This window comes from Arthrobacter sp. NPDC058288, from assembly GCF_042880995.1.
Classification (GTDB): Bacteria; Actinomycetota; Actinomycetes; order Actinomycetales; family Micrococcaceae; genus Arthrobacter.
In genome coordinates, this window is record NZ_JBHVYH010000007.1 from 230264 (window position 1) to 287233 (window position 56970).

The 56970-nt window shown below is 65.2% G+C and carries 52 protein-coding genes and 1 tRNA gene (2 of these 53 only partly in view); 17 read left to right on the top strand and 36 right to left on the bottom strand.

What is annotated here, in order from left to right:
• Nucleotides 1-1071, bottom strand: the 5' portion of a protein-coding gene (gene dinB / locus ACFVWT_RS17955; RefSeq protein ID WP_390250299.1) for a DNA polymerase IV. 90 nt of this gene lie to the left of the window's left edge; the window shows 1071 of its 1161 coding nt (coding positions 1-1071); it begins with the start codon at nucleotides 1069-1071; its stop codon lies off the left edge, out of view.
• A 140-nt stretch (nucleotides 1072-1211) separates the two neighbouring features.
• On the opposite strand from dinB, the gene ACFVWT_RS17960 reads away from it, so the two are divergent.
• Together ACFVWT_RS17960 and ACFVWT_RS17965 are read left to right on the top strand one after the other, a co-directional pair.
• Nucleotides 1212-1742 (top strand): hypothetical protein, encoded by a 531-nt coding sequence (locus tag ACFVWT_RS17960; protein ID WP_390250191.1) that lies wholly within the window; start codon nucleotides 1212-1214, stop codon nucleotides 1740-1742.
• Complete coding sequence (locus tag ACFVWT_RS17965) at nucleotides 1739-2833, top strand: polyprenyl synthetase family protein (RefSeq protein WP_390250193.1); 1095 nt, start codon at nucleotides 1739-1741, stop codon at nucleotides 2831-2833. Before ACFVWT_RS17960 ends, ACFVWT_RS17965 begins: the two co-directional genes overlap by 4 nt.
• Before the next feature lie 52 nt (nucleotides 2834-2885).
• On the opposite strand, the gene ACFVWT_RS17970 is transcribed toward ACFVWT_RS17965, so the two are convergent.
• Complete coding sequence (locus tag ACFVWT_RS17970; RefSeq protein ID WP_011691416.1) at nucleotides 2886-3239, bottom strand: Rv2175c family DNA-binding protein; 354 nt, start codon at nucleotides 3237-3239, stop codon at nucleotides 2886-2888.
• A gap of 243 nt (nucleotides 3240-3482) precedes the next feature.
• On the opposite strand from ACFVWT_RS17970, the gene ACFVWT_RS17975 reads away from it, so the two are divergent.
• Both ACFVWT_RS17975 and ACFVWT_RS17980 read left to right on the top strand, forming a co-directional pair.
• Complete coding sequence (locus ACFVWT_RS17975) at nucleotides 3483-4832, top strand: LysM peptidoglycan-binding domain-containing protein (RefSeq protein WP_390250196.1); 1350 nt, start codon at nucleotides 3483-3485, stop codon at nucleotides 4830-4832.
• Between the two features lie 101 nt (nucleotides 4833-4933).
• The gene (locus tag ACFVWT_RS17980; RefSeq protein WP_390250198.1) at nucleotides 4934-7066 is read left to right on the top strand and encodes a PASTA domain-containing protein; all 2133 of its coding nucleotides are present in this window, start codon (nucleotides 4934-4936) and stop codon (nucleotides 7064-7066) included.
• Between the two features lie 118 nt (nucleotides 7067-7184).
• Here ACFVWT_RS17980 and ACFVWT_RS17985 read toward each other — a convergent pair whose 3' ends face one another.
• Both ACFVWT_RS17985 and ACFVWT_RS17990 read right to left on the bottom strand, forming a co-directional pair.
• On the bottom strand, nucleotides 7185-8576 hold the full coding sequence (locus tag ACFVWT_RS17985; RefSeq protein WP_390250200.1) for a class II 3-deoxy-7-phosphoheptulonate synthase: 1392 nt from the start codon (nucleotides 8574-8576) through the stop codon (nucleotides 7185-7187).
• A 92-nt stretch (nucleotides 8577-8668) separates the two neighbouring features.
• Nucleotides 8669-9409 (bottom strand): lysophospholipid acyltransferase family protein, encoded by a 741-nt coding sequence (locus ACFVWT_RS17990; RefSeq protein ID WP_390250203.1) that lies wholly within the window; start codon nucleotides 9407-9409, stop codon nucleotides 8669-8671.
• Nucleotides 9410-9520: 111 nt separating this feature from the next.
• Here ACFVWT_RS17990 and ACFVWT_RS17995 point away from each other — a divergent pair, with 111 nt between their 5' ends.
• Genes ACFVWT_RS17995 through ACFVWT_RS18005 form a run of 3 tightly spaced genes read left to right on the top strand, consistent with a single transcriptional unit; the run spans nucleotide 9521 to nucleotide 11669 of the window.
• Nucleotides 9521-10309 carry an alpha/beta hydrolase gene (locus ACFVWT_RS17995; RefSeq protein ID WP_390250205.1) on the top strand — a complete coding sequence of 263 codons (789 nt, stop codon included), beginning with the start codon at nucleotides 9521-9523 and terminating at the stop codon, nucleotides 10307-10309.
• Nucleotides 10306-11133 carry an alpha/beta hydrolase gene (locus ACFVWT_RS18000; RefSeq protein ID WP_390250207.1) on the top strand — a complete coding sequence of 276 codons (828 nt, stop codon included), beginning with the start codon at nucleotides 10306-10308 and terminating at the stop codon, nucleotides 11131-11133. Before ACFVWT_RS17995 ends, ACFVWT_RS18000 begins: the two co-directional genes overlap by 4 nt.
• Nucleotides 11130-11669, top strand: a complete 540-nt coding sequence (locus tag ACFVWT_RS18005) for a hypothetical protein (RefSeq protein ID WP_390250209.1) — start codon at nucleotides 11130-11132, stop codon at nucleotides 11667-11669. Before ACFVWT_RS18000 ends, ACFVWT_RS18005 begins: the two co-directional genes overlap by 4 nt.
• A gap of 30 nt (nucleotides 11670-11699) precedes the next feature.
• Here the strand turns inward: ACFVWT_RS18005 and ACFVWT_RS18010 are convergent, their stop codons facing one another.
• Entirely contained in the window at nucleotides 11700-12791 is a 1092-nt protein-coding gene (locus ACFVWT_RS18010) for an ROK family glucokinase (RefSeq protein WP_390250211.1), read from the bottom strand.
• Between the two features lie 223 nt (nucleotides 12792-13014).
• Between ACFVWT_RS18010 and ACFVWT_RS18015 the strand changes: the two genes are divergently transcribed.
• Nucleotides 13015-14853 carry an AMP-dependent synthetase/ligase gene (locus tag ACFVWT_RS18015; RefSeq protein WP_390250213.1) on the top strand — a complete coding sequence of 613 codons (1839 nt, stop codon included), beginning with the start codon at nucleotides 13015-13017 and terminating at the stop codon, nucleotides 14851-14853.
• Nucleotides 14854-14922: 69 nt separating this feature from the next.
• Here ACFVWT_RS18015 and ACFVWT_RS18020 read toward each other — a convergent pair whose 3' ends face one another.
• Complete coding sequence (locus ACFVWT_RS18020) at nucleotides 14923-18318, bottom strand: pyruvate carboxylase (protein WP_390250215.1); 3396 nt, start codon at nucleotides 18316-18318, stop codon at nucleotides 14923-14925.
• A 306-nt stretch (nucleotides 18319-18624) separates the two neighbouring features.
• Between ACFVWT_RS18020 and ACFVWT_RS18025 the strand changes: the two genes are divergently transcribed.
• Complete coding sequence (locus ACFVWT_RS18025) at nucleotides 18625-19461, top strand: ParA family protein (RefSeq protein WP_390250217.1); 837 nt, start codon at nucleotides 18625-18627, stop codon at nucleotides 19459-19461.
• A gap of 125 nt (nucleotides 19462-19586) precedes the next feature.
• Here ACFVWT_RS18025 and ACFVWT_RS18030 read toward each other — a convergent pair whose 3' ends face one another.
• From ACFVWT_RS18030 to gcvH, 5 genes are all read right to left on the bottom strand, one after another.
• Entirely contained in the window at nucleotides 19587-20183 is a 597-nt protein-coding gene (locus ACFVWT_RS18030) for a MerR family transcriptional regulator (RefSeq protein ID WP_011691404.1), read from the bottom strand.
• Between the two features lie 242 nt (nucleotides 20184-20425).
• A complete protein-coding gene (locus tag ACFVWT_RS18035; protein ID WP_011691403.1) occupies nucleotides 20426-20929 on the bottom strand; it encodes a bifunctional nuclease family protein in 504 nt (167 codons plus the stop codon).
• Nucleotides 20929-21645, bottom strand: coding sequence for a MerR family transcriptional regulator (locus tag ACFVWT_RS18040; protein WP_390250301.1), 717 nt, complete (start codon nucleotides 21643-21645; stop codon nucleotides 20929-20931). The genes ACFVWT_RS18035 and ACFVWT_RS18040 overlap by 1 nt, the downstream gene beginning before the upstream one ends.
• 23 nt (nucleotides 21646-21668) lie before the next feature.
• Nucleotides 21669-22145, bottom strand: a complete 477-nt coding sequence (locus ACFVWT_RS18045; RefSeq protein ID WP_209746032.1) for an FHA domain-containing protein — start codon at nucleotides 22143-22145, stop codon at nucleotides 21669-21671.
• Nucleotides 22146-22280: 135 nt separating this feature from the next.
• Nucleotides 22281-22667, bottom strand: coding sequence for a glycine cleavage system protein GcvH (gene gcvH / locus ACFVWT_RS18050; RefSeq protein ID WP_043429635.1), 387 nt, complete (start codon nucleotides 22665-22667; stop codon nucleotides 22281-22283).
• A 147-nt stretch (nucleotides 22668-22814) separates the two neighbouring features.
• Here gcvH and ACFVWT_RS18055 point away from each other — a divergent pair, with 147 nt between their 5' ends.
• Entirely contained in the window at nucleotides 22815-23705 is an 891-nt protein-coding gene (locus ACFVWT_RS18055; protein ID WP_390250220.1) for an Fpg/Nei family DNA glycosylase, read from the top strand.
• A gap of 91 nt (nucleotides 23706-23796) precedes the next feature.
• On the opposite strand, the gene ACFVWT_RS18060 is transcribed toward ACFVWT_RS18055, so the two are convergent.
• The 10 genes from ACFVWT_RS18060 to ACFVWT_RS18105 form a co-directional block, all read right to left on the bottom strand.
• Nucleotides 23797-23873: transfer RNA gene (locus ACFVWT_RS18060), tRNA-Pro, on the bottom strand.
• A 149-nt stretch (nucleotides 23874-24022) separates the two neighbouring features.
• Nucleotides 24023-25573, bottom strand: coding sequence for a ribosome biogenesis GTPase Der (der, locus tag ACFVWT_RS18065; protein ID WP_390250222.1), 1551 nt, complete (start codon nucleotides 25571-25573; stop codon nucleotides 24023-24025).
• A 10-nt stretch (nucleotides 25574-25583) separates the two neighbouring features.
• Complete coding sequence (locus ACFVWT_RS18070; protein WP_390250224.1) at nucleotides 25584-26267, bottom strand: lysophospholipid acyltransferase family protein; 684 nt, start codon at nucleotides 26265-26267, stop codon at nucleotides 25584-25586.
• A 61-nt stretch (nucleotides 26268-26328) separates the two neighbouring features.
• On the bottom strand, nucleotides 26329-27042 hold the full coding sequence (gene cmk / locus ACFVWT_RS18075; protein ID WP_390250226.1) for a (d)CMP kinase: 714 nt from the start codon (nucleotides 27040-27042) through the stop codon (nucleotides 26329-26331).
• Entirely contained in the window at nucleotides 27042-28151 is a 1110-nt protein-coding gene (locus ACFVWT_RS18080) for a prephenate dehydrogenase (RefSeq protein WP_390250228.1), read from the bottom strand. The genes cmk and ACFVWT_RS18080 overlap by 1 nt, the downstream gene beginning before the upstream one ends.
• Nucleotides 28152-28154: 3 nt before the next feature.
• The gene (locus ACFVWT_RS18085) at nucleotides 28155-29360 is read right to left on the bottom strand and encodes a pseudouridine synthase (protein WP_390250230.1); all 1206 of its coding nucleotides are present in this window, start codon (nucleotides 29358-29360) and stop codon (nucleotides 28155-28157) included.
• Nucleotides 29361-29470: 110 nt separating this feature from the next.
• The gene (locus ACFVWT_RS18090) at nucleotides 29471-30055 is read right to left on the bottom strand and encodes an SMC-Scp complex subunit ScpB (RefSeq protein ID WP_390250303.1); all 585 of its coding nucleotides are present in this window, start codon (nucleotides 30053-30055) and stop codon (nucleotides 29471-29473) included.
• A gap of 101 nt (nucleotides 30056-30156) precedes the next feature.
• Nucleotides 30157-31050 carry a segregation and condensation protein A gene (locus tag ACFVWT_RS18095; protein WP_390250232.1) on the bottom strand — a complete coding sequence of 298 codons (894 nt, stop codon included), beginning with the start codon at nucleotides 31048-31050 and terminating at the stop codon, nucleotides 30157-30159.
• A gap of 8 nt (nucleotides 31051-31058) precedes the next feature.
• The gene (locus ACFVWT_RS18100) at nucleotides 31059-31958 is read right to left on the bottom strand and encodes a ParA family protein (protein ID WP_028271698.1); all 900 of its coding nucleotides are present in this window, start codon (nucleotides 31956-31958) and stop codon (nucleotides 31059-31061) included.
• A gap of 277 nt (nucleotides 31959-32235) precedes the next feature.
• A complete protein-coding gene (locus tag ACFVWT_RS18105) occupies nucleotides 32236-33585 on the bottom strand; it encodes a cation:dicarboxylate symporter family transporter (RefSeq protein ID WP_390250235.1) in 1350 nt (449 codons plus the stop codon).
• A 140-nt stretch (nucleotides 33586-33725) separates the two neighbouring features.
• Between ACFVWT_RS18105 and ACFVWT_RS18110 the strand changes: the two genes are divergently transcribed.
• Complete coding sequence (locus ACFVWT_RS18110) at nucleotides 33726-35357, top strand: ATP-binding protein (protein WP_390250237.1); 1632 nt, start codon at nucleotides 33726-33728, stop codon at nucleotides 35355-35357.
• Entirely contained in the window at nucleotides 35354-36064 is a 711-nt protein-coding gene (locus tag ACFVWT_RS18115) for a response regulator (RefSeq protein WP_390250239.1), read from the top strand. The genes ACFVWT_RS18110 and ACFVWT_RS18115 overlap by 4 nt, the downstream gene beginning before the upstream one ends.
• Before the next feature lie 43 nt (nucleotides 36065-36107).
• On the opposite strand, the gene ACFVWT_RS18120 is transcribed toward ACFVWT_RS18115, so the two are convergent.
• The gene (locus tag ACFVWT_RS18120) at nucleotides 36108-38009 is read right to left on the bottom strand and encodes an AMP-binding protein (protein ID WP_390250241.1); all 1902 of its coding nucleotides are present in this window, start codon (nucleotides 38007-38009) and stop codon (nucleotides 36108-36110) included.
• Between the two features lie 175 nt (nucleotides 38010-38184).
• Between ACFVWT_RS18120 and ACFVWT_RS18125 the strand changes: the two genes are divergently transcribed.
• From ACFVWT_RS18125 to ACFVWT_RS18140, 4 genes are all read left to right on the top strand, one after another.
• The gene (locus tag ACFVWT_RS18125) at nucleotides 38185-38826 is read left to right on the top strand and encodes a GntR family transcriptional regulator (RefSeq protein WP_104175530.1); all 642 of its coding nucleotides are present in this window, start codon (nucleotides 38185-38187) and stop codon (nucleotides 38824-38826) included.
• A 10-nt stretch (nucleotides 38827-38836) separates the two neighbouring features.
• Nucleotides 38837-40357, top strand: a complete 1521-nt coding sequence (locus ACFVWT_RS18130; protein ID WP_390250243.1) for an MmgE/PrpD family protein — start codon at nucleotides 38837-38839, stop codon at nucleotides 40355-40357.
• Entirely contained in the window at nucleotides 40357-41262 is a 906-nt protein-coding gene (gene prpB, locus ACFVWT_RS18135) for a methylisocitrate lyase (RefSeq protein ID WP_390250245.1), read from the top strand. The genes ACFVWT_RS18130 and prpB overlap by 1 nt, the downstream gene beginning before the upstream one ends.
• Before the next feature lie 65 nt (nucleotides 41263-41327).
• The gene (locus ACFVWT_RS18140) at nucleotides 41328-42467 is read left to right on the top strand and encodes a bifunctional 2-methylcitrate synthase/citrate synthase (protein WP_390250247.1); all 1140 of its coding nucleotides are present in this window, start codon (nucleotides 41328-41330) and stop codon (nucleotides 42465-42467) included.
• 70 nt (nucleotides 42468-42537) lie between these two features.
• Here the strand turns inward: ACFVWT_RS18140 and ACFVWT_RS18145 are convergent, their stop codons facing one another.
• The 12 genes from ACFVWT_RS18145 to ACFVWT_RS18200 form a co-directional block, all read right to left on the bottom strand.
• Entirely contained in the window at nucleotides 42538-43035 is a 498-nt protein-coding gene (locus tag ACFVWT_RS18145; protein WP_390250249.1) for an 8-oxo-dGTP diphosphatase, read from the bottom strand.
• A 25-nt stretch (nucleotides 43036-43060) separates the two neighbouring features.
• A complete protein-coding gene (locus ACFVWT_RS18150) occupies nucleotides 43061-44077 on the bottom strand; it encodes a hypothetical protein (RefSeq protein WP_390250251.1) in 1017 nt (338 codons plus the stop codon).
• Between the two features lie 2 nt (nucleotides 44078-44079).
• A complete protein-coding gene (locus tag ACFVWT_RS18155; protein ID WP_390250253.1) occupies nucleotides 44080-44580 on the bottom strand; it encodes an RNA polymerase sigma factor in 501 nt (166 codons plus the stop codon).
• Between the two features lie 96 nt (nucleotides 44581-44676).
• Nucleotides 44677-45717, bottom strand: coding sequence for a site-specific tyrosine recombinase XerD (gene xerD, locus ACFVWT_RS18160; RefSeq protein WP_390250255.1), 1041 nt, complete (start codon nucleotides 45715-45717; stop codon nucleotides 44677-44679).
• On the bottom strand, nucleotides 45717-46379 hold the full coding sequence (locus ACFVWT_RS18165; RefSeq protein ID WP_390250257.1) for an NUDIX domain-containing protein: 663 nt from the start codon (nucleotides 46377-46379) through the stop codon (nucleotides 45717-45719). The genes xerD and ACFVWT_RS18165 overlap by 1 nt, the downstream gene beginning before the upstream one ends.
• Before the next feature lie 26 nt (nucleotides 46380-46405).
• Nucleotides 46406-48184 carry a CTP synthase gene (locus ACFVWT_RS18170; RefSeq protein ID WP_390250259.1) on the bottom strand — a complete coding sequence of 593 codons (1779 nt, stop codon included), beginning with the start codon at nucleotides 48182-48184 and terminating at the stop codon, nucleotides 46406-46408.
• Nucleotides 48185-48318: 134 nt separating this feature from the next.
• Entirely contained in the window at nucleotides 48319-50058 is a 1740-nt protein-coding gene (gene recN / locus ACFVWT_RS18175; protein ID WP_390250261.1) for a DNA repair protein RecN, read from the bottom strand.
• A gap of 3 nt (nucleotides 50059-50061) precedes the next feature.
• Nucleotides 50062-51084 (bottom strand): NAD kinase, encoded by a 1023-nt coding sequence (locus ACFVWT_RS18180; protein WP_390250263.1) that lies wholly within the window; start codon nucleotides 51082-51084, stop codon nucleotides 50062-50064.
• A 13-nt stretch (nucleotides 51085-51097) separates the two neighbouring features.
• A complete protein-coding gene (locus tag ACFVWT_RS18185; RefSeq protein WP_390250265.1) occupies nucleotides 51098-51910 on the bottom strand; it encodes a TlyA family RNA methyltransferase in 813 nt (270 codons plus the stop codon).
• Nucleotides 51911-51912: 2 nt separating this feature from the next.
• Nucleotides 51913-52110 carry a hypothetical protein gene (locus ACFVWT_RS18190; protein ID WP_390250267.1) on the bottom strand — a complete coding sequence of 66 codons (198 nt, stop codon included), beginning with the start codon at nucleotides 52108-52110 and terminating at the stop codon, nucleotides 51913-51915.
• Nucleotides 52111-52132: 22 nt separating this feature from the next.
• Nucleotides 52133-53125, bottom strand: a complete 993-nt coding sequence (locus ACFVWT_RS18195) for an HAD-IIA family hydrolase (RefSeq protein WP_390250269.1) — start codon at nucleotides 53123-53125, stop codon at nucleotides 52133-52135.
• 6 nt (nucleotides 53126-53131) lie between these two features.
• Complete coding sequence (locus tag ACFVWT_RS18200; protein WP_390250271.1) at nucleotides 53132-53998, bottom strand: hypothetical protein; 867 nt, start codon at nucleotides 53996-53998, stop codon at nucleotides 53132-53134.
• A gap of 6 nt (nucleotides 53999-54004) precedes the next feature.
• On the opposite strand from ACFVWT_RS18200, the gene ACFVWT_RS18205 reads away from it, so the two are divergent.
• Nucleotides 54005-54961: a hypothetical protein gene (locus tag ACFVWT_RS18205; RefSeq protein WP_390250273.1), complete on the top strand. Its 957-nt coding sequence runs from the start codon at nucleotides 54005-54007 to the stop codon at nucleotides 54959-54961.
• 176 nt (nucleotides 54962-55137) lie between these two features.
• Here ACFVWT_RS18205 and ACFVWT_RS18210 read toward each other — a convergent pair whose 3' ends face one another.
• Both ACFVWT_RS18210 and ACFVWT_RS18215 read right to left on the bottom strand, forming a co-directional pair.
• Nucleotides 55138-55533: a hypothetical protein gene (locus tag ACFVWT_RS18210; RefSeq protein WP_390250275.1), complete on the bottom strand. Its 396-nt coding sequence runs from the start codon at nucleotides 55531-55533 to the stop codon at nucleotides 55138-55140.
• A gap of 259 nt (nucleotides 55534-55792) precedes the next feature.
• Nucleotides 55793-56970 carry the 3' portion of a hypothetical protein gene (locus tag ACFVWT_RS18215; RefSeq protein ID WP_390250277.1) on the bottom strand. 610 nt of this gene lie beyond the right edge of the window, so the window shows 1178 of its 1788 coding nt (coding positions 611-1788); the start codon falls outside the window, past its right edge; its stop codon occupies nucleotides 55793-55795.

A 56970-nucleotide genomic window follows, 5' to 3' on the forward strand; every position in this document is an offset into this window, starting at 1 on the left:
CGCCGCCCGCCAGTTGTCATCCCGGCGGTCAAAGCTCAGCTGCAGGGAGGTCTGGGCTGCATCCTCAAGCTGCTCTGCCCTGACGCCGACAAGGCGGACAGTCATGGCCCGCGGACCGAGCGAGTCCAGGAGCTGGACAGCCACGGCATAAATCAGCTGTGCACTGTCCACCGGAGCGTGCACAGTCCTGCTGCGTGTGATGGTTGAAAAATCCGTGTAGCGGAGCTTCAGGGAGAGGGTCCTGGCAACCATCCCGGTGCTTCGGAGCCGCTCGGCTGTGCGGTGCGACAGGCGCAGCAACTCCCGGTGCAGAAGGGCGTCGTCGGCAGTGTCCACGGCAAACGTCTCCTCGGCACCGATACTCTTCTCAAGCCGGACCGGAGTGACGGGCCGCGGATCGATCCCCCAGGACAACTGATAGACGTGCTCCCCTGACGCCCCGAGCAGCTTCTTCAGTGCGGACGGCGGGGTGGCCGCGACATCCGCCACGGTGCGGATTCCCATTCGTGCCAGCACCTCCCCCGTCTTGGCCCCTACTCCCCATAGCGCATTGACGGGAAGGCTGTGCAGGTAGGCAACGGTCTCGTCCGGCCCGATCAGCAGGAGTCCGTCCGGCTTACAGCGGGTGGAGGCTATTTTGGCGACGAACTTGCTGGCCGCGATGCCAACGGACGCGGTGATACCGAGTTCGTCCCGGACACGCCGGCGGATGATCCCGCCGATCTCACGCGGACTCCCCAGCCGCCGAATGGCTCCGCCGACGTCGAGAAAGGCTTCGTCGACGCTCAAGGGCTCCACCAGCTCCGTGATCGATCCGAAGATGGCCATCAGCTGCCCGGAAACCTCGTAGTAGAGCTTGTGCCTTGGCTCGATAATGACTGCCGAGGGGCACATGCGCGCCGCCATCGCCATGGGCATTGCAGACTTGACGCCAAATTTCCGGGCCTCGTACGAAGCGGACAGCACTACCGAACGGTCCGCCGGATAACCCACAATGACCGGTTTCCCGACCAGTTCCGGACGGCTGCGGAGTTCCACGGAGACGAAGAATGCGTCCATGTCCACATGCATGATGCTGCTTCGACGAAGCTCCCGGAGGGTCGCTTCGAGCTGCTGTTTATCCTGTTCCGACCCCACGCCTTCAATCCTATGCCGTGGTACTGACTAAACTGGAGGCTGCATCCGGCGTCAACACCAGGAGGATTGTCCCTGTGAAGGTAATTGGAAAGCTCAAGCCTGCGGGCTGCGCCGTTATTGTGGCTGGCGCGGTGCTTGCCCTGGCTGCGTGCACCCCGGCCGATTCCGGAGCCAAAGCCACCGGGACCGCCAGCGCTTCAGCTTCCGCCACGGGGCAGGTATCCACCACGGCGCCGGCCAGCCCTTCGGCGTCGCCGGGGACCACCGCGGTCGTCGGCGCACTCGTCGAAGGCTTCCCGCAAAAACTGTTGCCCGTGATGCCGGGCGCCCGAGTGGTTTCAAGCAGCTTCGACAAGACGTCCACTCCGGCCACTGCGGCGCTGGTGGGGAACATCGGTTCGCCGTCCTCCGCCGTCGTGGCGTTCTATACAAAGGAGCTGGAGGCCCAAGGCTTCAAAGCGGTCCCCGGCGATAACGTGGGCGCTGTGGCTTCAAAGGATTTCCTCCGCGGTGACAATGAAACCGTGAACGTTGCGGTGGTGGAAACCGGCGGGATATCCACATTCACCATCGGCGCCAATGTCACAGCTGAGTCCGCGAAGTGACGGTCGCGGAGCAGCTGCGCCTGGAGCAGACGGCATTCGTGGCCGCCGTCGCCGGCAAGCTCAACGACTTCCTGGCCACACGCCAGTCCGTGATGTCCGCAATTTCACAGGACATTGATCCGTTGATGGGCTCCATCTCCAATTTGGTGACCGGCGGCAAGCGGCTGCGTGCACTGATGTGCTACTGGGGTTGGCGCGGGGCCGGCGGAGAGGCTGCTGCCACCGAGGTGATCACTGCCGGCTCCGCCTTGGAGCTCTTCCAGGCGGCAGCGCTGATTCATGATGACATCATCGACCGCTCGGACACCCGACGAGGAGGTCCCAGTGTGCACCGTCGGTTCAGCCAACTGCATGAAGACCAGGGCTGGGCTCTGGACAGCGAACGGTTCGGCCATGCCGCAGCCATCCTGACCGGCGACCTCTGCCTGTCCTTCAGCGAAGAAACGTTCACGGACATCGGTGAGGCGGCGGCATCGGGTAGCCAGGCCAGGCTGATCTTCAACCTGATGCGCGCCGAAGTGATGGCGGGCCAGTACCTTGACATCCTGGAAGAAGTCGCCGGACCCATGCGCGACCGGGCGGGTGCGGTCAGCAGGGCGCAGTCAATAATCCGGTTCAAGTCAGCGAAATACTCCACGGAGCACCCGCTCGCCCTCGGAGGTGCCTTGGCAGGTGCTTCCGACGAACTGCTTCGCGGCTATTCAGCCTTCGCCCTGCCGCTCGGTGAAGCATTCCAGCTCCGGGACGACGTCCTCGGTGTCTTCGGTGATCCCGTTACCACCGGCAAGCCCGCCGGCGACGACTTGCGGGAAGGGAAGCGTACGGTTCTCGTGGCCTTCGCCCTGGACCAGGCGTCCCCGGAGGAATCCCGTTTCCTCGATGCCAAACTTGGGAGCCCGGACCTGTCCGACGACGACGTGGAGGAAATCCGTCGCATCATTGTGGACTGCGGCGCGCTCCAGGCCACCGAGGTCCTGATTGAGGAATTCGGCCGTGCCGCCTTCGCGGAACTGGACCTGCTGCCGCTGGATGACCTTCCCAAGACGGCCTTGCGCAAGCTGGCCGAGGCAACCGTCAGCCGCGCCGCCTGATTGTGGCGGCGCGGCCACCGCGCTCAGCCCGCGTTGAGGGACCTGGTGAGTATTACCAGGCGAGGGACTGCGCCCGGCGGCGGATCTCGGTCTTCCGGCCTTCCCGCAGCGCATCAATCGGCCGCCCCCGCAGTGACTCATCCGGGGTGAAAAGCCAAGTGATGAGTTCTTCATCCGTATAGCCGGCGTCCGAGAGGACCACGACCGTCCCCTTGAGGCTCTCTACCGGATGGCCGTCCTGCATAAAGTCGGCAGGAACAGACCTGATCCGGCGTTCGCCGACCCTAAGGGCCACCAGCGCCTTTTCGTCCAGCAATCCGTGGACCTTAGTGATGGAAACGTTCATCATTTCTGCAACGTCGGGCAGCGGCAGCCATTCGCCTACAAGGCTTTCTACAGTACTCACGGATCAAGATTGCCACGGCGGGCACTCATGCGCCTAGTCAGCGCAAAGCAGCGGCCCGAACCCGAAAATCGACACTCCGAAAAAAGGCATATATCCAATGCCGCGCATTTCTTGTGCTAATCGGCAATTCATGAGAGATTCACATAGATCACATTTGCATCAACACTAACTTTAGTAACACTAGTATCATTCGTAACAACGGCCTGACCGACAGCATTTGCCGCTGAGAAGAGGATCACCCCCATGACGACGCCCCGATCGCCAAAGCAGCACACCAGGCCGAGCCTGCCCATGATTGCGGCAACCACGGCCGCCCTCCCGGCAGTCGTCCTGTCCTCGCTGGCCATTGCCCAGCCGGCGTCAGCGGAATCCCGCCCGCGGGCCGTGCCTGCGACCCTCGCAGCGGCAATCCAGGCCCAGGAAGCCGCGCTGAAGGCTGGCGTCATTCCCGCGGCCTCGGTTTCGACCGCCCTCCCCGCGTCCCTGCGGCCTGCCCAGCCGTCCGCACCGGCCGAGTACACCATTGCCCGCGGTGACACCATCAGCGGCATTGCCGGCCGCTACGGCCTTAATACCAACGACGTCCTGAAGCTGAACAACCTGCAGCCGAACACCATCATCTATCCGGGGCAGAAGATCAAGCTGACGGGTTCGGCCCCGGCCCCCTCCGCTCCGGCGGCCACTCCGCAGGCTCCCGCGCCCGCCAGCTCCGCCGGCAGTGTGTACACGGTTAAGTCCGGCGACACCCTGGGCGCCATTGCGGCACGGCACGGCGTCAAGTTGTCCGAGGTGTTGAGCTGGAACGGCCTCAACATGAACTCCATCATCTACCCGGGCCAGAAGATCAAGATCGGCAGCGGCCAGGCACAGGCTCCGGCTCCGGCTCCGGCGGCCACGCCTGCCCCGTCGCCTGCTCAGGCTGCCAGCTCAGGCTCCTACACCGTGAAGTCAGGCGATACTTTGTCCGCCATCGCTGCAAAGCACGGTGTCAAGCTTTCAGACATCCTGGCCGCGAACAAGCTGACCATGACCAGCGTCATCTTCCCCGGCAACAAACTGGCCATCCCGGGCGGGTCCTCGATCCAGCCGGCAGCAAGCGTTACTCCCCTGGTGCCAAGTTCGTTCCTCGGGTTCACCTACCCGTCGGCTGTGGTCTCCTCCGCCAACCAGAACAAGGCCCTGCTGAACTCCTCTCCCGTACCCAGCAGGGAGCAGATGAAGTCGATCGTCGCGGACACTGCACGTCGGATGGGCGTGGATCCCTCGCTCGCCCTTGCTTTCGCCTACCAGGAGTCCGGCTTCGACCAGCGCGCAGTCTCGCCAGCCAATGCCATCGGCACCATGCAGGTCATCCCGACGTCGGGCGAATGGGCTTCTGATCTTGTCGGCCGCAAGCTGAACCTCCTGGATCCCTACGACAACGCAACCGCTGGCGTGGCCATCATTCGCCAGCTGATCCGCACCAGCAAGGACCTGGACAACGCCATCGCCGGCTACTACCAGGGCCAGTACTCCGTCAGCAAGAACGGCATGTTCGATGACACGAAGGCTTACGTGGCAGCGATCAAGGCGCACAAGAAGAACTTCAGCTGAACCGCGCCGGCGCCTATAAGAGGGTGCCGGGAGGGTAACGATACGGGTCCGGGTCGCATGTCGATTCGGACCCGTTTCCGTGGAGCACTTAGGATCGTAGGGTGCAGGATAAAGTGTCGGACCCCCTCGTTGGAACGCTGGTGGACAACCGTTACCGGGTTCAGTCCAGGCTGGCGCGCGGCGGAATGTCCACCGTTTACCTGGCGACGGACCAGCGGCTGGAGCGGGACGTCGCACTGAAGGTCCTCCATCCGCACCTGGTCAATGACGGCAACTTCCTGGACAGGCTGGGCCGTGAGGCAAAGGCCGCTGCCAAGCTGTCCCATGCCCACGTGGTGGGCGTCCTTGACCAGGGCAGCGACGGCCATACCGCCTACCTGGTGATGGAGTACATCAAGGGCCACACCCTCAGGGATGTCATCAACGAGAAGGGTGCGCTGTCTCCCCGGCTGGCCCTGGCCTTGATCGACCCCGTGGTCGAAGGGTTGGGGGCGGCGCATGCCGCGGGATTGATCCACCGGGACATCAAACCTGAGAATGTGCTGATCGCCGACGACGGTCGGATCAAGGTCGGTGATTTCGGGCTGGCCCGTGCAGTCACCACCTCAACCAGTACCGGGGCGCTGATCGGCACCGTGGCCTACCTGTCGCCGGAGCTCGTTCTCGGCCGGCAGGCGGATGCCCGAAGCGACATCTACTCAGTGGGCATCATGCTGTACGAAATGATCACCGGCAAGCAGCCGTTCGACGGCGAAGTCCCCATCCAGGTGGCCTATCAGCACGTGAATTCTTCGGTGGAAGCCCCCTCCGCGGTGGTTCCGGGACTGGCCGCCGAAGTCGACGAGCTCGTCCAGTGGTGCACGGCGAGGGACCCTGAACAGCGGCCGGTCGACGGCAATGCACTCTTGTCTGAGCTCAGGCATATCCGGACCAACCTGACCGACGCTGAACTCGATCTTCAGCCCCCGGCTGCGATTGCCGCCGCCTCCCATTCTCCGGCGGGGCTCCGCCCGCCTCAACACCCGCCCGCCAGTCTTCCCTCCGGGGCCGGGTCCCCTGTGCGCCAGGACCAGACGGAGATCCTGCCCGCCGGGCAGCATCCAACTGAAATCATCACCCGCCAAAGCAATCCCACCACGGTGCTGTCGGCTGCGCGTCGGCCGGGCCAGTTCGGCGCTCTGGCCGCCCCCGCGGAGCCGGAGCCCGTCTTCGGAGATCCGGGCGACGACGTGCCGGACTCCGCGGTTCCCCTGAGTAAGCGGGAACAACGCAGGCTGGACCGCGATGCCGCCAAGGCACAGTCCAAGGCAGCGGCCACTCCCGTGCGCTCCCTCCGCGAAGGCAACCCTCGTCGTCGCGGCCTTCTATGGATCATCATCCTGGTGATCGCCGCTTTGCTCGCCACCGGCGCCGGCTGGTTCTTCGGGATGGGACCCGGCTCCCCGGGGACCATCCCCAGGGTGGCTAACAAGACCGTCGCCGAGGCCCAGCAACTGCTTGGCACAGCGGGCTTCCAGTCCACCACGAAGGATGTCTTCGACGACGATATCCGCGCCGGTTTGGTCGTGGGCACCGAACCGGAAGCAGGGCGGGAAATCCGCAAGTTCCAGATGGTGTCCCTGTTCGTTTCCAAAGGACCGCAGCTCTTTCCGCTGCCCGGAATGAGCGGTAGATCGCTGGATGAGGCAAAGAACCAACTCAACGGCGCCGAAATGGCCCTGGGCACTGTCACAGAGACCTACAGCGAAACTGAGCCGGCCGGTACCGTACTCGCCCAGGACCCGGCGGCGGGCACCCCGGCCAGGCGCGGCACGCCTGTCAGCCTCACTGTCTCAAAGGGGCCCGAACCGATTCCCGTTCCGGATGTGCGCGGCCAGGAACAGGGTGCCGCCGTCAAGGCGATCGAGGCAGCGGGATTGAAGGCTGTGATCTCACCCGAAACCGTCAACGACAAGAAGGTCCCCAAAGGGGCCGTCGTAGCCCAGGAGCCATCAAACGGCAGCCTCACCCGGGGTGCCACCGTCACCCTTACGGTGTCCAAGGGGCCCAAGCTTGTCGATGTGCCCAGCTATATCGGCAGGCAGGCCAATGATGCACGCAAGGCGCTGGAGAAGCTCGGTTTCGAGGTCCGGGTCAACAACATCCTGGGCGGTTTCTTCGGAACCGTCCGGGACCAGGATCCGGTGAACACCCAGGTGCCCGAGGGTTCCGTCGTCACCCTCACCGTCGTCTGAGCGCAATCGCGACCTGCTCACAGCGGCCGCGCCACACCAGGAAAAGCTCCGCCCGGCTGGTCCAGCCGGGCGGAGCTTTTTAGTCAGCCAGGGCGGCAGGTCAGCGCCTGCCAGCAGCTCAGCGCTTGGACAGGGCTCCTGCGACGAGGAACGCCATCTCCAGGGACTGCATGTGGTTCAAGCGAGGATCGCAGACCGATTCGTAGCGGTCCAGGAATGCTTCCTGGTCGATGGGGTCCGCGCCGCCGAGGCACTCTGCGACGTCGTCACCTGTCATCTCGACGTGCAGGCCGCCCGGAATGGTGCCCAGCGAGTGGTGCACCTCGAAGAAGCCGCGCACTTCGTCGATGACGTCATCGAAGTTCCGTGTCTTGTAGCCGTTGGGCGAGGTGACCGTGTTCCCGTGCATGGGGTCGGTGACCCAGAGGACCTGTGCACCGGACGCCGTGACCTTTTCAACGATGGCGGGAAGCTTCTCGCGGATATTGCCCGCGCCCATCCGTGTGATGAAGGTCAGCCGGCCCGGTTCGCGGTCCGGATCCAGCTTGTCGATGAGCCGCAGCGCATCGTCGCCTGACGTCGACGGGCCCAGCTTGACGCCGATCGGATTACGGACGCGGGACAGGAAGTCCACGTGGGCGTGGTCCAGTTCACGGGTGCGTTCCCCGATCCAGAGAAAATGCGCGGACGTGTCGTACGGAAGTCCCGTCCGGGAATCGATGCGCGTCAGCGCGCGCTCGTAATCCAGCAGCAGCGCCTCGTGGCTCGCAAAGAACTCCACCCGCTTTAGGGCCTCGAAGTCCGCCCCGCAGGACGCCATGAATTTGATGGCCCGGTCAATGTCACGTGCCAGTGACTCATAGCGGGCGTGGGCCGGGTTCTCGGTGAAGCCCTTGTTCCAGTGGTGGACCAGGCGCAGGTCAGCGAAGCCGCCCTGCGTGAACGCGCGGATAAGGTTCAGTGTGGAGGCGGAGGTGTGGTAGGCCTTCAGCATCCGGCTGGCATCGTGGGCACGGGATTCCGGAGTGAAATCGTAGCCGTTGACGATGTCGCCGCGGTACGCCGGGAGCGTCACGCCGTCACGCGTTTCATCGTTGGAGGAGCGGGGCTTGGCGAACTGTCCGGCCATCCGGCCCATCTTGATGACAGGCATCGCAGCGCCGTAGGTCAGGACGACCGCCATCTGCAGGATGGTCTTGACCCTGGCACTGATCTTGTCCGCCGTTGCCGCCTCAAACGTTTCGGCGCAGTCCCCGCCCTGGAGCAGGAACGCCTTGCCCTGTGCGGCCGCCGCGAGCCTTTCACGGAGGATGTCCACTTCGCCGGCGAACACGAGCGGCGGAAGGACGGAAAGTTCCTTCACGGACGCGTCAAAGACCTCTTTGTTTTGCCAGCTGGGCTGCTGGGAAACCGGCAGGTCCCGCCAGTGGTCCAGTCCCGGATAGTCGGCGGCACCGCTCTGGGCGGTACTGGTCAGCAGGGAGGCAGGTTTTGCGGATAGCTCAGTCACACTACAAGACTAGTTGCCGGATCCGGGTTTCCGCACCGTAACCGTCATTAGCCCCGAAGCGCCGTCACAGAACCGGCACTCCGAAACCTGCATCACGCGCTTCCAGGCTCGGCCGGACCGCTGCCCCCGGAGCCGGCAGAACCGTCTGTCGGTTTCCCCGCCAGCCTCAGTTTGACCACCGCCGCGTATTCGTCCACGTACTCCTGCCCGGACAGGCGCATGAGCTCGTACATGATTTCGTCCGTCACGGAGCGCTGGATCAGGCGGTCGTCTTCCATGCCGTAATAACGGCTGAAGTCCAGCGGCTCGCCGAAGATCATGCCGATGCGCCTGATGTTCGGCATCCTTTTTCCAATGGGCTGGACCTTGTCCGTGCCAATCATGGCTACCGGAATCACAGGAACCCTTGCCTGCAGGGCGAGCTTCGCGACGCCGACTTTGCCCCGGTACAGCCGCGAATCGGGGCTGCGCGTGCCTTCGGGATAAATTCCCAGCAGCGAACCATGCGACAGGACATCCATGCCGGCATTGAGCGAAGCAGCCGAAGCCGCTCCCCCGGAACGGTCCATGGGCAGCTGGTTTGTCAGCCGGAAGAATAGCGCAGTCAGCCTCCCCTTGAGGCCCGTGCCGGTGAAGTACTCCGACTTCGCCAGGAAGATCACGGGACGCGGAACCATCAGGGGCATAAAGATGGAGTCGGAGAAGGACAGATGGTTGGAAGCCAGGATGGCGGCGCCTTCTGCGGGGACATTGTCGAGCCCCTTGACCCAGGGCCGGAACAGGAGCTTCAGCACCGGTCCCAGGACGAAGGTCTTCATGAACCAATAAAACACGTGGTGTACCTCTCCGGAAGGCGTCTGGCCAGCCCTCCGTCGGGTCCGGCCAGGACTTCAATGCAACCCTACTCTAGTGAGATTTGTGGCGAATGGTGACACGATGGGCACATGAGAGAAAGCAGCAAACCGACTGTGCCTGCCGCTTTCAGCTACCCCGGCCACGGACCGAATGCCCGGATCGGCGTTGCCATCTGCCATGGCTTCACCGGGAGTCCGCTTAGTGTCATGCCGTGGGCACTTCACCTGGCGGAGCAAGGTTTTGCCGTCTCCGTCCCGCTCCTGCCCGGGCACGGGACTCATTGGCGCGAACTGGCCCGTTCGGGCTGGCGCGACTGGGCCGGCACGTTCGAAACCGCCTACCTTGAGCTCGCGGGCCGGACCGACGCCTGCTACGTCGCCGGGCTCTCCATGGGCGGGGCGGTCGCCCTGCGCACGGCGTCCCGCCACCCTGTTGCCGGTGTAGCCGCCGTCAATCCCGGGCTTAGCTTCTACGACCGGCGGGTTCGCATCATCGGCATCCTGAAGTACTTCCAGCGGACCACCCTGCCGATTGTGGAGGCCAACCCTACGGCGGCTATGACTGATGACGGTGACTATTCGCAGACGCCTCTCGCCGCCGTGCACCAGCTGAAGAAGCTGTTTGCTGCCGCCCGCCGCGCCTTGCCGCGCGTGACTGCGCCGGTCCTGGTGTTTAAGTCGGACACCGACGACGTTGTGCCGCCGTCGTCCGTTGACCTGATCCGCCGGCGGCTGGGGCCGGGCGGGCTTCGCGTGGTAGCTCTGCCCGACAGCGGCCATGTGGCCACGTTGGACAACGACGCACCCGCGATCTTCGAGCATTCGACCGCCTTCTTCCACGAGCACGCGCCGCACAACGTATCCTCGGAGACATCATGAGTATTGCCGCCGACCACAGCCCTTTCAGCAGTCCCTTTACCGGCGACGGCCCCTCCATCGGCGTCGCCGTTTCCCATGGCTTCACCGGCAGCCCGCACGGGGTGCGGGCGTGGGCCCAATCGCTGGCCGACGCCGGATTTGCCGTGCGGATGCCCCTCCTGCCCGGACACGGCACCAGCTGGCAGGAACTTGCCAGGACCCGTTGGCAGGAGTGGTATTCCGCCTACGACAAGGCCTACCTCGAGCTCGAATCCGAATGCGACCATGTCTTCACGGCCGGGCTGTCCATGGGAGGGGCGCTGGCGTTGAGGGTGGCCGCATTGCGTCCCGTGGCCGGCACAATAGTGGTCAATCCCGGGCTGGTGATCGATGATCCCCGCGCGCCGCTGGCCGGCATCCTGAAGCTGGTCCTGAAAAGCACTCCTGCCATCGCGAACGACATCCTCAAGCCGGACACGGACGAAGGCGCCTACCCGCGGACACCTGTGGCGGCGGCCCACGAGCTCAACAAGATGTTCAAGGACACCCGGCGGCTGCTGCCGCAGATCACTGCTCCTGTCCGCGTATTCCGCTCCACAGTGGATCATGTGGTGTCCGACTCAAGCATCGTGGCGCTGCGCCGGGGCCTCACCCACGCCCGGCTCGAGCTGAGCGCTTTGGAAAACAGCTACCACGTGGCCACCCTTGACAACGATGCCGCGGAGATTTTCAGCGGGACCGCGGACTTCATCCGCGCGGTGGTCCCGGGAGGGCCTGTTCCGGGAGCACCGGTTCCGGGAAACGTGGACGCCTCCCCCGCTAGCCCTGAAGGACACGGCCGATGACCAGATCCGACTCCAATTCCTCGGACCAGAGCGCGAACCAGGACGACGCCGTATGGCTTGACCTGGTCGCCCGGCTCGAGGGCACGGACACGCCGGCTCCTGCCGGGGAAGAAAGCGCACCGCCTAAACGGCCCTTCCGTGACTTCGATCCGCTGGGCCTCGCCGGTGCCGCTCCGAGCGAGCCCTCGGCTGCCGAACGGGGGGCCGCCGTCCGCGGACCCCGGCCCGGGACGGAGCACGCAGGCGCAGACCCGACTGATCCGGCTAGCGGCCCCCGTGACTACGAGGCCGATGATGACGAGCCTTTCGTTCCGGAGGAACCGCCGAGCCTTGCCGGCAGCGACCCGCTCACCGTGCTGGCCTGGCTGGGCGCCGTGGGCGGACCCGTCGCCCTGGTGCTCTCCGCCATGTTCTGGAGGTCCGCACCGTTGATGGCAATTTTGGGAATCGTCGCGGCGTTCGTCGTCTCGGTGATCTACCTGATCATGCAGCTGCCGCAGGAAAAGGATGAGCACGACGACGGCGCCCGGGTCTAGCGTCTCGGGCGCTGCCCGCTGAACCTGCTGTCAGCCGTGCATCCTGCTGCTGACACGCGACAGGTCTGCGGCCCCGATCAGCCCGGCGTTGGGCCCCAGGGCTGCGAGTGCTATTTCGGCTGCCGGCCGGAATCCGCGTCCGGTCAAGTTCCGGGCAAAAGCCTTCCGTGCCGGCGCCACCAGCAGTTCGCCTGCGTCGCATAGGCCTCCGCCGATCACGAACTTTCCGGGGTCCAGCGCGGCAGCCAGGTTGGCCAGACCCAGCCCCAGCCACTCCCCGACATCCTCCAGCAGTTCGCGGGAGGTGGGGTCCCCCGCTTTGGCCAGTTCTGTCACGATCGCCCCGGTGATGCGGTCCACGTGACCGTCCACGGCCTTCAGGAGCTCCTGCGCAACGGGCGAATTGGCGGCGGCCAGTTCGCGGGCCTCGCGGCCCAGTGCATTTCCGGACGCGTACTGTTCCCAGCAGCCGCGGTTTCCGCATTCACAACGATGGCCGCCGGGCATGATGATCTGATGGCCGAATTCACCCGCAACGCCAAAGCGTCCGCGCTCCAGCCGGCCATCCATCACCATGGCACCGCCGATCCCGGTGCCGAGGGTGATGCAGACGAGCCTGCTTTGCCCCTGCCCGGCACCAAAGCGCCATTCCGCCCACGCAGCGGCATCGGCGTCGTTGGTCAGCAGGACCGGACGGCGGAGCAGTCGCTGGAGGTTGTCCCGCAAGGGTTCATTGCGCCAGGCGAGGTGGGGGCTGAACAGCACCGTCCCGCCGTCGAGGTCCATCCAGCCGGCCGCGCCGATTCCCACTGACCAGATGCGGTGGCCGCGGCTCAGCTCCTCGACGAGTTCCACAATCACCTGTTCCACCGCCCGGGGATCGCTCCCGGGCGTGGAGCGCCTGGCCTGGCTGAGGATGCGGCCATCGGCATCCACGACGCCGGCGGCAACCTTGGTGCCTCCGATGTCCACGCCGATTGCCAACCCTTTGCGCCCCAGCCGCAGATGCTCACGGAAGCCCTGGCTGGCGGCCAGCGCGTCCTGCCCGGACGGCTTCCTGCGCCGCCACGCAGCCGTCCGTCGATAGGGTCTGGGCAGGTCGCCGGGCGTAGGTGTGTGCATGGTTCCCCATTCTATTGCCGCCCTTATTTACGGCGCTGCCGGACATGCGGGAGACGGCTCCCGCGACGGCTCCACGCGTGGCTCCCGCCGGGCAGGAGTGGCGGGTTTCAGGCACTTAACCGTAAAGTTACTCGCCAGTAGGTGAAACAGGACACACCTCCGCAACGGGCGTACTAGTGTTAGCAGTACCCCCTGCGGGTCTATGGATAACAAAGGAGCTATCGTGCGCGAATTCAGTGTTCCGCCCTTGGTGAATGTACCCCCGGAAACCAACATCACCGACCTGGTGTTGCGGCAGGCCGCCAAGGCCTCGAACCCGTCCCTGTTTTCGCGGCTCGATGCCGCCGGACAGTGGCAGGACATTTCTGCCACGGATTTCCTCGCCGACGTGCGTGTCCTGGCCAAGGGCCTCATGGCAAGCGGTGTCGCGGCGGGCGACCGCGTGGGCATCATGTCCCGCACCCGTTACGAATGGGCGCTGGTGGATTTTGCCATCTGGTTTGCGGGCGGCATCTCCGTTCCCATCTACGAAACCTCCTCCCCCAGCCAGGTTGCCTGGAACCTGGGCGACTCGGGTGCCGTCGCCGCCTTTGGCGAGTCGGCGCACCACGAGGACATCATCCGGCAGGCCGCGACGGGAGAAGGGCTTTCCGCCCTGGCCCACGTCTGGCAGCTTGAGGGCGCCGGCCTGGACGAGCTTCGCACGGCCGGGACCGCTGTCAGCGACGATGAACTGGAAGCCCGCCGGAGCCTGGCTTCGCTGGCCGACGTCGCGACGATCATCTACACCTCCGGCACCACCGGAAGGCCCAAGGGCTGCGAGCTGACGCACGGAAACTTCGTGGAACTGTCGGAGAACGCACTCGCCACGTCGCTATCAGGCATCGTCCATGAGCAGGCGAGGACCATCATGTTCCTCCCTCTGGCCCACGTGTTCGCCCGGTTCATCTCGGTCCTGGCCGTGGCTGCCGGCGTCACCGTGGCGCACACCCCGGACATCAAACACCTCCTGCCGGACCTGCAGAGCTACAAGCCCACATTCATCCTTGCTGTCCCGCGCGTATTCGAAAAGGTCTACAACTCCGCGCTCACCAAGGCCGAGGACAGCGGCAAGGGCGCCATCTTCCACAAAGCCGCCGACACCGCCATCGCCTACTCACGGGCCCGGCAGGCCGGATCCATCGGCCTCGGCCTCAAACTCCGCCACGCGCTGTTCGACAAGCTGGTTTACGCCAAGCTCCGTGCGGCGATGGGCGGCCAGGTGGCCCACGCCGTGTCCGGCGGCGGACCACTGGGCGAACGCCTGGGCCACTTCTTCCAGGGCATCGGCATGCAGATCCTCGAAGGCTACGGCCTCACCGAGACCACCGCGCCGATCACCGTCAACACTCCCTCGCTCATCAGGATCGGGACGGTAGGTGCTCCCCTGCCCGGAAATGCGGTCAAGATAGCCGACGACGGCGAAATCCTCGCCAAGGGCGTCTGCGTAATGCGCGGCTACTACAAGCGCGACGACCTCGCGGCAGACACGTTCGTGGACGGCTGGTTCCGCACGGGCGACATCGGACAAATGGACGCCGACGGCTTCCTGACGATCACGGGCCGCAAGAAGGAAATCATCGTGACGGCCAGCGGCAAGAACGTTGTGCCTGCCCTGCTGGAAGACCAGATCCGCGCCGACGCCCTCGTCTCCCAGGTCCTGGTTGTGGGAGACAACATGCCGTTCATCGGTGCCTTGGTGACACTCGATGAGGAAGCCCTGCCGGGATGGCTGCAGCGTCACGGGCTTCCGGCCGGCACCACGGTCGCGGAGGCAGCAGACCATCCGGTGGTCAAGGCCGCCGTCCAGGACCTCATCACCCGCGCCAACCAGTCCGTTTCGCAGGCGGAAGCCATCAAATCGTTCCGGATCGTACCGTCCGATTTCACGGAGGCATCCGGTCACCTCACCCCGTCCATGAAAGTGAAGCGGGCCCAGGTGATGAAGGACTTCGAGTCAGTCATCGGCGAAATGTACGCTGCACCGCGCCCGGCCCGCACCGAGCCGTCCGGACAGCACTAGCGCCAGACACAAATGGGGCCTCCCGGTTCACACCGGGAGGCCCCTTTTTGTCGCTTACGGGACGTGTTGCTACTCGACGACGAGCAGCAGGTCTCCGCCCTGCACCTGTTCCACGGCGCCGACCGCGAGGCGCGAAACCGTGCCGGCCACCGGCGTCGTAATTGAGGCCTCCATCTTCATGGCCTCGATGGTGGCAACGGTGTCGCCGGCCTTGACGGCGTCGCCCACCTTGACGGTGAGGGTGACAGCTCCGGCGAACGGCGCGGCGACGTGGCCCGGCTGGCTGGCATCGGCCTTTTCGGCCGCCTTGACGTTGCTGACCACTGAACGGTCGCGGACCACTACGGGCCTCGACTGTCCGTTGAGCGTACACATCACCGTGCGCATGCCCTTCTCGTCAGGCTCCGACACGGCTTCGAGGGAGGCGATCAAGCGGACGCCCTTCTCCAGCTCGATCTCGTGCTCGGCTCCGCGCTGAAGGCCGAAGAGGTAGTCACGGGTGTCCAGGACGGAGAGGTTGCCGTAGGTCTCCACGCTCTTCTGGTAGTCCTTGGTGGGACCTTCGAAGAGCAGGCGGTTGAGCGTCTGCTGGCGGGTTTTTGAGTCGCCCTTCAGTGCAGCACTGTCCTCGGCGCTCAGCTCGGCGTCGCGCACCTTGATGCTGCGGCCCTGGAGGGCCTTGGTGCGGAACGGCTCGGGCCAGCCTCCCGGAGGATCACCGAGTTCACCGGAGAGGAAGCCGATGACGGAATCCGGGATGTCGTAGCTCTGCGGGTTTTCATTGAAGTCCGCAGGATCGGCATTGAGGCCAACGAGGTGCAGGGCAAGGTCGCCCACCACCTTCGACGACGGGGTGACCTTCACGAGGCGGCCCAGGATGCGGTCGGCTGCCGTGTACATGTCCTCGATGGCCTCGAAGCGTTCGCCAAGGCCAAGGGCCATGGCCTGCTGGCGCAGGTTGGACAGCTGCCCGCCGGGGATCTCGTGCTGGTAGACACGGCCCGTGGGACCGGGCAGGCCCGACTCGAACGGAGCGTAGACGCGGCGCACGGCCTCCCAGTAGGGTTCCAGCGAGCTGACCTTGGCCAGCCCCAGGCCTGTGTCGCGCGGGGTGTGTGCCAGCGCGGCAACCAGGGCGGAGGCTGAAGGCTGGCTGGTGGTGCCGGCAAGGGAAGCCGAGGCGACATCCACTGCGTCCACCCCTGCGTCCACTGCCGCCAGGAGCGTAGCCAGCTGGCCGCCTGCGGTGTCGTGGGTGTGAAGGTGGACCGGAAGGTCAAAGCGTTCACGCAAGGCGGCCACGAGCTTCGCAGCAGCCGCGGGACGCAAGAGCCCTGCCATGTCCTTGATGGCCAGGATGTGGGCGCCTGCGTCCACGATCTTCTGCGCCAGCTCCAGGTAGTAGTCCAGCGTGTAGAGCTTTTCATCCGGATCGAGCATGTCGCCGGTGTAGCACAGGGCAACTTCAGCGACGGCGGTGCCGGTGGCCCGCACAGCGCGGATGGCCGGAGCCATCTGGTTGACGTCGTTGAGGGCGTCGAAAATGCGGAAGATGTCGATGCCGGTCGCTGCGGCCTCGTTGACGAATGCCTCAGTAACTTCCTCGGGGTACGGCGTGTAGCCCACGGTGTTGCGGCCGCGGAGGAGCATCTGCAGGCAAATGTTGGGCAATGCCTTGCGCAGCGCCGCAAGCCGGTCCCAGGGATCTTCCCCGAGGAACCGCAGGGCGACGTCGTACGTGGCGCCGCCCCAGGCCTCCACGGACAGCAGTTCAGGAAGCAGCGCGGACACGGCAGGACCGGCCGCCACGAGGTCGCGGGTACGGACCCGGGTGGCCAGCAGTGACTGGTGGGCGTCCCGGAAGGTGGTGTCCGTGACGGCGACGGCCTGCTGCTCGCGCAGCGCCTTGGCAAATCCCTCGGGACCCAGCTCAAGCAGCCGCTGGCGCGAACCCTTGGGGGCGGGGGCGTCCCCGACTGCGGGCAGCTTGGCAGCCGGGTCCGAGTGAACCGTGAGGTCGCCGTTCGGCTTGTTGACAGTGACCTCTGCCAGCCAGGTCAGCAGCTTGGTGCCGCGGTCCGCGGAGACGCGGGCCTTCAACAGCTCAGGGCGCTGGTCGATGAAGTTGGTGGCCACATCGCCGGCGATGAAGTCCTGGTCGTCCAGCACGGCCTGGAGGAAGGAAATGTTGGTGGATACGCCGCGGATGCGGAATTCCGCCAGGGCGCGACGCGCCCTGGCCACTGCTGCGGGGTAATCGCGGCCGCGGCAGGTCAGTTTGACCAGCATGGAGTCGAAGTGCGGGCTGATTTCGGCGCCCGAGTAGACGGTGCCGCCGTCGAGCCGGACACCCGCGCCACCGGCGGAACGGTAACCGGTGATCTTTCCGACGTCCGGACGGAAACCGTTGGCCGGATCCTCGGTGGTGATGCGGCACTGCAGTGCGGCGCCCTTGAGCTGGACGGTGTCCTGCGACAGGCCGAGGTCGGCGAGCGTCTCGCCCGACGCGATGCGCAGCTGGGCCTGGACGAGGTCCACATCGGTGACTTCCTCAGTGACCGTGTGCTCCACCTGGATGCGCGGGTTCATCTCGATGAACACATGCTGGCCTGCGCGTTCCCCGACGGTGTCCACCAGGAACTCCACGGTGCCGGCGTTGACGTAGTTGAGCGCCTTGGCGAACTTCACCGCATCCCGGTACAGGGCCTGACGGATGCCTTCATCGAGGTTCGGCGCCGGCGCGATCTCGATCACCTTCTGGTGGCGGCGCTGGATGGAGCAGTCGCGTTCGAAGAGGTGCATGACGTTGCCCTCGGCATCGGCCAGGATCTGGACCTCGATGTGGCGGGGGCGGAGTACGGCCTGCTCCAGGAACATGGTGGGATCACCGAAAGCGGCGTCGGCCTCGCGCATGGCAGCCTGGAGGGCCTCGGGGAGGGCCTCGCGGGTGTCCACGCGGCGCATGCCTCGGCCTCCGCCGCCGGCGACGGCCTTGGCGAAAATGGGAAAGCCGATTTCGTCCGCTGCAGCGATCAGTTCATCCAGGTCCTTGGAGGGCTGGCTCGACTTGAGGACGGGAACGCCGGCGGCGCGCGCCGCTTCAAGAGCGGCGACCTTGTTTCCGGCGAGTTCAAGGACCTCGGCCGGCGGCCCGACAAAGGTGATACCGGCCTCTTTGGCTGCCCGTGCGAGGCGGGGGTTCTCCGAGAGGAAGCCATAGCCGGGGTAGATGGCATCGGCACCGGCTTCCTTGGCCACGCGGACCACTTCGTCCACGTCGAGGTACGCCCGGACAGGGTGGCCCTCTTCGCCGATCAGGTACGCTTCGTCAGCCTTCTGGCGGTGGATGGAGTTTCGGTCCTCGTTGGGGAACACGGCAACAGTCTTGGCGCCCAGCTCGTAGCCGGCACGGAAGGCGCGGATCGCGATTTCGCCGCGGTTAGCCACCAGAATTTTGGAAAACATACTTCTCCTGCATCATTGCGGGTGTATCGATAAGTGGTCACAGTGTGTAAGACGGGCGCGTGGAAACACAAATCATTGTGTCGACCATCACAGAATTATCCGTCATCTCAGCGGGAATAGGCAGGCCCAAGCAGTGATGCCTCCGGCGGCAACGTGGGATGCGCCGCACACACGCCCGATGAAACCGGATTCAACACCGCGGCAACATATGATGAGTCGGGGGCGCTTACGCGCGCCCTCCGCTCCGGGGAGCCGGAGCCGGCACTACCCCAACACGGCAACCGGCGTTAGGTATTGGTTTTTCAAGTGCAAGTAGTCAGCATCAGCAGCCTCAAAGGCGGGGTCGGCAAAACATCCGTCACCACCGGATTGGCATCTGCGGCCCTGGCCGCCGGCATCCCCACCCTCGTGGTGGACCTTGATCCGCACGCGGATGCCAGCACGGCGCTGGGTGTCCAGCCGGATGACCAGCTGGACATCGGCCGGATGCTCAAGAGCCCGCGCCGCGCCAAGCTCGCGGAGAACGTGGTCACCAGCGGCTGGGTGGCGCGGGAAAACTACAACGGAGCCCGGCCCGCCGTCCTGGACGTGGCTGTCGGCTCCGCATATACCGGAATCTACGATCGGCCGGACCTGGGCCGCAGGGACCTGCGCCGGCTCTCGGCTGTCCTGGCCGGCACGGACAAGTACCAGCTGATCCTGGTTGACTGCCCTCCCTCGCTGAACGGACTGACCCGGATGGCATGGTCCGCCAGCGACAAGGTGGCCCTCGTAGCCGAGCCGGGACTGTTTTCAGTAGCAGGCACCGAGCGCACCATGCGCGCCATCCAGCTGTTCCGCCAGGAGTTCGCACCGAACCTCTCCCCCGCCGGCATTATCGCGAACCGCGTACGCTCGGGGTCGTCCGAGCACGCCTTCCGCCTGGCCGAGATGCAGTCGATGTTCGGTGAACTGTTGCTGACACCGCACATTCCGGAGCAGGCGAACTGGCAGCAGATCCAGGGTGCCGCCCATTCCGTGCATCACTGGCCGGGCGATTCCGCGAAGAATGCGGCCAGCCTGTTCAATACGCTTCTCGACAACCTCATGGCCTCCAACGGCGCGGATTCCGCCGGGGCACTCCGCGAACGCAGCATTCGGTAGCCCACCACGCAAACGGCCGACGCTGGTACACGAACTGCACAGAAAGGCCGCCTTCCGGATGGAAGGCGGCCTTTCTCTTGCTTCGGGGTTTTTGCTACGGCAGGACGCCAGCCGATCCGTCAGCTTCAGCCGGTCTTGCGGGCGGCCCTGCGCTTGCTGAGTTCGTCGTCCGGAAAGGACTGTTCGACGGCGTGCTCGCTGGGAAGCGCTGCGAGGCTGCCTTCCACTTCGCGCCACACACGTCCGACTGCGATCCCGAACACGCCCTGGCCGCCCTGGACGAGATCGATGACCTCATCCGCAGACGTGCACTCGTAGACGCTGGCGCCATCGCTCATGAGGGTAATCTGCGCCAGGTCCTCAACGCCGCGTTCGCGCAGGTGCTCAACGGCGGAACGGATCTGCTGCAGTGACACTCCAGTATCGAGCAGCCGTTTGACGACTTTCAGCACCAGGATGTCGCGGAAGCCGTAGAGGCGCTGCGAGCCGGAACCGGCGGCGCCGCGCACGGCAGGCTCCACCAGGCCTGTGCGTGCCCAGTAGTCGAGTTGGCGGTAAGTGATACCGGCTGCCTTGCAGGCCGTCGGTCCGCGGTAGCCCGCATCTTCGTCCAGTACGGGGAGGTCTTCCGTGAAGAGGAGGCCCTGAGCACCGCTCGCAGGCAGGGCTACGCCTGCCGTTGAAGCCTGCTTTAGCTCGCCAGCTTCGCCTTTCGGACTCACGTGGGACCCTCCTCGTCTTATGCTCCCCTAGGGAAGTAGCAGCAACAGCGAACACAGACCTGAAATTCATCTGTGTAATTCAGCCGGGGCTGCACATTCCAGTGTGACTTGCGCGGCTGTTGTACGCAATGGGAACTTGATATCTTCGACGTTAGGCCTGCCGCGCCCCAAGGTCAAAGACGTTGGCCCCATTTCAGGGGCGTGTCGAAACTTTCAGCCTCGACTTTAACCTTAACGTGATCTCAGCCGTCGAAATCTTCCGGTTCCACGTCGTCCAGGAACTCCCGAAAGCGCCGCAGTTCGCGCTCCTCGTCCACGGTCGGGCCCGGTTCGGTGTCTTCGCCTTCATCATGCTCGGTGATCCTGACCCCGGCCTCATCCATCACCGAGTCGGCGCACCAGATACGGCATTTGGCCCGCAACGCCAGCGCAAGGGCGTCCGAGGCCCTGGAGCTGACCGTGGTGCCGTCCTCGAACTGCAGCTGTCCGTAGAAGATGTTGTCCTCGACGGCGACGATGTTCACGCTGACAATGGAGTGGCCCAGGGACTCCACAACGTCAATGAGGAGGTCGTGCGTCATGGGCCGCGGCGGAACCACACCCTGCTGGGCCAATGCAATGGCGCTGGCTTCAGGGGTGCCAATCCAGATGGGCACGTGCCGTTCGCCGTGAATCTCCCGCAACAGCACCAGCGGCTGGTTCGACGGCAGTTCGATCCGCACACCCACGATCTCGACTTCAATCATCAGATATCCATTCGCGATATACGGTCCTGCACCAAGGCACGGTGCAGCGTCAGGCAGAGATCACTGATTTCGCGGGCAGCCTCGGCGGCCCGGGCGTGCGAGGCCGCGTCCTTGCGGGAGGTCAGCGGAGCTACGGCACGCTCCACCAGCCCGAACTCCCGCTCCGCAGCGGCCTGGAACGGCCGCAGGTGGCGCGGCTCAAGGCCGTGGCTTTCCAGCTGCACGCAGGCGCGGGCCACCTGAAGGGCATGTTCATCGAACTTCCCGTTGACGTGTCCGATCAGGCCGAACTCGAGGAGGGAGCGCAGCAGCGGCACACTGGCGCCGGATTCGGCCCGCAGCTGGTCCTCGCTCAGCCTGCGCACCTTGTTCTGCAGCTCAGTGGCGAGCTCGTCCGACACGATCCGCGGCGACACCGTGACGCCGGGCGGCAGGTTCTCCGGGCGTTCTCCCCGGTCAATGGCGTCGAGGTAATCCTTGATGACCTTAAGCGGAAGATACTGATCCCGTTGCAGGGCCAGCACGAACCGCAGCCGCTCAACATCGGTGTCCGAATACTGCCGATAGCCGGCCGGGGTGCGTTGCGGGTTGATCAGGCCTTTTTCTTCGAGGAACCTGATCTTGGACGCAGTCATTCCAGGAAAGTCGTCGCTCAGCTGCGCGAGTACTTCCCCGATGTTCAGGACCTGGGGTCCGCGCCGTTCCGGTTGTGCCAGTGCCACAGGCAACTACCCCGGGATCAGACGTTGCCTGCTGCGCGGGCAGGGCTGAGGTAGAAAGTGAGCCGGAACTTGCCGATCTGGACTTCATTACCGGATTTGAGCTCCACGCTGTCCACGCGGTCGTGGTTGACGTAGGTGCCGTTGAGGCTGCCCGTATCAACAACTTCGAAGCTCCGTGCCGTCCGGCGGAATTCGACGTGGCGGCGGGACACCGTGACATCGTCCAGGAAGATGTCCGCGTCCGGGTGGCGCCCGGCGGTGGTGACGTCGGAGTCCAACAGGAATCGTGCACCGGTGTTCGGACCGCTGTGGGCGACCAGGAGTGCCGAGCCGTACGGAAGGGCTTCAACCGCAACCCGCTCCTCCGGAGAGAGCTTGGGAGCGATGGTCGGCTCATCACGGATTGGCGTGAGGTGGATTGAGGTGGTCTCCGAAGCCTTCACTCCGCCCGTGCCGTAATCACCACCGCTGTGGCTATTTTCGTGACCAACCATGGATTCCTCCTCTTCCGTTGCAGATGTCCCCCTGCAAACAACGCGTGCCCTCCGGAAAAGCCTGGCAGATCCGGTTCTACGGCGTGCGGCCCGGCTGTCAATCTCTCAACAGCCGGACCTCCATGCCGGTTATCTTTAGCCTACCTGTTGTTCGTACTCCGATGCACTGAGCAGGGACTCCACTGCGTCGGCCTCGGCAAGCTTGACCTCAATCAGCCAGCCCTCGCCGTAAGGATCGCTGTTAATAAGTGCCGAGTCGGTGTCCAGGGCTTCGTTCCTGGCGACGACTTCACCGCTCACGGGAGCGTAGATGTCGCTGACGCTCTTGGTGGACTCAACCTCGCCCACGACCTCGTTGGCCGTCACTTTGGTGCCGACTTCGGGCATCTGCGCGTATACGACGTCACCGAGGGCGTCCTGGGCAAAGTCAGTGATGCCCACCCGCACCACGCCGTCAGTGTTCGGCGCGGAAACCCACTCGTGCTCGGCAGTGTAGGACAGGTCTTCGGGAATGTTGCTCATCAGGGGCCTTTCATCGGGTCAACCACGAATGTTGGTCAATCAGCAATGTCAACGGAGGTCTGCAGAACAAGCCGCCGCTGAAAGTATATGCACATCAACAGCCCCGGCAGGGAGCGCCTGTGGGGACCCTTATGGCACAGTAGTGGCATGCCAGAACTTCCCGAAGTGGCCGGGCTGGGCGCTTTCCTGGGCGACCGGCTTCGTGGAGCCGTGCTGACGAAAATCCAGATCGTTTCGTTCGCGGTGCTCAAGACGGCGGACCCGCCATTTACGGCGCTGGAAGGCCGCACCATCTCCGGCGTCCAGCGCCGGGGAAAGTTCCTCATCATTGATGCGGACGGACTCTATCTCGCGTTCCACCTGGCCAAGGCTGGCTGGCTGCGGTACACCGAGTCGCCGTCGCACGCCCTGCTGCCACGGGGCAAAGGGTACATTGCCGCGCGGCTGGAGTTCGCCAAGAGCCGCCCGGATGCCGACGGCGGCGAATCCCATCTGGGGATCGACCTCACTGAGGCGGGCACAAAAAAGAGCCTTGCCCTTTACGTGGTCCGGGACCCGGAGGAGATCCCCGGCGTCGCGAGCCTGGGCCCGGATCCGTTGGACCCCTCGTTCCGGCTTGAGGATTTCGCCGGGATTCTTTCCTCGAGCAGCCAGCAGATTAAGGGACTGTTACGGAACCAGGGGGTGATCGCCGGGATCGGCAACGCCTACAGCGACGAAATCCTCCACGCTGCCCGGATCTCCCCCTTCGCCATCGCGAAGTCACTGGACCCGGAGGCTGTCCGCGTCCTTTACGACTCCGTGCACAATATCCTGGGGGCCGCGGTGGCAGAGGCCGTGGGGAAGGCACCAAACGAACTGAAGGACGCGAAGCGGAACACCATGCGCGTTCATGGTCGGACCGGACAGGCGTGCCCCGTCTGCGGAGAAACGGTCCGGGAAGTGTCCTTTGCCGACAGGGCGCTGCAGTACTGCCCGCGCTGCCAGACAGGCGGTAAGATCCTCGCCGACCGACGGACGTCGCGTTTCCTGAAGTAGATGCCCGCCGTCAATTCGGCCACGTCGCCAGCCCTGCACAAACAAGAAACGCTCCGCTCCGGGATATTTCCCGGAGCGGAGCGTTTCTCTTTGGTCGGGCTGACAGGATTTGAACCTGCGACCCCTTGACCCCCAGTCAAGTGCGCTACCAAGCTGCGCTACAGCCCGTTAGTTCCGCCGTTCTCCGCCTCGGTTGTCCTCCCCGGTTTCCCAGGATTCTTACCTCAGCAGTCCGGCCGAACCACCTCCAAAAGCTTACACGATTCCGGAGGGTGCCTGTGACACTTTGCGTGTGACACGGGCGAGGTGTGTCGTAATTAACGCTTCTTGCCACGCTTTTCGCGAACACGCATGTTGACCTCGATGGGTGTTCCCTCGAAACCGAAGGTTTCGCGGAGGCGCCGGGTGATGAACCGGCGGTATCCGGGGTCCAGGAAACCGGTGGTGAACAGGACGAACTTCGGCGGACGGCTGGAGGCCTGGGTGCCGAAGAGGATGCGGGGCTGCTTGCCGCCACGGACGGGGTGCGGGTGCGCGGCCACCAGTTCGCCGAGGAAAGCGTTCAGGCGTCCGGTGGGGATGCGCTTGTCCCAGCTTTCCAGTGCGGTATCCAGGGCAGGAACGAGGCGGTCCTTGTGCCAGCCGGTCAGGGCTGAAATGTTGACCCGCGGAGCCCAGGCCACGTGGGCGAGGTCCTGCTCGATTTCACGCTCAAGGTAGGTGCGGCGTTCGTCGTCCAGCAGGTCCCATTTGTTGAACGCGAGAACCAGTGCACGGCCGGATTCGATGGCCAGCTGCAGGATGCGGACATCCTGCTCACTGAGCACTTCGTCCACGGCGAGGAGCACGACGGCGACCTCCGCCTTTTCCAAGGCGCTCTGCGTACGCAGTGAGGCGTAGAAGTCGGCGCCCTGCGCCATGTGCTGGCGGCGGCGGATGCCGGCGGTATCGACGAAACGCCAGGTGCGGCCACCGAGTTCGATGAATTCATCGACGGGGTCGCGCGTGGTGCCGGCGGTGTTGTCCACGACAACGCGCTCGGAACCGGCCAGTTTGTTCAGCAGCGAGGACTTGCCGACGTTCGGACGCCCGATGAGGGCGATGCGGCGCGGGCCGCCGGAGCGCTCCAGGCCTTCGATCGTGGAGTACTCGGGCAGGGTTTCCATGACGTGGTCCAGGAGGTCAGCAACACCCCGGCCGTGCAGTGCCGATACCGGGTACGGTTCGCCGAAGCCGAGGCCCCAGAGCGTTGCCGAGTCGGCTTCCTGTGCGAAGTCATCTACCTTGTTGGCCACCATGATGACCGGTTTCTTGGACTTGCGGAGCATCTTCACGACGGCTTCGTCCGTGGCTGTGGCCCCGACGGCGGAGTCGACGACGAACAGCACGGCGTCGGCGAGCTCCACGGCCATCTCTGCCTGTTCGGCCACGCGGGCATGGATGCCGCGGGCATCATGCTCCCAGCCGCCGGTGTCGACGACCGTGAAGTTCCTGCCGTTCCAGGTGGCCGAGTACATCACCCGGTCACGGGTGACGCCGGGGGTGTCTTCCACCACGGCTTCGCGGCGTCCAAGGATACGGTTTACCAGGGTGGATTTGCCCACGTTGGGCCGGCCGATGATGGCCAGGACCGGGTCGAGCTTGACCGGACCGTCGAAGTCCTGGTCGTCGTAGTGGCCGCTCAGGAGGGCGGCGTCCTCTTCATCCAGTTCATAGTCGTCCAGGCCGGCCCGGAGCGAGGCAGCGCGAAGCTCGGCCTCGTCATCGTCCAGGGCAGCAAGATGCTCCGCCACCTGGTCCGTGCCGGTGGGCGTGTATTCGTCTTCGCCGGCGCCAAATTTGCCGGAGGTTTGAGTCGTATCGCTCATTGCACTTTCCTTAGTGGTGATCTGCCGGCGTCCCGGCTACTTCTTCATGACGTTCTTGCGGTGAATCCGCGCCGGGCAAAGCCTGCCCGCTGAGTTGAATCGTTTGCTGGACATGCCCTGCCAGTGCAGCGCGGATCTCGTTTCCCGCCCTGTCCATTGAAACACGCCCTGTCTCGCCGGGCCTGCGCCCCACAGCCACGGCCTTACCGAAGCTGACGTGCAGCCTCCGGCGCGGCGGCGGAACGGCGTCGAGGTGTTCGCCGCCGATCCTGGTGCCCAGGATGGCAACCGGAATCACGGTGGCACCGGAGTTCAGCGCGAGCCAGGCCACCCCGTTGTTAATGGTGGAGGCCTCGCCGCTCCCCCGTGTTCCTTCGGGAAGGATGCCGATGCACCGGCCGGCGTCGAGCGCGCTCTTGCTCAGCTGCAGCGCGGCACGGTCCCCCGAGCGGTCTACCGGAAACTGGCCGGACGCCGTGAGGACCCGGCCGAGGATCCCCTTGAACATTTCCTGTTTGACGAGGATGTGCATGGGCCGAGGTGATGCTCCGAACATCACCGGCCCGTCCAGGAAGCTGATGTGGTTGCCGGCGAAGATCACAGGCCCTACGGCCGGGACATTTTCCCGTCCGCTGACTGTTGTCCGGTAGACCACGTGGTCGAGCAACCAGCCGACGGGCCGGCTCCACGCCATGGTCCAGGCACCTGGCAGGGCACCACCCGCTTGGAGCGGGCTCTGACGGCGACCGCCGGCGTCAGTCACGGTTGAGGACCTTGTTGACTATGCCCAGGGCTGCGTCGACGGTGCCGTCGAAGTCCAGATCCGAGGAATCCAGGGTGACGACGCCGTCGGCAGCCGTGGTGAAATTGACCACCGTGGAGTCCTTGGCGTCGCGCTGGGTAACCTGCGCTGCCAGTTGCTCCGCGCTCTGCGTGCCGCCCAACTGGACTCCCCGGCGGCGAAGCCGGGCCTCCTCGCTGGCGGTCAGCAGCATGCGGACTTCGGCGCCGGGAGCCACGACGGTGGTGATGTCCCGGCCTTCCACCACGATGCGGCGGTGGTGGACCTCAATAAGTTCACGCTGCCGGCGGACCAGTTCCTTGCGCGCACCGAGGGTGGTGGCGATGGCGCTGACGGCCGAAGAGATGGCCGGTTCCCGGATTGCCTCGGTGACGTCCGTTCCGCCGACCCTAACGTACTCCTCGTGGGGGGTGGTGCTGACGTCCAACGGCAGGTCCTCTGAGGCCTGCTCGATGGCCGCGGCATCCCCCAGGTCGATTCCCCGGTCCAGGCAGTACCAGGTGAGCGCCCGGTACATGGCGCCGGTGTCCAGGTAGGCCAGGCGGAGGCGTCGCGCCACTTCCCTGCTCACACTGGACTTTCCGGATCCCGAGGGGCCGTCGATGGCAACAACCAGCGGCCTGCCCTGGCGAAGCATGGGCACGGTTTCGATGAGTTCCTGTGTCATTACTGCAGTACCCGCCATCCACGGTCGTTGAGAGCTTCAATGAGCAGATCATGTTTGTTGGGCAAGACGGAGAGTTCCACCATGCCTACATTCTGCCCCGAGGAATGATCCAGCCGCAGGTCTTCGAGGTTGACCCCGATTTCGCCGATCTCCGTCAGGAGGCGGGCGATCTGCCCCGGACGGTCGTCCACCAGGACAGTCAGCCAGGAATAGGCCTGCGGAGGTCCGCCGTGCTTGCCCGGAATACGGGACTGCCCGGCATTGCCTTCGCTGATCAGCTGCGCCAGGTCGAGGCGCGCACCGGGGGCGGCCGGATCTTCGAGGGTTCCGATCAGCCGGTTGAGGTCCTCGCGGACACCATGCAGGATCTCCACCACCGGGCCGGCATTCGCGCCGAGGATCTGAACCCATAGGGTGGGGTCGCTGGCAGCGATGCGGGTGACGTCCCGCAGGCCGTTTCCGGCCAGGGACAACGCATGCATGGGCGTACCCTGAAGCCGGCTGGCCACCAGTGAAGACATCACCTGGGGAAGATGCGACACAAGCGCCACGGCGTGATCATGTTCCTCCGCGCCGAACTGTGTCACCACGGCGCCGAGGTCGGTCGCCAGGGCCCGGGCGGCCTGCAGTGCGCCGGGCGATGTTTCCCCGGAAGGGCACACCACCCACGGCATGGAGGTGAACAGCTCACCGCGGGCCGCCACCGGCCCGGACTTCTCCCGGCCGGCCATGGGATGCGTCCCCACGTAGCGGGAAAGATCCACCCCGCGCCCGCGAAGGTCAGCCAGGATGCCGGCCTTCACACTGGCGATATCCACCACCGTTGCGGCGGGGTAATCAGCCAAGGAGCGTTCCACCACATCCGCCGTTACGTCCGGCGGTGCGGCCACAACGACGAGTTCGGGCTGCTCGTCACCAAGGCGCGACAACGGAAGGCCTGCCCCGATATCGACCGCGACCGCCTGGTTGGTGGGCGACGGGTCGGACAGGAACACGGACACCCCGCGGCCCCGCAGGCCCAGGCCGATGCTGGTTCCCAGCAGTCCCGTGCCAATAACCACCACCGGGCCGTTCAGGTGCCCGCGGCCGTGGGTGCGAAAGGCAGACATGCGCTACAGCCCTACTGATGCCAGCAGGTGGCCGACTTCCTGCTTACCGAGGTTGCGGATGCTCCCCTGGCGCTGGTCTCCCAGGCCAATGGGTCCCACCTTGACGCGCACGAGCCGCAGTACCGGGAAGCCGACGGCGTCAAAGAGACGGCGCACGATCCGGTTCTTGCCGGAGTGCAGCACAACCTCGATCAGCACGTGGCCCGGAGTGGAGTCCACCAGCTTAAAGGAGTCAACCGAGGCCATTCCGTCCTCAAGCTCAACGCCAGCCTTCAGCTGCGCGCCGATTCCCTGCGGGAACGGGCCGCGAACCTGGACCAGGTACGTCTTGGGCACCTCGTAGGACGGGTGCGTCAGGCGGTTGGCCAGTTCGCCGTCGTTGGTCAACAGGAGCAGACCCTCGGTGGCGACGTCGAGCCGTCCCACGTGGAAGAGGCGTTCGCCGTGGGTGTTGCGGACGAAGTCGCTGATGCACGGGCGGCCGTCCGGGTCCTCCATGGTGGACACAACGCCCTTGGGCTTGTTGAACACCATGTAGACCATGTTTTCGTCCAGCTGGATACGCAGGCCGTCGACATGGATGACTGCCGTTTTCGGGTCGACGCGGACGCCCAGCTCGGTGACGACCTTGCCGTCCACCTCGACGCGTCCCTCGGAGATCATTTCCTCGCACACGCGCCGTGAAGCAACACCGGCGGAGGCCATGACCTTCTGCAGGCGGATGCCGTCGGCGTCGTGCACTTCGGACTGGGGCACGTCGCCGCGGGGTCCGCGCTTGCGCGAAGGCTTGCGGACGGCACCCAGGTTCTGGCCGAACCGTTCGCCGCCGAAGGCGCGCGTACCGAACGTCTTGGCCGCGGCAGACCGCGGCTTGGGCTTCAGCGCGCCGGGGGTGCCGGGCTCCTTGCCGGCGCCGGGCTTGCGCGAACCGGGCTTCCGGGTGGCAGGTTTGCCCTGCTTCCAGTCACCGGACGCCGGGCGGTCTGCCGGCGCGCCGGCGGGACCTTGCAGGTCCGGATCGATGAAGGCCTCTTCGCGAGGCTTGGGGCGTTTGAAGGGACGGTCGCCGCCGCCCTTGTAGCCGGCGCCGCCGGCCCCGCCTCCACGGCTGCCGCCGCCCTGTACCGGATAGCGTCCGGCCTGATTTTGTCCGGCGCTGTTGCGTCCCGAACTGTTACGTGGTGAACCCTGGCGTCCCGCCTGTGTCATGACCCGTCCTTCGTTATGGTGGCCGGCGTTGGTTGTCTCCCGACAACACTCGCCAGCCGGGCGGATTGCTTCCGCCCTGGTGGATACTCGTGCGCAGGCATGGATGCTGCCTACATTCTTCCGGCGTCGTAGAACTCTTCGATGCCTTCAAGCCCTGGAAGATGGGGTGAAAGCTGCGGCAACTCAGCCACCGAGCCGATTCCCATGCGTTCCAGGAAATACGACGTCGTGCGGTAAAGGATGGCTCCGGACTCGGGATCGGTCCCCGAATCTTCGATCAGTCCCCGCTGCATCAGCGTCCGCACGACAGAGTCAACATTAACTCCTCGAATTGCAGACACCCTGGCCCTTGATACGGGCTGGCGGTAAGCGATCACGGCGAGCGTTTCCAACGCCGCCTGCGTCAGCCTGGCTGTCTGTCCTTCCAGAACGAATCCGCCCACGACGTCGGCAAAATCCGCTCGGGAATAGATGCGCCAGCCTCCGGCGATATTCCGCAATTCAAAACCCCGGGGTCTGGATGTGTTGCCGGCAATGTTCATAAGAGCAGAGTTGGCGACGTCCGAGTCCGGGGCATTAACAGTATAGCCGTTATACTCACGCTGAAGTTCCGCCAGGAGCTGCTCGACGACGTCGACGGTGAGATTGAGCCCGGCGGCCAGTTCGACGGCGGTGGCCGGCTGGTCAATCACCATCAGCACCGCTTCGAGGGCGGCACGTGCGCCGCCGGGAAGTTCGGCAACATTCAAGCCGCTGTCAGTTCCGCCGCTAGTGGCGGCATCCGGCGTCGTGGCGCTCACGGCTGCTCCTCGTATTCCTCGGTGAGATGATCGCTGCTCCAGTCATCGCCGCCGGCTGTCCAATGGACTGTCAGGTCGCCCAGCGGAAGGAGCTGGTCGAACGCTACCGCCTTGTCCCTGAACAGTTCCAGGAGGGCCAGAAACCGGGCCACTACAACCAGCGTCGATTCGGCGTCGGCAATCAGCGCCCTGAAGGACAACGGCCGCCCCGACTGGAGCTTCAGTCCAAGGATTTCAGCCTGTTCCTTCACGCTGACGGCACTGCCGTGCAGGTGCGCCAGGCCAACCTCGGTCGGAGGTGCTTCCTTGGGCTTCAGCGCGGATTCCGCCAGGGCGGCGAACTGCCGGGGCGTATGCCGCCACACGAGTTCCGGAAGCAGCGCCGCGAAGTGCTCTTCCAAGGCAACCTGGCGGGGGTAACTGCGTGCTTCGAGCTCAAGGGTGGAGTTGATCAGTCCTGCCACCTGCTTGAATGCCTTGTACTGCAGCAGACGGGCGAAGAGGAGGTCCCGCGCTTCGAGCAAGGCGACGTCTTCGTCGTCCTCAACCTCCCCTGCCGGCAGGAGCCGGGCCGCCTTGAGGTCAAGGAGGGTGGCCGCGATGACCAGGAACTCACTGGCCTCATCGAGCGCCCATTCCTCGCCCAACTGCTGGAGGTTCCTGATGTACTTGATGAACTCATCCGTCACCGTGGCCAGTGCCACCTCGGTGATGTCCAGCTGGTGTTTGCTGATCAGGCCGAGCAGCAAGTCAAAGGGACCGGTGAAGTTGGCGAGCCGCACTTCGAAGCCGGGTTTCTTCCCCGGTTCGGTTTGCGGGTCAGTCGCCGTGGCTTCCGCCGGACCGGGCTGCGGGCCCGAGGGAGCGAGCGGTGTGCCTGCCAGTGCCACAGCCTTGGCTAGGGCGCGCCGCCGCGCGAAATCAGCTCTTTGGCCAGGCGGCGGTAGGCGTCGGCACCGATGTGGTTGGCGGCATAGCTGGTGATGGGTTCAGCGGCCACCGTGGCGTCGGCGAACTTGATGGAACGCTTGATGACGGTCTCGAACACTTTATCCCCGAAGGCTTCCACCAGCCTGCTGATGACCTCGCGGCTGTGCAGGGTGCGGGCGTCGTACATGGTGGCCAGCACGCCGTCGACCTGGAGCCTGGGGTTCAGCCGGTCCTGGACCTTGTCGATGGTTTCCACCAGCAGCGCCACTGCGCGCAGTGCAAAGAATTCGCAGATCAGCGGGATGATGACGCCGTGCGCGGCGGTGAGTGCGTTGACCGTCAGCAGGCCAAGCGACGGCTGGCAGTCAATCAGGACGACGTCGTAATCGTCTTCAACCTTCTTCAGGGCCCGGTCCAGCACCTGTTCGCGCGCCACTTCATTGACCAGCTGCACTTCCGCGGCGGAGAGGTCGATGTTTGCCGGCAGCAGGTCAACGTTCTCGACGCCGGTGTGCTGGATGGCGTCCCGGATGTCCACTTTGCGGTCCATCAGGACGTTGTAGACCGTCAGGTCCAGTTCGTGCGGATTGGTCCCGAGGCCGGCGGACAATGCGCCCTGGGGGTCAAAATCGACCAGCAGGACACGGCGGCCGTATTCGGCGAGTGCTGCGGCCAGATTGATGGTGGACGTCGTCTTGCCGACGCCGCCCTTCTGGTTCACCATGGCGATCACACGGGCGGGGCCGTGGGACGACAGGGGCGCAGGCTCGGGAAATTCGCGGTAGGGGCGCCCGGTAGGACCCATGACGGCGTCTTCCAGATCGAGTTCGGTGCCTTCCAGAGTTGCTGAACCCTGCTCGCTGCTCACGTATCTATCCACACTTTCGATGACGTTGATGTCCTGCCGCTGAATGTTCAGCGCCTATGGTTCTTCCCACCAAGGTTACAGCGCCGCATCCGTGATTCAACGGAACTTGACACGCGCCCTTGCTTGAGCCTTTACCTTCTGGTAAAGGTCGAAGGTTGATGCGCCCGGCGCAAAAGACCGCCCGTGCAGGATAACCCTGCACGGGCGGTCTCTGGTGTTCTTCAGGCCGGCAGTGGAACCCGTCCGTTCAGGCGCGGACAGTTCAGGCGCGGACGGTTCAGGCGCGGGCCGGGGCCGGTGCCGGTGCCGGTGCCGCAACTTCCTGTTCGACGTGGTGGCCGGCGATCATGGTCTGCTCGTCGAAGGGCTCTTCGCCGGACAGGACGCGCTCAACCTGGCCGCCGTCGATCTCCTTGACCCAGGTGCCGATCAGGACCGTGGCTACGGCGTTCCCGGTGAAGTTGGTCAGGGCGCGGGCCTCGGACATGAAGCGGTCGATGCCGACAATCATGCCGACGCCGCCAAGCAGTTCGGGCTTGTGGGCCTGCAGGCCTGCGGCCAGCGTTGCCAGGCCGGCGCCGGTCACGCCTGCCGCGCCCTTGGAAGCGATGATCATGAAGACCAGCAGGGATACCTGCGCCCCGAGGTCCAGCGGGGTACCCATGGCGTTGGCCACGAACAGGGATGCCATGGTCAGGTAGATGGCGGTGCCGTCAAGGTTGAAGGAGTATCCGGTGGGAACCGTGACACCAACCACCGGCTTGGACACACCGAGGTGTTCCATCTTGGCGATGAGGCGCGGCAGTGCGGCTTCGGAGGAGGACGTGGAGAAGATCAGCAGGTATTCGCGGGCCAGGTACTTCATGAGGCGGAAGATGTTGACGCCGGCCACGACCTGCAGGAGGCCGCCGAGGATGACCACGATGAACAGTGCGCAGGTGATGTAGAACGCGAGCATCAGGGTGAACATGCTCACGATCGCCTGGAAGCCCGTAGCACCGACGACCGCGGCGATGGCACCGAAGGCACCAACCGGGGCCAGCCACATGATCATGATGAGGACACGGAAGACCAGCGCCTGGCCGTGGCCGATGGCCTTGAGGATGGGGGCACCCTGGGGGCCCATCTTCTGCAGGGCGAAGCCGACGAGGATGGCTGCCAGCAGGGTGGGCAGCACCGGAATGTCGCTCGGGATGATGCCCAGCAGGAAGTCAACCGTGCTGTCGGTGGCAGCCTTCTTGTTGGGATCGTACGGTGTCAGCTTCAGGCCTTCACCCGGGTGGATGAGGTTGCCCACCACGAGGCCGATGGCCAGCGCGAAGGTTGACATCACGATGAAGTAGCCCAGCGCCAGGCCGCCCACCTTGCCCACAGTGGCGGCCTTCGCGATGGAGCCGATGCCCAGGACGATGGTGCAGAAGATCACCGGAGCGATCATCATCTTGATCAGCTTGATGAAGCCGTCGCCCAGCGGTTTGAGCGATTTGCCAACCTCCGGGAACATCAGGCCGATCACTGCGCCGAGGATCACGGCGGCGATGACGGCAATGTAGAGGTAGTGCGACTTGTCGAGTCCTTTGCGCTTCGCCTTGACAGGCGCAGCTGACTCTCCTCGTTGAGAAGCCATGATGTGTCTCCTTATGGATAATCTGGAAGACGTTGCGGCACAGTCTCTGGGCTCTACACGTCAGTCCGGTGTGATATCCATCATTGGGCATCGCGTGACCTGGCTCACCGTTGCGTTCATATTGGTCGTGGAAGGTTGGAATGAAGCATAAGTGGAGCATTGCGCGCCGGCTGTTCGTGGCGCATTTGCTGTTCATGCTCGCGCTGACCGCAATAGTCGGCACAGCCACCTTCATCGACGCCCGGGACCATGCCTACGACGAAGCCGGCAGGCGGATGTCCGGCATCGCGACAGCCATCGCGGACAGCCCCCTGGTCCTGCAGGCAGCGGGGTCGGCCGACCCGTCCGCGGTGCTGCAGCCCTACGCCCTGCACGTGATGGGCGACGCCGACGCGGATTTCATCACCATCATGGCCCCGGACCGGACCAGGTGGACGCACCCGCGCGACGAGGAGCTCGGCAAGCCGTACATCGGATCCATTGATGCCGCCCTGAACGGACAGGTGTTCACGGAAATCACGGCCGGCACGCTGGGTCCGTCGGTTCGCACGATCGCGCCCGTCAAGGACCAGTCCGGGAACGTCAAGGCCCTGGTGGCGGCCGGGGTGACGGTCCGGACGGTGGACGTTGCCGTCTCAGGCCGCTTGCCGGCCCTGCTGGCCATAGCTTTTGCCCTCCTGCTGGGCGGCTCGGTGGCGTCGTGGCTGCTGGGCAGGTACCTCCGCAACGTCACCCGGGGATGGGGACCCGAGCAGCTCGCCCAGCTTTTCGCGTACTACGAGTCGGTCCTGCACTCGGTCCGCGAAGGGGTCATCCTGATCGATCCCAAGGGGCGGGTGGTGATGTACAACGACCAGGCTGCCGAGCTCCTTGGACTCACGACAAGGCCTTCCGGGGGCGATCCCGCGGACGCTGCCCTGCTCAGCGACCTCCCCCTTGCTACCAGCTTGAAGGAGCTCTTCGAATCCGGCCGGACAGCGCAGGACGAAATCCATCTGGCCGGTCCCCGCGTCCTTGTGGTCAACCAGGGACCTGCGGTGGGGCCGGCTTCATCCGCCGGACGGCAGCGCCCGGCAGTGTTCGGGACCGTGGCAACCATCCGCGACCGCACGGAGATCGAGTCGCTGGGCAGCGAACTGGAAACCATGCGTACCCTTTCGGACGCGCTGCGCGCCCAAACCCACGAGCACGCCAACCGCCTCCACACGATCGTTTCGCTGATGGAACTGGGGCGGACGGACGACGCCTTGGAATTTGCCACCCGTGACTTGGAGCTCAGCCAGCAGCTCACCGATGAGATGGTGGGTGCCATCGAAGAGCCGGTGTTGAGTGCCCTCCTCATGGGCAAGGCCGCAGAGGCGCACGAACGCGGCGTTGAACTGGGCCTGCAGGCAAACAGCACAGCGGGGACGGCCGGCGTGGCCGTCCAGGACCTGGTGACCATTCTTGGCAACCTCCTGGACAACGCCATCGACGCGGCGGCCGACGCTCCGGCCCCCAAATGGGTCGAGTTGTCGGTGGAGTCCGGGGTCCGGGGCGTGGACATCACGGTGGAGGACTCCGGACACGGAATCGACCCGGATGCCGTTGATGACGTGTTCCGGCACGGGTTCAGCACCAAGGCGACCGGCACATACGGCCGTGGGCTGGGCCTGGCGCTGGTCCGGCAGGCCGTCCACCGGCTGGGCGGGACCGTGACCATCACAAACCCGCGCGGGGCCCATTTCCACATCTTCCTTCCCGCAGCAGGCACCACCAAGGAGACTTCATGAGCGATATCCGAGTCCTCGTCGTTGAGGACGAACCGGTAGCCGCGGCAGCGCACGGCGCCTATTTGGGAAGGCTGGAAGGCTTTTCCCTTGCGGGCACGGCACCTGACGGCCAATCGGCGCTACGGCTCCTGGCCGAATTCGCTGCCGCCGGCAATCCCGTGGAACTCGTACTGCTGGATATGAACCTTCCCGACCTCCACGGCCTGGACATCGCCCGGCGCATGCGGGCATCAGGGCTGCTGCCGGACATTATCGCGATCACGGCAGTGCGTGAACTCAACATCGTGCGCAGTGCCGTGTCCATCGGAGTGGTCCAGTACCTCATCAAGCCCTTCACCTACGCCACGTTCGCGGACAAGCTGGCCAGCTACCGGCAGTTCCGCGAGCAGCTCGCGGCAGGCTCGGGCGGGTCAAGGTCCGGAGCATCGCAAAGCGACGTCGACCAGGCTTTCGCGAGCCTGCGGGCGCCGAGTGAGCTGCCGCTTCCCAAGGGGCTGTCGACGTCGACCCTGGACGCTGTGCAGGAGTTCATGAAGCAGCAGGCGGACGCCGTCTCCGCCACGGAAGTCATGGACGCGCTCGGGATGTCCCGCGTGACGGCCCGGCGGTACCTCGAATACCTGGCGGATGCCGGAACGGTCTCCCGAACTGCCCGTTACGGCGCGCCGGGCAGGCCTGAGAACGAGTACCGCTGGACCCGGAGCTGACGGTGGCCGGCTCCGGCGAGCGCACGGCTGATCCGTCTGACTGCTAGTTCCCGGGGCCGGCCGGACGCAGTGTTTCGATCAGCTGGTCGATCACCCCGGCGTCCTCGATCGTGGACGGCACCACATACTCCTCGCCGTCGGCAATCTGCCTCATGGTCTTGCGGAGGATCTTCCCCGAACGCGTCTTGGGCAGGGCGTCGACCACTGCCACGTGCTTGAAGTCGGCAACGGCTCCGATGTCCCGGCGGACCAGCGCGATCAGGTCCTTGACCAGTATGTCCTCCGGCACATCCACTCCCGATTTCAGCACCACGTAGCCGCTGGGCCGCTGGCCCTTCAGCGGATCCGCCAGGCCAATCACCGCGCACTCGGCCACTGCCGGGTGCTGTCCGATGACCTGTTCCATGGCACCGGTGGACAGCCGGTGCCCGGCCACGTTGATGATGTCGTCGGTACGGCCCATCACGAACACGTAGCCGTCCTCGTCCCGGTAGCCGGAGTCGCCGGTGGCGTAGGATCCTTCAAATGCCTGGAGGTAGGAGGAGACGTAGCGTTCGTCGTCGCCCCAGAGAGTGGTCAGCGTTCCGGGCGGCAGCGGCAGGCCGAGCACGATGTTCCCTTCCGTCCCGGTTTCGACGTCCTCCCCCAGTCCGTCCACGATGTTGAGCCTGAAGCCCGGCATCGGAACGCTGGGCGAGCCTGCCTTGATGGGGAGCTCTTCCAGCCCGCGCGGGTTGGCGCAGATGGCCCAGCCGGTCTCGGTCTGCCACCAGTGGTCCACCACCGGGACGTCCAGGGTCTGCGACGCCCAATGGAAGGTATCGGTGTCGAGCCGCTCCCCCGCGGCGAACAGCGTTCGCAGGCTGGAGATGTCGTAGTTATGCAGCAGTTTCGCTTCGGGATCCGCCTTGCGGATGGCGCGCAGCGCGGTGGGGGCGGTGAACAGGACATTGACCTTGTGGTCCTGGATCACGCGCCAGAAGGCACCCGCATCCGGGGTTCCCACCGGCTTTCCCTCGTAGAGGACGGTGGTGGCGCCGGCCAGCAGCGGGCCGTAGACGATGTAGGAGTGTCCCACCACCCAGCCGACGTCGGATGCCGTCCACATAACGTTCCCTGGGCCGACGCCGTAGACGTTGTCCATGGTCCAGCTAAGGGCCACGGCATGGCCGCCGTTGTCCCGCACCACGCCCTTCGGTGCGCCCGTGGTACCGGAGGTGTAGAGGATGTAGAGCGGGTCAGTTGCTTTGACGTCCACCGGGGCCGCCGGTTCCGCGGTAGCCATCTCGGTATTCCAGTCCAGCCAGCCTGCGTGGTCAGACACTGAAGAGGCAAAACCTTCCCTTGCCGCGACGATCACGGGAAGGCCCGGGGCGCCGGCGAGGTTGAGGGCTTCCTCGACGGCGGGAAGATATTCGATCCGGCGGGAGGGTTCGATCCCGCCGGAGGCGGTGACCACCGCGGCGGGGGCGGCGTCGCGGATCCGGGCGGCCAGTTCCTTGGGCGCAAACCCGCCAAAGACCACAGAATGGACAGCGCCGAGCCTCGCAGTCGCCAGCATGGCGATCGCGGCTTCCGGGATCATCGGCATGTAAATAACAACCCTGTCCCCTTTGCCCACGCCGCGCCGCCGGAGAACCCCGGCAAATCGGGCAACAAGCTCCGCAAGTTCCGCGTAGCTGAACCGCCGCCGGGTGCCGAGCATGGCGGAATCGTAGATCAGCGCGTCCTGGGCACCCCGACCGGCCGCCACATGGCGGTCCAGGGCGTTAAAGCACGTGTTGAGGACGCCGTCCGGAAACCAGCTGTAAAGCGGCGCCCGGCCGGAGTCCAGGGCCCGCGCCGGCGGCACTGACCAGGAGATCTTCCCGGCAGCATCCAGCCAGAAGTCGTCGGGCCTGTCCAGGCTCTGTGCGTAGCTGTCCTGATAGCTCTTGGTACCCATGAAATGCATCCCGTCCACGACATTGTGATGAGGGCCATGCTAGTCCCGGCCGGGAAGGCGACACAAGGCCTAATGTATACAAATCTGAAGCCAAATCAGGATTTTAGGCCAATTACTGGGAAATCGAGCGCCCTGTGTATACACTGGGGAGCGTCAACCACTGAAGGAGGCAAAGGTGCGCGCCAGCGACAGGGCCTATGCGGCATTGCGTGATGACATCATCGAATGGCGCCTCCTGCCCGGGACTGTCCTCGCGGAAGTGGAGCAGTCCGAGCGGCTGGGCATCTCCCGCACGCCTCTCCGGGAAGCCCTGAGCCGGCTCACCGCGGAGGGCCTGACGACGACGGCGGGCGGCCGCGGCGTCGTCGTCACTGATATTTCGCTTGACGACATCGACGAGCTTTTCGAACTGCGCGAAACCCTCGAAGGCAAGGCGGCCGCCCTGGCCGCCGAGCGCGGCGACTCCGCAACCTTCGAACAGCTGCGCCTCGAGCTCCTGCAGGCCCCGGAGCTGATCAACGGCAGCGATCCCGGCCGCCATGCCTACTACGAGCTCGCGGGCCGTCTCGATGCAGCCATCGACGCGGCTATTTCCAACTCCTATCTGGCCCAGGCCATGCGCAGCCTGCGCGTGCACCTGGTCCGGGTCCGCCGCCTGGCCGCCGATGACACCCAGCGGCTCACCGCAGCCGCTGCCGAGCACGCCGCCATTGCGGAAGCGATTGCCGCGGGCAATCCCCGGCTGGCCGAAGCGGCCACCACCCTTCACCTGCACCGAAGTCTTTCCCACGTCAAAGTCACGCATACACCTCACTAAAAGGAGCACCATGGTCAAGGAACACCACGTCCGCGTTTACAAGAGCGAGGAAAACCTGCCCCGCGAGGACCAGCTCGCCTACAAGATCGCCAAGGTTGCCACCGATCCCGTCGCCGTCACGGACGAGGTCACAGACATGGTGATCAACCGGGTGATCGACAACGCCTCCGTGGCCATCGCGTCCCTGAACCGGGCCCCCATTGTTGCCGCCCGCGCGCAGGCACTGACCCACGGGCCCACCACCGGCGGCAAAGGATCCAAGGTCTTCGGCATCGACGAGCGTGTGGCACCGGAATGGGCGGCCTGGGCCAACGGCGTCGCTGTCCGCGAGCTCGACTACCACGACACCTTCCTGGCAGCGGACTACTCCCACCCCGGCGACAACATCCCGCCGATCCTCGCCGTCGCCCAGCACGTCGGCTCCAGCGGACACGACCTGATCCGCGGCATCGCCACCGGCTACGAAATCCAGGTCAACCTGGTCAAGGCCATCTGCCTGCACAAGCACAAGATCGACCACGTGGCCCACCTCGGCCCCTCCGCCGCGGCGGGCATCGGCACACTGCTCGGGCTCGACGCCGAGACCATCTTCCAGTCCGTGGGGCAGGCCCTGCACACCACCACCGCGACCCGCCAGTCACGCAAGGGCGAAATTTCCACCTGGAAGGCGCACGCACCGGCCTTCGCCGGCAAGATGGCCGTCGAAGCCGCGGACCGATCCATGCGCGGCCAGACGTCGCCCGTCCCGATCTATGAGGGTGAAGACGGCGTGATCGCCTGGATGCTGGACGGACCGGATGCCTCCTACATGGTGCCGCTGCCGACTCCCGGGGAAGCCAAGCGCGCCATCCTGGACACCTACACCAAGGAACACTCCGCCGAGTACCAGGCCCAGGCTTGGATCGACCTTGCCCGCAAGCTCCACGGCGAGCGCCCCGAGGTCACCGACCCGGCCAACGTGAAGTCGGTGCTGATCAAGACAAGCCACCACACCCACTACGTGATCGGCTCCGGCGCCAACGACCCGCAGAAGTACAGTCCCACGGCAAGCCGGGAGACCCTCGATCACTCCATCCCCTACATCTTCACGGTGGCCCTGCAGGACGGCGCCTGGCACCATGTGGACTCCTACGCCCCGGAGCGGGCCGCGCGCCCGGACACCGTGGAGCTGTGGCACAAGGTCACCACGGTGGAGGACCCGGAATGGACCCGCCGCTACCACTCCCTCGATATCGCGGAAAAGGCTTTCGGTGGATCCGTTGAAATCACGCTCAACGACGGCACTGTCATTACCGACGAGATCGCCGTCGCCGACGCCCACCCGCTGGGTGCCCGGCCGTTCGCCCGGGAGCAGTACGTCAACAAGTTCCGCACCCTCGCGGCCGGCCTCGTCGCCGAAGAGGAGATCGAACGGTTCCTTGCCGCAGCAGCCCGGCTCCCGGAACTGGCTGCCGGCGAACTGGACCAGCTGAACATCAAGGCGGCCGACGGCGTGATCGACCTCGCTGCCGCACCGAAGGGACTTTTCTAATGCTGTATTCGAAGGTCACGCCGGAGCAGAAGCGGATCCGGTTCCGCGAGCTCCTGGCGTCCGGCACGATCCAGCAGTTCCCGGGAGCCTTCAACCCGCTCTCGGCCCGGCTCATCGAGGAGAAGGGCTTCGCCGGGGTTTACATCTCCGGCGCCGTCCTGGCCAATGACCTGGGCCTGCCGGACATCGGCCTGACCACGCTCACCGAGGTGGCAACGAGGGCCGGGCAGATTGCCCGGATGACCGACCTGCCCAGCATTGTGGACGCCGACACAGGCTTCGGCGAGCCCATGAACGTGGCCCGCTCGGTGCAGGAAATCGAGAACGCGGGCCTCGCCGGCCTGCACATCGAAGACCAGTTCAACCCCAAGAGGTGCGGCCACCTGGACGGCAAGAACGTGGTGGACCTGGACACCGCCACCAAGCGCATCCGCGCCGCAGCCGACGCCCGCCGGGACCCTAACTTCCTCATCATGGCCAGGACGGACATCCGGGCCACAGACGGGCTGGAAGCGGCACAGGAGCGCGCGAAGGCGCTCGTCGAGGCCGGGGCGGATGCCATTTTCCCGGAGGCGATGAAGGACCTCAGCGAGTTCCAGGCCATCCGTGATGCCGTGGACGTGCCCATCCTCGCCAACATGACCGAATTCGGCCAAAGCGAGCTATTCACCGTGGCGCAACTGCAGGGCGTCGGCGTCAACATGGTCATCTACCCGGTCACGCTGCTCCGTAGTGCCATGGGGGCAGCTGAGCGTACTCTGGAATCGATCAGGTCCGACGGCACCCAGGAGGCACAGGTAAAGAGCATGCTGACCCGTGCGCGGCTATACGACCTAGTGGACTACGAGGCCTACAACCGCTTTGACACCGGAGTCTTCAACTTCAGGATTCCCGGTACCAACTGACCCCCATCCATCCCGGACTTCCGGCTTCGGCCGGCACACAGCATAAGGAACGAAGGAGTTTCAGCATGGCTGAAAATGAGATCAAGAAGGGCCTCGCCGGCGTCGTGGTGGACTACACCGCGGTATCCAAGGTCAACCCGGACACCAACTCACTGCTGTACCGCGGCTATCCCGTCCAGGAGCTCGCCGCCAAGTGCAGTTTCGAAGAAGTGGCCTACCTGCTCTGGAACGGCGAACTGCCCACGGCGGAGCAGCTGGCTGACTTCACAGCCAAGGAAAGGGCAGGCCGCCGGCTGGATCCGGTGGTCAAGCAGGTGATTGACGCGCTGCCCATCACGTCCCACCCGATGGACGTCTGCCGGACGGCGGCATCCGTGATGGGAGCACGGCATGAACTCGCCGAGGACTCCTCGCGCGAAGCAAACATGCAGAAGGCCATCGACCTGTTCGCCGCCATGCCGGCCGTTGTGGCTTACGACCAGCGCCGCCGCCATGGCCTGGAACTGGTGGAGCCCCGTGACGATCTGGGATACGACGCCAACTTCCTCTGGATGACCTTCGGCGAAGAGCAGGTGCCCGAGGTCGTGGACGCGTTCAACGTGTCCATGATCCTGTACGCGGAGCACTCCTTCAACGCCTCCACGTTCACGGCCCGCGTGATCACGTCCACGCTTTCGGACCTGCACTCGGCCGTGACAGGAGCCATCGGCGCCCTCAAGGGTGCGCTCCATGGCGGCGCCAACGAAGCCGTCATGCACACCTTCGATGAAATCGGCATCCGCTCCGAGGAATCACTGGAGGAGGCCGCCGCCCGAGCCAAGGCCTGGATGGAGGATGCCCTGGCGCAGAAGAAGAAGGTCATGGGCTTCGGCCACCGCGTCTACAAACACGGCGACTCCCGCGTCCCCACCATGAAGGCCGCCTTGGACAAGATGATTGCCCACTACGGCCGTCCGGAGCTCCTGGGGCTCTACAACGGCCTGGAGAGCGCCATGGACGAGGCCAAGGGAATCAAGCCCAACCTGGACTACCCCACCGGGCCCACGTACCACCTCATGGGTTTCGACACCGCCACGTTCACTCCGTTGTTCGTTGCCAGCCGCATCACCGGCTGGACCGCGCACATCATGGAGCAGCTGGAATCAAACTCCCTGATCCGTCCATTGAGCGAGTACAACGGCGTGGAGGAACGCCACCTTTCGTAAGCGCTGAACATCAGGATCGCACGACGCCGGCCCGGTCACCTTTCAGAGGTGACCGGGCCGGCGTCGTTCTTCACTGTGGGAGGTTCCGCAGGACGCTCACGGAAGAAGCCACCGTTTCGTTGTCGGCGTTGAGGGTGACCACAATGTCCACTGTCCGGCCTTCCAGCACCACCGGGAGCCAGTGATCCGCGTCCTGCCACATGCGGTCCACCGGCAGCGAGAGCGCATCAAACCATTCGGGCGCGATCTCGCGGCTTTCCGCCGGCTCGCCCTCCCATTGGCGCGTCGTGAACAGACGGGTAAGCATGTTCCACTCCGGCCGGGCGGGAAACCGGAATTCCACTGCCCCCGCGTGGCGGAGGTCCTCCTCGCGGACGATGACGCCCGCTTCTTCGAAGACTTCCCGGCATACAGCTTCCGCGTCGCTCTCGCCAGCCTCCACATGGCCGCCGAGGCCCACGATCTTGCCTCTGCCGAAGCCGGTCTTCTTGAGGCCAAGGAGCACCTCGGTTCCGCCGCCAGGTCGATCCCGAAGCAGGAAGCAGAGGGTCACGGGGGTGGACGTCATGGTCAACAGCGTAACCCGGCCCGGCTCAGCCTGCGGTGATCTGCAGCGAGGTGATCATACGTTTGGCGTCAAGGTAACCGGACGACTGCATGTAGGCCCGGGCCTCGGCAATAGTGCTGAACGTTTTGACGCCCGCTGCTCCGTCCGGCGACGGAGCGGAGTTCACCTGAAGCGAGTCCGCGAACATGTAGACAGGTGAATCCTGGGGACCGTTCACCACGTTGTAGAACATGCACGATCTTCCGTCAGTGCCGGCCGTGCTGGAGGTAAGGCCGAAGGAGGCGTTGACGCCGGAACCTGTTTCCACGGCACGGAACGTGAACCGGGGGGTCACGTTGCTGGCACCGGCGTTGTACGGCAACTGCATCTCCACGGTATCCAGGACGGTGTAGGGGCGGGGTTCGCTGCTGCAGGCTCCACCCAGGCCGCCGCCGGTGTCCCCGTAGGTAAGGGCGGCGACGTGCTTTCCGGCGCTGTCGGTGACTTGGAGTTTCACCACGTTGCCAACTCCGTCTCCCGGAAGCGGAACCACCTTCCAGCCGGCGGGGTAGTCGAAGGAGACGTTGCCGTTTGCGCTGGTAAACGTCTGCCACGCAGCTGCCGGCACGGACGCCGGTCCCGAGGATGCCGCCGTGGACGGTACTGCCGAAGCTGACGCTGAGGCCTGGGCTTTTGCCGCATCGGCAGTCCGGCTTGCAGACGCGCCGGGCGACGGAGCCGCATCGCTGCCGGTGTTGCTGGCTGCCGGTCCCGGTGCCGGAGAGTTCAGGCCGCCCATGTTGCCGGCCACTACCGCCAGTGTCACCACTGCCGCCGCTGCCAGACCCGCGACGCCTGTGCGCATAGCGGTGCGGCGTTGGGACTGCCGTGCGCGGTCGAGGGAGGCGATGTTGTTGCCGTCCGTGAAGGTTCCGGAGAAGGTGGGCGCGGCCTGTGCCCCCGGTTCGCCGGTGCCCGACTCCGGGTTGTCCGGAACGGCGTGCTGCCGCGGACCGGGAACCTGCGGTTTTGCGTTCTTCATCAGCTGTTCGATCCGATCCATGGCTAGGCCGTCCTTTCGTTCATCAGGTGTTCCGGGACCATGCCGGCGAATGCCTTCCTGGCGCGGTGCAGGCGTACGCCGGCAGCGGAGATGGAGCAGCCCAGGCTTTCCGCGAGTTCAGCCGTGGTCAGCCCATCCCAGTACGCGAGCATCAGGACTTCGCGATGCTTGTCGTTCAGCTCGGCGAGGACGTCCGCCACCGCCTCGCTTTCGTTGTTATTGGTGGCTGCTGCGACCCTCATCCGCTCCTGCAGGCCTTCGCGCAGAAGCTGCCGGCGGCTGCGGCCCTTATACTCGTTGGCCACCACGTTCCGGGCTGTTGCGATGAGCCAGCCGATCCCGGGTTCCTCAGGGAGGTCCTTCTCCCAGGCAATCCTGAAGACGTCACCGGCGAGCTCTTCCGCGCGGTCTGCATCGCTGATGCGGTACGCAATGTACCGATAGATGCGTCCGTAGTTCTCCGAGTGCAACACCGCGAATGAGCGTTCCCGTGTTACCAACATTCCTCCCCCTAAATCCTGTTCCCCACGTGCTAACCGTTAAGTGTTTGGCGGGGGCACATTTCTTACACTCGGCAGGAAGGTGTTGCGTTTTGCACTCTAGCCGAGCGCCCGGGGGTGGGCGGCGGCGTAGATTTCCCGCAACGTGTCAGCCGTCACGAGCGTGTAGACCTGCGTGGTGGTCACGGAAGCATGTCCCAGGAGCTCCTGGACCACGCGGACATCCGCCCCGCCTTCCAGGAGGTGCGTTGCAAAGGAGTGGCGGAGGGTGTGCGGCGAAACGTCCTTGGTGATGTTGGCCTTGTCGGCGGCAGCCTTGAGGATGGTCCATGCGCTCTGCCTGCTGATCCGGCCGCCGCGGGCATTCAGGAACAGCGCCGGTGTGCCTTTGCCCTTGGCTGCCAGCATCGGCCGGCCGCGCACCAGGTACGAGTCCAGGGCACGGGCACCGTAGGACCCCAACGGCACCAATCTTTCCTTGGATCCCTTGCCGAACAGCCTGACAATTGCTGGCCCGTCCTGCTCCGTTTGCAGGGATATGTCGTCGACGTCGAGTCCCACGGCCTCGCTGATGCGGGCACCGGTGGAATAGAGGAATTCCAGCAGGGCCCGGTCCCTTAGGCCAGTTGCCGTGTCCGTCCCTGTCGCTTCAAGGATCCGGGTAACCTCGTCCACGCTAATGGCCTTGGGCAGCCGCTTGCCGGGCATGGGCGGGTGGACATCACTGGCGGGATCCGTCGTCGTCATTCCTTCAAGTGCCCAGAACTTATGGAGGCCGCGGACCGCCACGACGGTCCGCGCGGCGGACCGGACGCCGAGTGCGGTCCCGCCGTCGGAACCGTCGGACAAGGCCTGTACGAATCCGGTGACGTGCCGCCGGGTGACGTCGCCCGGGCGGACGGAGCCGCAGGCGGCGAGGTAGTTTGCATAGCGGGCCAGGTCGCGGCGGTAGGCCGACAGGGTGTTCGCAGCCAGTCCCCGCTCGACCCCCATGTGCTGGAGGTAGTCGCTAACGGCGCGGTCTATGGCGTTGCGGGGCCGGGCGGGCTCTTCCGCCGGAGTCTGTTCGGCAGGGACGGGCTCAGCACGCAGTGGTTCAGCACCGGCACGTTCCGGTGCGGGAGTGGCGGTGCTGCCCATCAACGCTGGCTGGGGTGGGCGGGCCAGGGGGCATTTGCCGGGCGCAGATGCTCAAAGCCGTCCGCGCGTGCCGCCGCTGCAGCCAGGATTCCGACGACGGCGGACGGGTTGTGCAGCCGGCCGTCCAGGACGGCCGCCACAGCTTCCTCCAACGGCGTCCAGTGCAGTTCGATCTCGGCTTCCTCATCCGTTCGGACGTGGAGTTCATGATCCGGCACGTCGCTCAAATCCCGGGCGAGGTAAATGCGGATCGCCTCGCTCGAGGATCCCGGCGAGTTGAAGAAGTCAGCCAGCACGTTCCAGGTCCCGGCCACCAGGTCCGCTTCCTCGGCGAGCTCACGCGCGGCCCCCACCACAAAGTCCTCGCCCTCGATGTCCAGCAGACCGGCGGGGATCTCCCACAGGTCCATGCCCACAGGATGCCGGTACTGCTTCATCAGCAGGACTTCGCCGGCCTCGTTCATGGGCAGGACCGCTACCGCACCCGGGTGGTCGATGTAGTCGCGGACCAGCTCGTCGCCGTGTTCGCTGAGCTGGAAACTGTCGCTGACAACGTCCCAGATGCGGCCTTCGTACACCTTCCGGGAAGACAAAAGACGGCGCGGGCTCGGCGCATCCGAAACCTGCCGTGCAGCATTGGGGGTTTCAGGCTTACCGGGCATCGCGCCGTCCTTTGATTTAGTTGTGGCTACTTGGCCGAGACCTTGCGGGCGGAACCGCTGGCCTCAGCCGGTGCTTCCGCACTGTTGACGGCGGGGAGGATGTCCCCGCCCTTCTGGTGATCCAGCGCAGCCTTGACCAGGCCCGCGAACAAAGGGTGCGGCCGGGTGGGGCGGGAGCTGAGCTCGGGGTGTGCCTGGGTGGCCACGTAGTACGGGTGGACTTCGCGGGGAAGCTCCACGTACTCCACCAGCTTGCCGTCCGGGGACGTTCCGGAGAACACGAGCCCCTTCGCTGCAATCTGGTCACGGTACTTGTTATTGACTTCGTAGCGGTGGCGGTGCCGTTCGCTGACCTTGGTGGTGCCGTAGGTCTCGGCGACGACAGAGCCTTCGTCCAGTTTGGCCTCGTAAAGGCCAAGGCGCATGGTGCCGCCAAGATCGCCCTTGCCGTCGACGATGTCCAGCTGCTCTTCCATGGTGGCGATCACCGGGTACTTCGAGTCCGGTTCGAATTCGCTGGACGATGCGCCCTCGAGGCCCACCACGTTCCGGGCGTATTCGATGACCATGCACTGGAGGCCCAGGCACAGGCCCAGGACCGGCAGCTTGGTTTCGCGGGCAAACTTGAGCGCGCCGAGCTTGCCTTCGAGGCCGCGGATGCCGAATCCACCGGGTACGCAGATGGCGTCCACGCCGGAGAGCGAGTTGACTGCGCCCTCGTGGGTTTCGCATTCGTCCGAGGGGACCCAGCGGATCTTGACCTTGGTGTCGTTGGCGAAGCCGCCGGCACGCAGTGCCTCGGTGACGGAAAGGTAGGCGTCCGGCAGGTCGATGTACTTGCCGACCAGGGCGATTTCCACCTCGTGCTTGGGGTTGTGGACCGCTTCGAGCAGCTTGTCCCAGCTGGTCCAGTCAACATCCTTGAACGGCAGGTCGAGTGCACGGACGATGTAGGAGTCCAGGCCCTGGGAGTGCAGGGTCTTGGGGATGTCGTAAATGCTCGGCGCGTCGGGGCAGCCGATGACGGCGTCAATGTCAACGTCGCACATGCGGCCGATCTTGTCGCGCATGGCCTGCGGGACTTCGCGGTCCGAACGGATCACGATCGCCTCGGGCTGGATGCCGATGGAGCGCAGCGCGGCAACGGAGTGCTGCGTCGGCTTGGTCTTCAGTTCCTGGGAAGGGCCGATGTACGGCACCAGGGACACGTGCAGGAAGAAGACGTTGCCGCGGCCGATATCCTGGCGCACCTGGCGGGCAGACTCGAGGAAGGGCTGCGATTCGATATCGCCAACGGTACCGCCGATCTCGGTGATGATGACGTCGGGCGCGTTCTTGCCTTCGGCAGGAAGCCGCATCCGGCGCTTGATCTCATCCGTGATGTGCGGGATGACCTGGACGGTGTCGCCGAGGTACTCGCCGCGGCGCTCCTTGGCGATGACCGTGGAGTAGACCTGGCCGGTCGTGACGTTGGCCGAACCCTCAAGGTTTTCATCGAGGAAGCGCTCGTAGTGGCCGACATCCAGGTCCGTCTCGGCACCGTCGTCAGTCACGAAGACTTCGCCGTGCTGGAAGGGGTTCATCGTGCCCGGATCCACGTTCAGGTAGGGATCGAGCTTCTGCATAGTTACAGACAAACCGCGTGCCCGCAGCAGGTGGCCGAGGCTTGAAGCCGTCAGTCCCTTGCCTAGCGAGGACGCCACACCGCCGGTGACGAAGATGTGTTTGGTCGTCTTGGACGAGCCCGGGAACCGGGAATTTACACGGGAATTTGATCGCTGCACCACGGAATTCGAGCCTATCATCAATTGAGCCTTCCACGGGTCGAAAATCGGATTCCCCAAATGACTCAGTCTCCCCCGCCGCCGGACACTGATCAAGGTTTACCTGTAAAACGCGGGCGGCGGGGCGGCCGATGTGACGGTTCTCGCAATGCCGTTCAGGCCCGCTGCGGCAGCAGCTTGGCGTCGTCCAGCAGCTCCTGGGCGTGGGCCTGGGCTGTTTCGGAATCTTCCTGGCCGGCAAGCATCCGGGCCAGTTCCTTGACCCTTTCCGGGCCATCGAGGAGCCGTACGTCGCTGGAGGTTAACCCGGTGGCGGTGCCGCCGTCGGCCCCTCTGACGGATGTTTTGGTGACGGTGATGTGCTGGTCGGCGAACGCGGCGACCTGCGGAAGGTGCGTGACCACCAGGACCTGCACATGCTGCGCCAGCATGGCCAGTCGGCGGCCGATCTCGACGGCGGCCCGGCCTCCCACGCCGGCATCCACTTCGTCGAACACAAAGGTGGGCACCGGATCCACTGCGGCGAGCACCACCTCGATGGCCAGCATCACGCGGGAAAGCTCGCCGCCGGAGGCACCCTTGCCCAGCGGACGGGCCGGGGCACCGGAGTGGGGCTGGAGCAGGAACGAGATCTCGTCCGCCCCGTAGGGCATCAGCTGGGCTGCGGGCTCGATGGTGATCACCAGGGTCGCGTCGGCCATGGCCAGGGCCTTCAGTTCGGCGCTGACCCGTGCCGAGAGGTCCTTGGCGGCCTTGGCGCGGATTTTGCTGATCGCGGCAGCCTGCTTTTTCAGCTCCGCCTCGGTCCGGGCGACCTCCGCGTCCAGCGCCTCGATCCGGGTGGAGTCGTCCTGCAGCTCGTCGAACCGGATACGCGCGTTCTCCGCCCACACCAGGACCTCGTCGATGCTGGGGGCGTACTTGCGGACCAGCTTGGCCAGGGCGGCCCGCCGGTCCTCGATTTCCGCGAGTCGCTCCGGCCCCTCCGAATCCAGCCCGGCCTGGTAGCTCGCCAGTTCCGTGGCGATGTCGTTCAGCAGGAAACCGACCTCGGCCAGGCGTGCGGCTGCCGCGCCGAGTTCGGCGTCGTGCTCAGCCACATGTTCCAGGGTCCGTTTCGCCGCGTCCACCAGGGTGGTGGCGTCGCCCTCGTCGCCGTAGTCCTCCGCGATGAGCGCCTGGTGGGCGGTGTTTGCCGCAATCCTGAGTTCTTCGACATTGGCCAGTTTCACGGCCTCCGCCTTGAGGGACTCGTCCTCCCCCGGCTGCGGGTCCACGTCATCGATCTCTGCCAGGGCAATCTGCAGCGATTCCGCTTCCCGCAGCCTGTCCCGTGCGGCGCCACGGAGCGTGTCCAGCTCCGCCTGGCTGGCCTTCCAGTGGCTGTACAGGGCTTGGTATGTGCCCAGCGGGGCGGCCAGGGCGTCGCCGGCAAACTTGTCCAGGGCACCTCGCTGGGCAAGCGCCCCCTTCAGCCTGATCTGGTCCGACTGGCCATGGACCACCACCAGGCTTTCGCCGATCTCCGCAAGGACCCCCACGGGCGCGGCGCGGCCGCCAAGGTAGGCACGGCTGCGTCCGTCCGCACCCAGCCGGCGGGCAACGATCAGTTCAGCGCCGCCGTCGAACTCTTCAACCTCAGCCCCCGCCTCCAATGCGCGGGCGACGGCCGCGTGCCCGGCATCCAGCTTGAGGACGGCTTCAGCGGAGGCGCTCTTCGCGCCGCTGCGGACCGCGCCCGCATCCGAGCGGGCACCCAGGAGGAGCCCGACGGCGGTGACCACCATGGTCTTACCGGCACCGGTTTCGCCGGTCACCACGCTGAGGCCCGGGCCCAGCGGAAGGGTTGCGTCGGTGATGACGCCGAGGTCGCGGATTCTGAGTTCTTCAAGCATGATTCACTTCGCAGTCGTCGGATCAGTCTCGGACGTCCCGGCGTGCCGGGGACCGGCAGGCGGCGCCATGGGCCTGGGGGTACGGATGATGGGTACGGGCCCGGTATGGACGGACTCGGTCTGGGGCATGGGGCCGCGCCAGCCGTGGATGGGGAGCTGGAACTTACGGACCAGCCTCGCCGAGAAGGGCGTCTGGTGTGTTCGCGCGAGCCGCACCGGCGTTGCCGACCGGGTCACTTCCACGCGGGCTCCCGGCGGCAGGTCCACGGACCGGCGGCCATCACACCACAACACACCCTGGGCGTCGGTCCGGTTCAGGACCTCGACCGCCAGCCTGGACCGGGGCGAGACCACCAGCGGCTTGGCGAACAGCGCGTGCGCACTGATAGGAACAATCACCAGGGCCTCCACCTCGGGCCACACCACTGGACCGCCCGCCGAGAAGGCATAGGCCGTTGAGCCGGTGGGCGTTGCCATGACCACGCCGTCGCAGCCGAACGACGTCAGTGGCCGCTCATCCACTTCGGTGACCACCTCAAGCATCCGTTCCCGGTTGCCCTTCTCGATGGCGGCCTCGTTCAGTGCCCATGTGTGCCAGATCTTCTGCCCACGGACCCAGACCTGGACGTCGATGGTCATTCGTTCTTCCACCGTATAGTCGCGGCTGGCGATCCATTCGACGGTCTGCGCGAGGTCGGCCCGCTCGCTCTCGGCGAGGAAGCCGACATGGCCGAGATTGACGCCCAGGAGCGGAACGTCCACTTCCCTGACGAGTTCGGCGGCACGGAGGATGGTGCCGTCGCCGCCGAGGACCATCACGAGCTCGACGTCGGGCAGCTGGATGTGGTCATGGAGGATCTCCACGGGGTCTTCGAGCCGCCCGAAAAATCCTTCCATGTCCTTGAGTTCGGATTTTTGCATCACCGGAACAATGCCTGAGGCGTGCAGCTGGATGCACGCCTCCCAGGCAGCCTTCAGTGATTCCTCGCGGCCGGTGTGGGCAAGGACCAGTACACGCCTGCTCATCGGGTTCCGCTTTCTAGTGGTTCGGCCAGATAGTTCCGAGCAACGCAGCAACGGCTGCGTCCCGCTCTTCGATCTTAGGCAAGTCTGTGGTGATCCTGCGCTTTATCCACAGGAAGTATTCGACGTTTCCGTCCTGGCCGGGCAGCGGGCTTGCCGCCAGGCCGCGAAGATCGAGCCCTGCGTCGAGCGCCGCATTGGCGACTTTTCCTACCGCCATCCGGCGTTCACGTTCGGAATTCACTACGCCGGTGCGGCCCAGCCTGTCCTTGCCGATCTCGAACTGCGGTTTGACCATCAGGACCAGGTCGCCGCCGGGCTGCGTGCACGCCGCCAGTGGCTCCAGGACCAGGGTCAGCGAGATGAACGACAGGTCAGCGACCGTCAGCGAGACGGGGCCGCCGATAGCGTCAGGCGTCATGTAGCGCACGTTGAGGCCTTCGTGCACGGACACGCGGGGGTCGTTCCTGAGCTGGGCAACCAGCTGGCCGTGTCCGACGTCGACAGCCACCACGTGCTCCGCACCGCGCCTGAGCAGGACCTCCGTGAAGCCGCCGGTGGAGGCGCCGGCGTCCAGGCAGCGCTTTCCTTCCGCAATGACTTCCGGAAAGGCATCCAGCGCCCCGGCCAGTTTGTGGCCGGCCCTGCTGACGTAGCTGTCCTGCCCGTCGTCGGCGACGTCGAGCTGTGTGAGGTCATCCACTTGGGCCGAGGCCTTCGGCAGAACGATGCCATCCGAGCTGACTTTGCCTTCGGCAATCAGGCGCGCGGCATGCGTGCGGGACCTTGCCAGTCCGCGGGTGACAAGCATTTGGTCAAGCCTGGCCATCTTCAGGCGTCACCCGTCGACGGGTCGTCGTCGTTGAGCGCATCCAGCAGTGCATCGTGAAGTGCCGCGTAGGCCTCAGCGTGTCCGGCGACGGGGAGCCCTTCAATGTCAGCCAAACGGTCCAGCGCAGCGTCAACTGACGCGTCACCGACCGGGCTCACGCCGCGGCCGGCTTCCGGAAAGTTGTTCAGCTCAGTCATGGTCCCAGTCTAGTGATCCGGCCTAGCGCGCCAGCCACTCGATGGCCGGCGCCAGTGCAGTGTCTGCCTGCGGATTGGCCGTCCACCACGCCGAGCAGGCTGCCCGCCACGAGTCCAGGTCACCGGCCACTCCGCTGATGTGGACCGCTTCCCCCCGCACGACGGCGGAGGCCGCACCGCAACGGAACGTGCCGCCGTCGTGCTCTTCCACAGCTGGGTACGGGCGGTACAGATCACTGAGGTCGTTGATGAGGTAGTCCGGCCGCTCAGCGGTGCGGGCGGCGAGGATGGATTCCCGGGTGTCGACGCCGGTGAGCACTGCCACCGTTGCGAAACCGGCGTTGTTCCCGCCGAGGATGTCGGTGTCCAGACGGTCGCCCACAACGAGCGGCCGGTCGGAGGTAAGCCGCTTGGCGGCAGTGCGAAACAGCGGAGCCTCGGGCTTTCCGGCCACGAGGGGCCGCTGTCCGGTGGCCGCAGCAACGGCGGCCACCAGGGTTCCGTTGCCCGGAGCGATGCCGCGTGCCTGCGGAATGGACATGTCCGTGTTGGTGGCAACCCACAGGGCGCCCCCGGCGATGACATAGGAAGCCTCAGCGAGGTCTTTCCAGCCGATCTCGGGATTGAATCCCTGGACCACCGCCACCGGATCGTCCTTGGCACTGTGAACGGGTACCAGCCCCACCAGCTCCACCTCATGCGCCAGCGCCGGGCTCCCGGTCACCAGGACCCGCGCCCCCGGCGGCAGAAGTCCCGCCAGCAGCTCGCCGGCAGCCTGGGAGGAACTGACCACCTGCTCGTCGTCGGCGGGCGCGCCAAGCTCACGCAGGTGCGCCGCCACCTGCGCGGGGGTCCGGGACGCGTTGTTGGTGACGTAGCCAAGTCCGACGTCGATTCCAGCCAGTTGGCGGAGCGCCTCGACAGCGCCCGGGATGGCGTGGGGACCGGCGTAAACAACCCCGTCAAGGTCCGACAGGAGGGCGTCGAACCCGGAAATCAATGAAGCACCGCTCATGCGCTGTTATTCCCTTTCGCGGTCCGACTGTGCAATGTCCGCATCGCGGGCACCGTAGGCGGAGTCCTCAGCGGTGCCGGCTTCGAGTTCGTCTTCTTCAACGGAGTCTTCGTCGGATTCAGCGTCGTCCGATTCAAAGTAGTCCGCTTCGGCGTCGTCGGAGCCTTCATCCACGGCGGCAGCGTCCGATGCGGCAGCCTCAACGACGGCCGACTGGCTGTCGTCACGAACACCCGGCGCCGGAGCAGGCGCACTGTCAGCCTGCTGCTGGGCGAGCAGGCGGCGCCTTGCTTCCTCTTCGCGGGCTTCTTCTTCCTCGTCCCAGCCGAGGTCGATGATGTCAGGTTCCTCGTCCGCTCCGAGGCCCAGTGCGTTCTCCGCCACAACGGCCTGGCGCTGCCACTTCGCTGCTTCCTCGGTCCGTCCCACTGCCGCGAGGGCGTCACCGTACGCGCGGAAGAGGCGGGGGCTGTAGGAGAAGGCGCGGTTGATGTCCAACTGGGCGATTTCCAGTTCGGCTACGGCTGCATCCAATTGACCCAGATCCGTCCGGGCGCCGGCGGCCACGATGGCCAGTTCAACCTTGCCGGGTGCATCGAGGTCGTTGGCTTCCTCGGAGCGTGCCACATCAAGGGCACGGTCCGGCCGTCCCAGTCCGCGTTCGCAGTCGGCCATGACCGGCAGGTGCACGTTGGAGCCGCTGATCCGGCGGTAGGTGCGGAACTCGCGCAGGGCTTCGCCGTAATGGCCCGCTGCGTAGGCGGTCAGGCCTACTGCCTCGCGTACAGCGGACAGGCGTCCGCCGCGGCGGCTGGCAGCCAGGGCATGCTGGAAAGCTAGCTCCGGTTCTTCGTCGATGAGGCGGCCTGCCATCACCAGGTGGCGTGCAACCCACTCTGCGCTCTTTGGTTCGAGGGTCTTGATCTCGTGCTTGGTTGCGCGGTCCAGTTCCTGGCCGGTGACATCTTCGTCGATCTGGGGAGAGCGCTCACGGTCCGGGCGGTTGGCGCTGCGCAGGTCACGGGCGTTCGGTACGCGTGCAGGGCGGTCCTCGGGCCGGTCGCGTCCGAAGTCGCGGGGGCCCGATTCGCCACGGTCGAAGCTGCGCGGCGCCCGTTCCTGGCGGTCACCGAAAGGCTTACGGTTGTCGCCGCCGCCAAAGCTGCGGCGCTCCCCGCCCTCACGGGACGGACGATCACCAAACGGCTTACGGTCCCGGTCACCGGCACCGCCGCCAAAGCTGCGGCGCTCCCCGCCTTCACGGGACGGACGATCACCAAACGGCTTACGATCACGATCGCCCGCACCGCCGCCAAAGCTGCGGCGCTCACCGCCCTCACGGGACGGACGATCACCAAACGGCTTACGGTCACGATCGCCCGCGGCAAACGGCTTACGATCACGGTCACCAGCACCGAAACTGCGGCGCTCCCCGCCCTCACGGGACGGACGATCACCAAACGGCTTACGATCGCGATCGCCCGCGGCGAACGGCTTACGATCACGATCACCGGCACCGAAGCTGCGGCGCTCCCCACCCTCACGGGACGGACGATCACCAAACGGCTTACGATCGCGATCGCCCGCGGCGAAGCTGCGGCGCTCCCCGCCCTCACGGGACGGACGATCACCAAACGGCTTACGATCCCCGCCCTCACGCGCCGGACGATCGCTGCGATCATCCCTGGAGCGGAATCCGCGGGGATCGCCGCCGGAATTATTCGAGGCCCGGAACGGTCCGCCGCCCGAAGGCCGGCCGCCCCCGTAGCTGCCGCGGTCTTTACCGTTTCGATTTCCGCCGTTGTGCTCAGCCATGTTGGCTACCTCCCGTTATGAGCTGACCACTGGCGCGATTGCAGCCGCTCTTATTCGTGTTTCGTTCTGTCACGCAACCCGAAATCAAGCGCTTCGAAGTCCGTACATCTCACCCAATTCTAGGCGAGTCAGAGCCCGGCGGGCACCGGTCCCAACGCACACGGAGTCAACAGTGACTATCGTCATAAGCCTGTCAGTCAGAAGCCGGCTTTCTTGGCAAGCGCCACGAGCATCTCTTTAGCGCTTGTGCCTTCCGGCACCGCCGTGCCGGAAGGCACGGACACGAGCAGCTTGGAAGAGGTCTTGTCGAGCACCGAGACGACGACGTACTCGGTACTCGCCGTCAGCGTGTTCACGCCGTACTTGGCGTCCCCGCGCAAGCCCGATATTGCCTCCGCCTTCATCAATAGGCCAAAGGGGGCGCTGGCAGCCAAGTCTTGCGGGGTCTTGAACTCCCTTTGCTCGATGACAGCGCTGTGATCCGTCCCGGCTGCCGACTCCAGTGCATAGACGCAGGAGTCTATCGCCGTTCCATCACGGTCCGTTGATACTTCTCCCTGCCCAGGCTGGAGCCCGGTGGCCCATGAGGACAATGCACTTTTGATGTCTGATTCCGCCAGCAGCGTGCAGGATCCAGCCTTGGCTGCGGGGTCAACTGTCCGCCCGTCCCTTCCCACTTGGGCCGTGTTCGAGGGGCTCGGGCTGGCCGACGATCCCGAGGAGCCCGGCTGTGTGCCGGACGATGATGTTGCCACGCCAGACGACGGTCCCGCGGGAGTGCACGCAACAAGCGCGGCACTGCCAGCGACAATCGCTGCCACGACTGTAAGGACAGTCGTCCGGATTCGGCGCCTATTCAAAGACATCGTTGCTGACTCCCATGATGAGCCGGTCCCCGTAGTTGGCGGATTGAAGATACCTGACGACGTTGGCCTCGCTGAGCGAAATGCATCCCCACGTGGGAACCGGATTTGCGTGAAGGAAAATTGCGAACCCGGCATCCATCACGATGTTGGAATCCGGCGGCCGGTTGTAATTGATGACAGCACCCTGTCGGTAGTCTCCGGACGGCCGCGTCGCGTAGTACCACATGTTTTCATCCGGAAAGACGTCCGCGCTGGACTCAAAGTACTTGTTGTAATTGGCGTTGAGCCGTCCGCCCCAGCGCGAATAGGGATTGAGTGTCTGGTAAGGAAGGGAAGTCCCCGGATTAGAGAGGCCAAATGCCAGGGTAATGGAATACGATCCCGTCGGTGAGTACTTGCCCGTGGTCGGTCCAGTTGCCACCCCCGGTCGGGCGAAACCGCTTTCCCCGGCGTATCCGCCGACTGTCCACTCATGGACATATTTTCCATCACGCTTAACGCAGTTAGTGAAGGTCACGGGAGTGGTCCCATAGCCCTGGGAAATCGCAAACGACACCCGGGCAGCCCCGCCGCCGGGGTACTTGGTAGCCCCAACGTTCAGCGCCCGGCAGTAACCCCACTCAGAATACCGGAGCGACGTTCCCTGCCCGGCGGTCCATTGAATGGCACCGCCCTCGAAACGCTGGACACAGGTACTCACCTGGCAGGACTCCTCCGTTACGGGGTAGCCCAAGGCTCCGTTTTGGGCCCTCTTGGAGCCCCACAATTGGCCGTACACACCGTATACGGAATGGAACCCGATGCCTGCCGCCCAATATACATAGCCGCCTTGAAACGACTGGACACATCCCGGACCGGTAAGTCCGCACTGCTCACCGGATACCGGGTAACCCAGACGGCCGGCTTCCTTCCCGTACTGGCTCCAGATCTGTGCATAACCTCCGTACACCGCGTACGCACCGTTGCCGGCGTTCCAGTAAACAGAGCCGCCACTGAACCTCTGGAAGCAACCGCTGTTGACCAGACCGCAGGCCTCCGCTGCTATCGGCAGGCCCAGGCGGCTGGATTCACTACCGTTGTTGGACCAGACTGAGGAGTAGATTCCGGTCAGCAGCGTCGTACCTACCCCTGGTACCCACGCAGCATAGCCTCGCTGAAACTGCT

Excerpts from the sequence above, each read along its gene's own strand:
- ACFVWT_RS17975 (WP_390250196.1), top strand. The coding sequence starts at position 3,483 with ATGACGACGCCCCGATCGCCAAAGCAGCACACCAGGCCGAGCCTGCCC.
- ACFVWT_RS17995 (WP_390250205.1), top strand. The coding sequence starts at position 9,521 with ATGAGAGAAAGCAGCAAACCGACTGTGCCTGCCGCTTTCAGCTACCCC.
- ACFVWT_RS18000 (WP_390250207.1), top strand. The coding sequence starts at position 10,306 with ATGAGTATTGCCGCCGACCACAGCCCTTTCAGCAGTCCCTTTACCGGC.
- ACFVWT_RS18005 (WP_390250209.1), top strand. The coding sequence starts at position 11,130 with ATGACCAGATCCGACTCCAATTCCTCGGACCAGAGCGCGAACCAGGAC.
- ACFVWT_RS18010 (WP_390250211.1), bottom strand. The coding sequence starts at position 12,791 with ATGCACACACCTACGCCCGGCGACCTGCCCAGACCCTATCGACGGACG.
- ACFVWT_RS18020 (WP_390250215.1), bottom strand. The coding sequence starts at position 18,318 with ATGTTTTCCAAAATTCTGGTGGCTAACCGCGGCGAAATCGCGATCCGC.
- ACFVWT_RS18035 (WP_011691403.1), bottom strand. The coding sequence starts at position 20,929 with ATGATTGAAGTCGAGATCGTGGGTGTGCGGATCGAACTGCCGTCGAAC.
- ACFVWT_RS18045 (WP_209746032.1), bottom strand. The coding sequence starts at position 22,145 with ATGGTTGGTCACGAAAATAGCCACAGCGGTGGTGATTACGGCACGGGC.
- gcvH (WP_043429635.1), bottom strand. The coding sequence starts at position 22,667 with ATGAGCAACATTCCCGAAGACCTGTCCTACACTGCCGAGCACGAGTGG.
- ACFVWT_RS18055 (WP_390250220.1), top strand. The coding sequence starts at position 22,815 with ATGCCAGAACTTCCCGAAGTGGCCGGGCTGGGCGCTTTCCTGGGCGAC.
- der (WP_390250222.1), bottom strand. The coding sequence starts at position 25,573 with ATGAGCGATACGACTCAAACCTCCGGCAAATTTGGCGCCGGCGAAGAC.
- ACFVWT_RS18070 (WP_390250224.1), bottom strand. The coding sequence starts at position 26,267 with ATGGCGTGGAGCCGGCCCGTCGGCTGGTTGCTCGACCACGTGGTCTAC.
- cmk (WP_390250226.1), bottom strand. The coding sequence starts at position 27,042 with ATGACACAGGAACTCATCGAAACCGTGCCCATGCTTCGCCAGGGCAGG.
- ACFVWT_RS18080 (WP_390250228.1), bottom strand. The coding sequence starts at position 28,151 with ATGTCTGCCTTTCGCACCCACGGCCGCGGGCACCTGAACGGCCCGGTG.
- ACFVWT_RS18085 (WP_390250230.1), bottom strand. The coding sequence starts at position 29,360 with ATGACACAGGCGGGACGCCAGGGTTCACCACGTAACAGTTCGGGACGC.
- ACFVWT_RS18090 (WP_390250303.1), bottom strand. The coding sequence starts at position 30,055 with ATGGTGATTGACCAGCCGGCCACCGCCGTCGAACTGGCCGCCGGGCTC.
- ACFVWT_RS18105 (WP_390250235.1), bottom strand. The coding sequence starts at position 33,585 with ATGGCTTCTCAACGAGGAGAGTCAGCTGCGCCTGTCAAGGCGAAGCGC.
- ACFVWT_RS18110 (WP_390250237.1), top strand. The coding sequence starts at position 33,726 with ATGAAGCATAAGTGGAGCATTGCGCGCCGGCTGTTCGTGGCGCATTTG.
- ACFVWT_RS18115 (WP_390250239.1), top strand. The coding sequence starts at position 35,354 with ATGAGCGATATCCGAGTCCTCGTCGTTGAGGACGAACCGGTAGCCGCG.
- ACFVWT_RS18120 (WP_390250241.1), bottom strand. The coding sequence starts at position 38,009 with ATGGGTACCAAGAGCTATCAGGACAGCTACGCACAGAGCCTGGACAGG.
- ACFVWT_RS18130 (WP_390250243.1), top strand. The coding sequence starts at position 38,837 with ATGGTCAAGGAACACCACGTCCGCGTTTACAAGAGCGAGGAAAACCTG.
- prpB (WP_390250245.1), top strand. The coding sequence starts at position 40,357 with ATGCTGTATTCGAAGGTCACGCCGGAGCAGAAGCGGATCCGGTTCCGC.
- ACFVWT_RS18140 (WP_390250247.1), top strand. The coding sequence starts at position 41,328 with ATGGCTGAAAATGAGATCAAGAAGGGCCTCGCCGGCGTCGTGGTGGAC.
- ACFVWT_RS18145 (WP_390250249.1), bottom strand. The coding sequence starts at position 43,035 with ATGACGTCCACCCCCGTGACCCTCTGCTTCCTGCTTCGGGATCGACCT.
- ACFVWT_RS18150 (WP_390250251.1), bottom strand. The coding sequence starts at position 44,077 with ATGGATCGGATCGAACAGCTGATGAAGAACGCAAAACCGCAGGTTCCC.
- ACFVWT_RS18155 (WP_390250253.1), bottom strand. The coding sequence starts at position 44,580 with ATGTTGGTAACACGGGAACGCTCATTCGCGGTGTTGCACTCGGAGAAC.
- xerD (WP_390250255.1), bottom strand. The coding sequence starts at position 45,717 with ATGGGCAGCACCGCCACTCCCGCACCGGAACGTGCCGGTGCTGAACCA.
- ACFVWT_RS18165 (WP_390250257.1), bottom strand. The coding sequence starts at position 46,379 with ATGCCCGGTAAGCCTGAAACCCCCAATGCTGCACGGCAGGTTTCGGAT.
- ACFVWT_RS18170 (WP_390250259.1), bottom strand. The coding sequence starts at position 48,184 with ATGATAGGCTCGAATTCCGTGGTGCAGCGATCAAATTCCCGTGTAAAT.
- recN (WP_390250261.1), bottom strand. The coding sequence starts at position 50,058 with ATGCTTGAAGAACTCAGAATCCGCGACCTCGGCGTCATCACCGACGCA.
- ACFVWT_RS18180 (WP_390250263.1), bottom strand. The coding sequence starts at position 51,084 with ATGAGCAGGCGTGTACTGGTCCTTGCCCACACCGGCCGCGAGGAATCA.
- ACFVWT_RS18185 (WP_390250265.1), bottom strand. The coding sequence starts at position 51,910 with ATGGCCAGGCTTGACCAAATGCTTGTCACCCGCGGACTGGCAAGGTCC.
- ACFVWT_RS18190 (WP_390250267.1), bottom strand. The coding sequence starts at position 52,110 with ATGACTGAGCTGAACAACTTTCCGGAAGCCGGCCGCGGCGTGAGCCCG.
- ACFVWT_RS18195 (WP_390250269.1), bottom strand. The coding sequence starts at position 53,125 with ATGAGCGGTGCTTCATTGATTTCCGGGTTCGACGCCCTCCTGTCGGAC.
- ACFVWT_RS18200 (WP_390250271.1), bottom strand. The coding sequence starts at position 53,998 with ATGGCAGGCCGCCTCATCGACGAAGAACCGGAGCTAGCTTTCCAGCAT.